The organism is Novosphingobium sp. HII-3 (genome assembly GCF_002916655.1).
In the GTDB taxonomy this organism is placed as follows: domain Bacteria; phylum Pseudomonadota; class Alphaproteobacteria; order Sphingomonadales; family Sphingomonadaceae; genus Novosphingobium; species Novosphingobium panipatense.
The window spans coordinates 1-54,795 of the sequence record NZ_PPSM01000004.1 but is presented as its reverse complement, the minus strand read 5'-3'; the positions used below and the strand labels follow the sequence as shown (position 1 = coordinate 54,795).

The following is a 54,795-nucleotide window of genomic DNA, read 5'->3' as shown; positions in this document are numbered from 1 at the left end:
GGCGATGCACCAGGACCGCGACGGCGGGCCGGTGCAAGCCCATCCGGCGAGGCCGTGACCCGGCAAGGCAGACCGCGCGCAGCGAGACGCCCGAAGGGGCGGCAGCGAGCGCGGGACTGACGCGCCGGCCACTGCCCTCACCTCATGCGGGCGACCTGGCGTATCGCGCACCGCAGGCGAGCCGGGGCGATGCACCAGGGCCGCGACGGCGGGCCGGTGCAAGCCCATCCGGCGATGCCGTGATCCGGCAAGGCAGACCGCGCGTAGCGAGACGCCCGAAGGGGCGGCAGCGAGCGCGGGACTGCCGCGCCGGCCACTGTCCGTGCGGATTGCGAGCGATCTGCCCTGAGGGCATGTCGCGATCGCGGCGAAGGGGTTCGATGCCCCTGAGCCGCGCTGTAGCGTGACAGAAAGAAGGAGGGAGGCCCGGGCGGATGCCCGAGCCTCCCGATGGGCGCTTACGCCCGTTGGGTGCGCTGTGCGGCGCGTTGATCGGCGATGCGGCGGATGTGCAGCGGCACCCCCGCTTGACGGAGGCGCTGCGCGAGGTTGGACTGGATGCCCGAACCTTCGCAGACGATGGCCTCGACCGGCCGCAGCTTGACCAGGTTCTCGTTGCGCAGGAAGGGCGCGCGGTTGCCGAGTTCTTTCATCTTGGGGATGAAGCTGATCACCTTGACCTTGCGCGCTTGAGCCCATGACGTGGCGATAGCGTCGACGCCCTTGCGCATCCCGGTCGTGGCCAGCACCATCTCGGGGACCCGGGCCTTGATGTCGTCGAGGATGTCCCAGAGCATCTCGTGGTCATGCCAGACTTGACCACCGGACACGACAACCATCGGACCGGTGGGAGCGTGCTCCTCGTTGCGCTGGCGATTGCGGGCGGCGAGGAAGTCGCGCGCCGCGATCTGCGAGGCGGTGACCCCGGTGCGTGCGACCTGCGACCCGCGCGTGGCGGTGAAGGGCTTTCCGGTCTCGACGTGGTAGACGGCCGAAGCGTGGTCGCGCATGGCCTCGAGAGCCTCGCGGCATCCCTGCAGGGTCTGGCAGAGCAGCTGCGTCTCTTCCATCTCAACCGCGTGGATCTCCGAGGGATCGTAGTTGCGGGCGAGTTCACCCAGCTTCTTGGCGGCGTCGTCCTCGCGGCCTTCGGCGATGCGGGCGGTCATGTGGAAGGAGTTCACGAACCCCCAGACGATCTGCTGCGCGAACTCTTCCATGCGGGTGTCGCGGAAGACGTCGAAGATCGTTCCGACGGCGAGTTCAACGGCGGCGCGAGCCATGTCCGGATCGGGCATCTCGGTCGCCATCGGCTCGTCCATGACGCTCAGCTTGGCGAGCTCGGAGTGCTCGATGAAAGCACCGTCGTAGCTCTGCTCGTGGGCGTCGTCGGAGCGTGTAGCGCGGTCAGCGGCGAGGGTGGCTGCGAGGTCAGCGAAGTTGGTGAACTTGTTCATGTAAACCTCCATTTTCCTGTCATCCTCTTGATGACCCCCATCATCAGGCACCGGGGATCAGGAGGTCAGGGACGGCCGGAGGCCGCCGCGCAGCGGGCCGTGGGGGAGCCGATTTTCTCGGCGCCCTGGAGCGGAGCGGAGGGGTGTCGTGAAAATTGGGGGACCGCGGATCCTTGACGGACGCCAAGCCCCGCGTGCCAAACTTGGCCTACAGTGTGAGAATATTTTAGAATTGAGGTTTCCCCGCGCCCTCACGCCCTAGGGTGCGGTTTGCGCCGCGATTCCGGGCGCGGCCGCCTTCCGCAAGGGATCGTTACCCGTCAGGGCCGAGACCCGCATCGCGGGGCTCGGTGGAGCTTGGGCATCGAGCGCGCCGGCGACTGCCGGCAATGCGAAGAGGCCCTAGCGGAATAGAGCCCGGTCCCGCTGGCGGGATGCGGCTGTGAACAAGGCCGCTCCTACGTTGACAAGACTGGCGGGATGAAGGAGATCAGGAGTGTCTGATCCTAGATCTTTCCGGGGGTTCCGCTGTTCGAGCAGCGGGCCCCTTTTTCGCGTTCGTGCCGGGTTTACGCACCAGCTGTTCAGTGGATACTGCGGGGTTCTGGCTTTGGATCGAGGTAGAACTCGAAATTCTCGATCAGCAATCCTCGTCCCTTCGGATCATTGACGGCGGCGAAATTGAAGGTTCGTCGGTGGCCTGAGGAGACGATCGCTAGCAAGGCCTGCATGGCCAGGCGGGAGATCGCGATACGGCATCCGATCTTGGAATCACGCTCCTGTTCTGTCTTGGGAAGACGCAGGAGCAGTTCCTCCTGGGCAGGAGCGGCGTCTTTGGGGGCGACGTAGAAAGTAATGGCGATCGGGAGTGGTGTCTCTAGATCCTCGGAACGACCCAGCATCTTGACCTCAATGAACTCCTCCGGCTCTAAGCTGTAGTCTGCCTCAAGATTGACGATGAGGTCTGGATTTTTGATTTGCACCTCGATTTCGCCGGATCCGGATTCCTTGTTGCTTTCTCGGCTCATCGACTCCCCCGGCGTTTTTTGTGCATCAGGGGTAACAGCAGGAGGCGCCAAGGCGAAGCCCTGGCGCCGGCATAGTTGCGCTGCGAGAACTTGCTAAGCGGCGAGGGGAATCTGGGTGCTGAGCGATAGGCCCAAGGCTTCCATTTGGGCGAGATGGGCTATGTAGAGCTGTCCCCAGGCGAGGGCTTCGCTGATTTCCTCGTCCTCACCGAAGATGCGGCAGAGCTGGGTCGGCTCGAGGGAGCCAAGGTCGAGGGTTCCGAGCAGCTGATCGCGGCGTTCGGCGTAGCGTTCCAGCGCGTGGAGCTGGTGCGTTGCGCGATCGATGTTGCGCTGCGCGGTGATGGCGAAGTCCTTCATGGCGGGGAACTCCCTTGCCCGAGAAGAGGAAGGGCGGCGCGGTGCGCCGCCCTCGCTGGGGTTCAGATGAACTCGACGTCTTCGGCGATGATCTCGCAGCCGTAGCGCGTCTGGCCTTCGTTATCGGTCCATCGGGTGTAGTGGATGCGGCCGGTCACGGCGAGGAGGTCGCCCTTTTCCTTGTGGTTGCGCACGCCCATTCCCATGCCGTTGAAGATGGTGATCTTGTGGAACTCGGCGTCCTTGATGGGGTAGCCGGTCTCGGGGTCCTTCTGGACCTTTCCGTCGCGGATGCGGGGGCGTTCGGTCACGAGGGTGAGTTCGGTGATGCGGGTGTCTCCGCGATCGCGAGCGATGGGGTCCTTGGCAAGGCGACCGACGAGTTGGACGTTGTTCATTTTCCTAAGCCTCCAGTTGATCCGGTGGTTCGTCCGCCGGTGCCCCTGTTGAGCCCCTGGGCGCAGGCCGGCCCACCGGAGCGAAGCGAAGGGGAACCCCTAAGGAGCGGGGTGGTGCGGGCAGCCCGCGCAGCGGGCAACACGGCCCGTGACGCCGGGGTTGGGCAGGTTTGCGAACAGGGGCAAGGGGCACTACCGAGGCGGTCGGACCACCGGATCTCTCTGGTGGCTGGTGCCGGAAAAGAACGACCTCGCCCGGCTCGTCTCAAAGCCGCAAGGGCCCCATCGCTTGCGATCGCCCCTCGGGACAGCCAGCGTCATCGGGCTTGCCCGTCCAGCGTGAACGACTGGCGCCCACGCCGGCGGCGAAGCTGGAAGAATTGCCGGCTACCCCGTCAAGGACGCGGTCGCGGGTTCCACCTCACTGTTCGGCATGGGATGTGCGCAACCACTTTGAAGGGCGCTGCGGTGACCGGCTGCGTCCATGCCCTGGGCCGTGAGCAACGATGCCTTCAAGCGCACGCCTTGTAGGCATATCGTCGATCGCGAGGCCTCTACCTTCGCGAAGGAGGTGCACTGCGCCTTATCGCTTCGTTGGCGGGGTGCCCGTGCAGGAGCAAAGCGGCCCCGGTGCTGCTTACCGGTAGATGTCGCTGCGATGCCCGACGGTGAGCACAAGGATCACCAGCTTGCCGTCCTCGATCTGGCAGATCAGCCGGTAATCGCCCACTCGGTAGCGCCACAGCCCCGCGAGCTGACCAGCGAGCGCTTTCCCGCTCGATCGAGGGTCAGCGCCGCTGGCGATGCGTTCGCGCAGGAAGGTGGTGATGCGCCTGGCGGCGGTTCGGTCCAGTTTGGAGAGGGACTTCTCGGCGCTGGTGGTGAGTTCAATCCGCCAAGCCAAGGCGCTTCTCCACTTCGTCTAGTGAGCTCGTCGTTTCGCGGCCGGCGCGAACGTCCTCGAGCACCTTCTGGGCGAGATAGACATCCTCCATGTCCTCGATGCCTCGCTCGATGATCTCGCGCAGGTAGAAGGCCTTGCTGCGCCCCGTCGTGGCGGCGAGGCGATCGAGGCGCTGTTCGATCTCAGGTGCGAGCCTGATGGAAGTAGCCATGGGACGAGAACTCCAAGCGTGAATACACGTATTCACTGTATCACAATCCGATGTGAAGTGCGAGCGACTTGGCCGCACCGGATAATCCGCGAAGCGGAATAAATGGAAAGACCCGCCACACCGGTAGGGGATCCGGTTGGGCGGGTCTTTCCGCCGACGCGGGGGGCTCACGTCGGCTAGGGGAGCGCTTGTGTGTTGGACCGAACCCGCGCGCTTGAGGCTAGTCGCGGTCCTCAATCCCGATTTTGGCCCTGGGATCTCAGGCGAACATCAGAACCCCTGATGAGCGGACCGAGGACTGTCGCGCCTCGGTATGCGGTTCAGGCGACTGCGGCTTCGCGTTCGTCGGCAACTTCGTTGTCGCCAAGAGATGCGCTCACAGGACACTGGAAGCCGATATCCATTTTCACGGCAAGGCCGGATAAGTCGCTATGAGCGCGCACGAGCTCGGAACGAGCCTCGATCAGGCTGCGCTGCAGGTTAGCGACCCGAGCCATTGGACGCTGCATCGTATGAGCTTCGACGTTGGTGGCGACCCGGGCGCGGACCATCTCGATCAGGAGCGTGCTCGCGCTGGCGAGCAGGTTGTCCATGTCGGTTTCGACGCTCTGGATGCTGCGGCCGATGCGCAGGGCGGCAACTTGTGGGGTCATGCGATTGGTACTCCGTACAAGGGGTACGCCGGGCATCGCTGCCCGGCGCGGGGTTAGTGCAATGTCAGGCGTTTTCGGGCTCTTTCTGCTTGCCACGCGCCTTGCCTGGAGCCGGAGCGGTGCTTTCCCCGAGGCCATCGCCTGCCGGCGTCTGTGTGGGTACGTGATCGTCGTCGAGACCGGCCGGCGGCATCGGCGGGAGGGCGTTGTCGCCGCCCGCGACGGGCATTTCGCGCTTGCGCTGCGGGCGCCGCCAGCTGACGTTGAAGCTGCCGTCCTCCTGCCGGAACATGGCCACATCAAGGGCCTTCTCGAGGCTCGGATCGTCGAGACGGCCTGAGTAGAAGCTCTCGCCCGATCCGTTGGCCGAGTATTCCCACAGCGCGCCGATCTTCACCCAGGTCCGGCGATCGGCCGAAAGGCCCATCACGTCGAAGGCGGGTGCCTTGTCGTTGTTCGAGATGACCTCGCGCAGTGCGACAACCGCGTTGAAGCCCAGCGTCACGATGCGACCAACCGGAGTGCCCTGCTCGTTCAGCTTCAGATTGCCAATGTTCATGCTCATGCCACTTCTCCTGGTACGCCCGAACCCATTGTCCGGACCCACCATCCTCCTTCCCCCTCCTCCCCCGGGCCCTTCCGGCCCGGCCCGCGCGAACGCGCGTATCCGCCACGCCAAAGGCGAGGCGTGACAGGCGTCAGCAGTGGGAGTGGAAAAGAAAAAGGTGCGGCGTTAGCCGGTCACAGGTCTTCGATGTCGGCTAGCAACGGCTCGGCATGAATCGGCGGAACGAACCAGGCGCGGTACTTGGGCTTCCAGGCTGCGCGTCCGTCAATGATCTCGGCGACGGCATTGGCCTGTGGTGATCCAGGTGGTGTCCAGATCGAGACATCCCCGTTATCGAAACGGGTGATCCACACTTTGCCAAGGCTTGTCTCGATCGTTTCCTTGTCCTGCGCCATACCGGCATAGTGGCAAGGCCGCGCGTCGGGTCAACAGCTTAGGACTGGTGGGGATTTCGCCGGGGCGCGTTCTTCAAGTGGAAGGCTGCAATAGCCTTGGTTTGTCGTTCGATCTTGCGCTCGATGGCACCGATTTCATTTCGGGCATCAAGGCGCAATTCACCGAGCCTGCGCTGGAAATGTGCTTCATGCTGCCTCGTCCAGTCGCTTGCGTGACGCCCGAAGGTGGTTGGCAGATTCCGGCATGTGCGCGTGTCTGCCTCGGCTGCATGAGTGAGGCGCAACTGCAGGGTGCGCAGGCGCACCCTGTTCTCCTCACGGCGATCGCGCATCAAGCGTAGCTGATGCGCAACTTCATCCCTTTCTGTGGCGGGAACCGATGCCCGATTGGCGGTGCGAAGCATCGTCATCCCTCTTGAGGTTGTGATGCTGGGGCGGATTTGCAGGAGGTCCGATAGCCTTCAGCCCGGGCAATCAGAGCGCGAATGTCGGCTTCGTGGCGTAGGAGCTCGTCGAGGCAATCCGCGGCGCTATCTGCAAAGGTGGGATGGTCGGGATTGCTCATGTCGATTACGCCGGCGATCGCCGTCAGGACGGTGAGCACACATGGTGCGGAAGCGTCGGTTGTCTGTTCGGCAGTTTCGCAGCCGGATATGCTATCCTTCAGGCAGTCTGGCACAAGTTCGGGGAACCCGGCTCTCAGGTTGCCGTGCAAAGTTTCGTTGTTCTTCGGGAAAAACGATCCATCGTCCCGCGCCCTTGTCGTCATCATCGCGCCGCGGACGATCTCGTCGAAAGTTCGACCTCCCAGATCAGCGGTTCCATCCGATCCGTATTGGATCGGCGGAGCAAACCCGGCACTGAGCCAGGATGGAACTCCGTCTTCGACTTTGTTGATGTACTCGGTTGCAACCGGGTCATCCTGGGCGGCATCGGTGATTTCGGCGACCAATTCGCGGTAGGTTCCAAAGTCGTGCCGGTTCGCCTTGGAGCGAAGGGTTACCCCTTCAGGGGGAACGCCATGGACAGCGATGATTGCGGCACGATAGAGCCTGACCTCCATCTGGTTGATGGTGTCAAAGTTCTGTGTCTGGCCTAGTTGGGCGCAATCTTCGTTGTACGGTACGGCGCCGATGTCGACGGTGTAGGGCATCGTCTTCTCCTTTCTTTCCGGTTCAGCCCTTCCCTCCCTCTCGCCTTTGATCAGTGGCCTGGTGCGTGAGAGCATTGCGCAAAAAAAGGCTCGCCGCTCAGGTGAGTGGCGAGCCGATGGGGTCGGCCGACGCTGGAGGAAGGCGCCGGCCGGTATCGGTGTCAGGCGTTTTCGGGCTCCTTCTGCTTGCCGCGCACCTTGCCGGGAGCGGGAGCGGTGCTTTCCCCGAGGCCGTCGCCTGCCGGTGCCTGTGCGGGTGCGTGATCGTCGTCGAGACCGGCGGGCGGCATCGGCGGGAGGGCGTTGTCGCTGCCCGTGACGGGCATTTCACGCTTGCGCTGCGGGCGCCGCCAGCTGACGTTGAAACTGCCGTCCTCCTGCCGGAACATGGCCACATCAAGGGCCTTCTCGAGGCTCGGATCGTCGAGACGGCCTGAGTAGAAGCTCTCGCCCGATCCGTTGGCCGAGTATTCCCACAGCGCGCCGATCTTCACCCAGGTCCGGCGATCGGCCGAAAGGCCCATCACGTCGAAGGCGGGTGCCTTGTCGTTGTTCGAGATGACCTCGCGCAGTGCGACAACCGCGTTGAAGCCCAGCGTCACGATGCGACCAACCGGAGTGCCCTGCTCGTTCAGCTTCAGATTGCCAATGTTCATGCTCATGCCACTTCTCCTGGTACGCCCGAACCCATTGTCCGGACCCACCATCCTCCTTCCCCCTCCTCCCCCGGGCCCTTCCGGCCCGGCCCGCGCGAACGCGCGTATCCGCCACGCCAAAGGCGAGGCGTGACAGGCGCCAGCAGTGAGAATGGAAAAGAGAAAGGTGCGGCGTTAGCCGGTCACAGGTCTACATAGGGCTGATGCTGAACATCCAGCCATTGACCGTGATCATTTCGCCCTCGTTGCGGTCATAGGCCCTAAAGCGGCTATCAAGATTGGCATCGGGTTTGATCAGCAACTCGAGTGTATGCATCGAGCAATCCGCGATTACGGCTGAGGTATAGCCAGCAGCAATCGCGCCTGTTTCTGTGTGTTGGGCGATCCTCTCGCCCGCTCGATCAGTGTGGGTCATTTTATAATGGCTCCGAGATCATCGGTCTGCGATCGCAATGTCGGCGCGCGCCTTCAGCGCTGCTAGAGCGGTTTCCACACGATCTGACTCGTCAGGGATTCCCTTCGCGGCGCCGTTGTGATTCAGCCTTCCTGCTGGTGGCAGGAGGCCAGCATGGATGGCACGAACGCTATCACAGGATCTTCGGGACCGAGTTGTCGCAGCGATTGATGGTGGGCTGAGTTGCCATGCGGCAGCGGCCCGCTTCGGGGTCAGCGTGTCGAGCGCGATCCGCTGGCGACGGCTTGCGTTGGAGCATGGCCGGGCCGTTGCCAAGCCGCGCGGCGGTGACCGGCATTCAGGTAAGATCGAAGCGCACGGCGGCTTCATTCGGGAACTGATCGCCGAGCAGGGCGACATGACCTTGGTCGAGGTTCAGGCGCGGCTGATCGAGCGTGGGGCCCCGGTCGGTATCGGCACGGTGCATCGCTTCTTCGTGCGTCACGGGATCACGCGCAAAAAAAGACCGGTCACGCGATCGAGCAGGACCGTCCCGACGTCCTGAGGCAACGGCAGCATTGGTTCGACGGCCAGATCGACCTCGAACCCGAACGCCTCGTCTTCATCGACGAGACGTGGACCGCCACCAACATGACCCGCAGCCATGGCCGCTGCCGGAAGGGCGAGCGGCTGCGGATGGGCTTCCCGCACGGCCACCGCAAGACCACCACGCTGGTCGCGGGCCTGCGCATGGATGGCATGGTCGCGCCGATGGTGCTGGACGGGCCGATCAACGGCGACTGGTTCGAAGCCTATGTCGCCCAGGTGCTGGTGCCCGAACTGCGTCCCGGCGACGTGGTCATCATGGACAACCTCTCGAGCCACAAACGGGCCGCCGTGAAGGAAAGGATCGAAGCTGCCGGCGCGACCCTGCGCTTCCTCCCGCCATACAGCCCGGACTTCAATCCAATCGAAAAGGCCTTCTCCCGGCTCAAGGCCATGCTCCGCAAGGCAGGAGAGCGCACCGTCAGCGGCCTGTGGGACCTGATCGGCAGGCTCGTCGATATCTTCAAGCCCGACGAATGTGCAAACTACTTCAAATCATGCGGCTATGAACCGGAATGAATGGAAACCGCTCTAATCGCGAAGTTTATCTTCTGCGTTGCCTTGGGTGCTCCAGCTTCGCGAAGCAGTCTGCGGGCCTGACGCATCAGTTGCAAGGCTTCGTCGATCTGCCGTTTGGCACGTGGTCTGGCGGGTTTGATGCGCCGCATCAGTAATCCTCCGCTGCCATGATGGTCACTACACGCCGCGTGATTGATGCGTCGGCGGGATCTTCGGAACCGAACTGAAGGTTCACATCGAAGTAGTCGACCTTCAAAAACGCTTTCACGCCTTCGATTTCGAAGCTGGCGAAATCACGCTCGGGTGAGTCGTCTTTGAAAGTGCAACTCCGCGCGGCCTTCATGGCTTTGGCTTGTGCAACAACCCGACCGATTGGCGATCCATCCGACAATTTGGCCAGCAGATTGGATGTCATCATGATCTTGGATGTTCGATCGAGACCGAGACGAGCGCGATCGTTGAGGCGCGCTATGGTATCGATAGGGTTCGTCTGTGACTGAAGCATGGCCGTTCCTTTCGGTTGGTGCGCCTCATCTGTCCCTCTCCCCTTTGCTCCGGTTCGCTCGCGCGAACTGGAAGATGACGCATCACGCCGTGATCCGCCCGTCTTGCGTGTGGAACCTCTCCAGCCATGTTTCGAGCGTGGGCCGCGCCTCTACGGGTTGGTGTGATGCCTGTTCCTGGAAGCGGACGAGTGATGTTGGCGCTGAGGCAATGATTGCTTCGATATCGGCTTCAGGGAGCAGCTTCTCGGTGCGGATGAAGTCTGTCATGCGACCAGGCCTGGTTCGCGTCGCGCGCCGCCAAAGGCCTTCAACCGTTCGTAATCGCGGAGCGGCGCGAGCTTCGATGAGCACGATCATACGTAGCCAGTAGTCCGGTAGAGCGCGCACCTCGTCTGGCTTCATCGCGGTACAGAAAACACAACTCGATTTCGGAGGCACCGGTAGACCCTCGGCGCGAATACGGTTTTCACATGCTTCGCGGTCCCATCCCCAGAGGCGAAGGGGATAGCTGTTGTCGAACAGCGGATCCTCGATCGTCACCGCATGGGAGTAGCGTTGGCTATCTCGTTTCCCGGCATCGTAGCCTATGTAGCGGATTACCTTGTCGCCTCGTGCCCAGGCATCGATCGCCGGTTTCCAAGTCTTGATGAATGACTCTTGCGGAGCAGCTTTGTATTTTAGCGAACAAGAGGAACGCCCAAACGCGATGCTCGGGAGGCATCCGTTCGTCAGGAGAGAACCTGCAAGATCGGCGTAGGGTGGGTAGTTCTTGAATCGTTTGGTTACGTAGCGAACGACATGGAACTCAATATCGCGCTGCTTCATCCAATCTCGCATGAGATCGAGGTAGGCGTAGGTTTCCGGCTTCTCAGCACCGGGGTCGGCCGTCAGCACGAGATCGGGCTTCCGCCCTTGGCTGACCAGCTCGATCAGCAGAGCGGTTGAATCGACCCCGACGCCATAGCACAGAACGGTCGGGGAGCGTTGCACGTCGAGGTATTCCACCTCTCGATTGAGCGGTGTTGGTATGGGGGCAACCCGTTTAGCCGGCCCTGTCATGCCGCGACCGCCAAAGACGAAGTATCCCAGTCATACTCGGGAAGCTCTTCGAGGACCGGCCCATCACAGTCCCACATGATCCATTGGCAACCCTCGCGTTTGGCGACGTGCACGGCGGAACGAATTTCCAGTGGGACGTCCTCGGCCTCGGTGATGGCGCAATCGTCGCACACGTACATGAACCAACCGTAGCCCCCCTTGTTAAAGCAGGCCCATGGGCATGTGGGCACCCATTGCTGCGCGGTCTGAGGGCTCATGTGGGAGGTGCTGAGCACCAGCATCTTGGCGAGTTCCATAGAGGCTCCTGTGAGGATGGTTTGGGGCCGAACAACCGGCCGGTTCAGTCGACACTGAGTGTGATGTCACCTGATCCTGATTGACGCTTGGCGCGATAGCGCTCGAGCCGTCCTTCCTCGCGGGCTACAAAGTCATGGAGGAACTGCTCGAGGTCGGAGCACGGACGTTCAGCCTGCGCATTGCGATGGCGCAGCCATCTTGCGTCCTCAAGCGTGAGGCGCTTTTCGCGCTGTCGAGCGTAAACGCTCTCCTCAGTATCGGTCGCGCCGCCCAGGATTGCACTCGCGCGCTCGACGATCTCGGCCGAGGCACCATTCACGATTGTCCAATCGGGGTGGGTGGCCCTGACGGCTGCGAGGCCAGCCTCGGTTGGTTTCATTCTCAGCTTGTAGACTTGCTGGTCATCGCCAATTCGCAGGACGCTGGCCTTAAGCAGGCGGCGAAGCTGTCGGGCTGCCACGTGGCGGTCAATGAGCCGGGCGACGAAGATCTCCAGGTCGCACTTGCTGCCGGTATCGTAAGGTGCCCGCTTTGCGGGATCCGGTTCGAAGGGTCCGCTTGGAGGTTCGTTTACGGCAAGCCAGGCATTCACCGCTTGCAGGTCAGGACTGGCATAATCCCGAACAGGATCGAAGTCGTCTCCCCCGCCATGCCCGTGGTTACGGGCATGAAATGCGGCACATCCGTCGATATGTATGGTCGCCGTGTAAGCGGTTGTTTCCTCCGATAGCGAGGGGGCCAGCTTGAGGTTCTTCAGTTCGATTTTCATGGTGGTTCCTTCGATGGAGGCCTCAGAATGGAAGGCGGGCGCTGAGGCGCGTCGCGCCGCCGAAAGTGCGAAGGGCCTGAGCCATTTCGTGGCGCAGCCGTGATTTGCTGGAGATGCGGATCTCTGGGGTGAGTGGCGCATGATCGGCCGTGACGAAGCCGTCGGCGGCGGAGCCGTCCTCGAGGCAAATACGGATGAGATGGCCTCGCTCGGGCGCTGGTCCGACATAGCGGGCCGTGAACTCCCCCAGACGCGCCGTCAGGCCTTTGGCGGCCTTCCCCCAACGGATGTGTCCGGCACCCATATTCTGTCCGCAGCCCCGGCCTCGCGCGAGCCAGGTTTCGAGATGGGCGCGCTGCTGCAGCGGTGTATTGCGTGTGCGCTCCATGGTACGCAGGACCGGCAAGGCGGTGGTGAGTGCGTCGAGCACGCGCAGGTATTCGTCCTGAGCGGTGATAAGCAGATCGTCGAACTCGCCGGCGAGCAGAGAGCGCAGTCTCTCACGCTGGTCAGGGTCGGCTATCAGCGCGTTTGCCTGGGCAGTCGTTATCGGAGAGAGTGCCGGGTCTATGGAGTTGCCGGCAACGAAACCGTCCTTGGAGCTGAGCACTATGATGGTTGCGGCTCCTTCTGAGCGATCCCGGACTAGCGAAATGGCGCTGGGACGGCGGGAGGGCTGTCCGTTGCGTCCCGTTGGCGGGACAAGATCGGCGTCGGTCATGATGACAGCGCGGCGATGCCAGGAGACCGGCAGATTACTGTCCTGAGGCGCAGGCCAATGGCTGGGGCTCAGTTTGCCGCTGCGTGAGGGCACCGATAAACTGTTTGCCGGGGCGAGCGCGTCTGCTGCGTTGTTGGCGCGGCGTGCGGTATCAAAAAGGTCACTGGTATCGCCGCCGCCATCAGCAAAGCCCCGGTCGTAGGCAGATCTGAGGAGCGTCTCGGTCTCGCTTCTGGCGGGCCTGTCGTAGCGATGGTTCCATCCCGCAACTGCGGCATACCAGCCTTCGGCGTAGCGCACGGCACGATTCCAGTCGTAGCCGTGATCGTCGCGCGCGCGCAGGATCGCTTTGTCCTGCTCGCTGGCGTCTCCGTTTTCGGCCTTGGCGGTAATGAAGGCGAAGTTCTTCGCCTGGCGGTCGGCTTCCGTCCGCTCACGCATCGCCTCAAAGATGGGACGCATTGCAATCGCGCGATCGCGTGTGCGTGCCATGCGTTGTTCCCCAGGGGCGCTGATTGGCAGGTCCGGATAGTCGCGCCAGGCCTTGGCCAGTGCATTGGCGTCGTCCTCGCTGCGCCCTCGGCGCAACCATGCGGCCGGATCTGCTACGTCGATTACATTGTCGTCCATGAGGGGAGCTCCTGATGGCCGCGCCATCATTCAGTGTGCGCTCTCCCCTCCTCCCCCTTCTCTTTGATTATGCGGCTTGCGGTTCATCGGCGTAGGCGTCGCCAGCCCATGCCGTGATCCAGCCTTCCGTGATCTCGTCGTGGTCGAGTTCGCCCGTCTCGATCAGGTTCCCAATTTCTTCGCGGGCTCTGGCCATGGCCGCGTCCCATGGATCGGCCGCAGGCAATTCCGGCCTCGTGACATTTGCTGGCGGCAGGAGCCTTAAAGGGCTGGCTGCTGCCCGCCTCTGGCGCAGAAACCAGCGCGTCATATGCTGCGCCACCAGAGCATCGGTCTTAGAGATACCAGCGCGGTAGGCTTCGCGCCGCGCGCTCACGCCGTATGCCATTGAATCGATGCTTGCGACGCGGTGCTCAAAGGCTCGCAGGTACGGTAGGGCGGCGCCCTTCACGCCAAAGCAGTGCAATCGCACGCCAACGGGCAGGATGCGGTCAAGATGTTCGACCACTGCAATCAGCCCTTCCGGCCCGCGGATCTCACGCCGGCACATTGAGCCCACGCCGATGGTTCGCCCTGGAACCATCGACCTAACCAACGCCTCGGCGCATCGCTCATAGTCCGCCGGTGTCCTCCCTTGGAGGACCGGCATGAACCTGTCGGCAATGCCGGCCTCTTCGGCCTTGCGGCGGGTTTCCCGGTTCGCGCCGATCGTGCGTGACAGTCGTTCCTTGACCGAGGCCCGGTCGCTCGCGATTTCGGCTTCGCAGGGGTAATCGAAGCTCGCGAACAGCCGGAACGGATGTGCGGCGGCAAGCGCGATGTAGTCATCGATCGACCATGGAAACCCGCCATAAACAACATGGCTGGTGAAACCGCCGGAATCGAGAATGGCATCGACCTGTGCCGGCAGGTTGCGCAACTGGAGGATGTTCCAACCGGTCCATCGCCGGCATCCATCGATGTGTTTCCATCGTGCGAGCGCGCTTGCGGAAACAAGGACAGTCGCCTTCAGGGACAGCGCGCGGCGCAGGATTGGGCCCTGCCTCAAGTGAGGCAGGCCAAGCGCAATCTCGATCATGAGATATTCCTTCTCAGGCAGCCATGCCGGTGGGGCAGTCGATGAGCTCTGCCTTAAGGCTGGCAAAGGAGGCCGGGCTGGCTCGGTTCTCGTAAACCTTGGCATCTACCAGCGCATACTGCCGCGCGCCGCTGTAGGTCGCATGGCCAAGATGATCGACACTCTCGACAATCATGCCAACGACACCGGTCTTGCCGTCCGGAACCCAATCAGCCCAGCTTCCCCATGCGGCGGTGACGCACAGTTCGCCGACGCAGGCGAGGTAGGCAGTGCGTCTCTTGAGGACGTGTGACTGCTCGTGCGTGACGGCTTCACCGGTAAACGCGGTAAAGGCATCGGGATGCCAGCAGCGCACGCAGTCACGCGCGAGTTGCAGATAGGAGGCCGGGTACGTGCCGCGCTCGCGAAACTCATCCTCGAACGCGAGGATTACATGCGCCCAATTGACGTCTTCCTCGTAGGATGCGCCCTCGATCCGCAGGGGTTCGGCTATCGCCTCCTGCCGTTCATCGGAAACGATGAGACCACCATGCGAGGGGGTGGAGACGGACCAGATGCCGGGAAGGATCTGCTCGGCTTCCTGTATTGCGCCCCAGATGGACGATGACGGACGCGGGCTTGAGGCGAAGGACTTCATGACGATCTCCTGTTCGGGTTCGTCATTCCCCTTCCCTCTCCTCTTTCTTTGGTCAGGCGGTATCGATCATTGCTTCAAGGCGGTCCAACAGATCGGTGTCACCAAGCTGGTGCGTGTGCAGGCTGATCGTTCGATGGTATTCCTCGAACCGCGCGCGTTCCTCGGCTTTCATCTCGAGGTAGTGGGGGGTCCGCTCGCGCAGCAACTGGATGGCGAAATCCGCCTCCAGGCCCGTGCGCAAGTCGAGGAAGGCAACGATGGCGTCGGGGCGTACCTTTCCGGCCGGGGTGACAATATCGAACAGCGGCCGCTTGATCGCGACCTGCACGTTCTTGCGGCGCATCCTGTACTGGAAGCTTACAAGTTGGTCGAAGAATGCCCTGTCTTCTTCTCGCTCGACCGGGATGAAGCGGTTCCCCTTGAAAACCGGCTGCGCGTAGGCGCGTAAAGGCAGGTATCCTTCGCGAGGGTTATGCTCGCCCACAACGGCAAGGACGATGAATGGTGGCTCCACCTTGGCCCTGATGATGCCGGTGTGCTGGATGCGGTTGCGAACCTTCAGGTCGCCAAGGCCAGTGTGAACGGTCGTTCCCGATATTCCGTGTGCCTCCAGAAGGAGGAAGGCCTGAGGCGCGAAGTCCCCGGGCCAGAGGCTTTCGGCCTTGCGCAGGCGTGCGTGGACGCGGCGCGCCTGCCATTCCTTCACGTTGAAATACAAGTGGTCCTGCAGCTTGATCCGAGGGGCAATGAGAAACCGGCTTGCGGCTTCACGCAGCCGCGCGAACTCATCACGCAAGCCATGCTCAGGTCGGCCTTGTGGCGGGAGTGGCGGAAGCACGTTGGTGTGAGCGGCTTCGAGCAACATCCACAGCAATCGCCCGAGACGGGGCACCGAGACGCCGCGACTGCGATCGTCCGGTTCTTCGTCATCAGGCTGCTGCGCCAGCTTTTCCGGAGCCTTCTTGTGCGCGTTGAACAGGCCCTTGGGAAACTCGATTTCGAAGAGGCTGTCGCCAGGCCGTTCGCGGATCCTGTCCGGCGCCTGGGGCAAGTAGAACGGGCAGCGCCTGTCATGCCGGGGACGGCTTCTTAGGCGACGCAAGTAGTAGGTTTCTGCTTCCGAGAGATAGGCGGGACTGGTCAGCGGCGGCGGCCGGGTCTCGCCCAGGCAACCGCAGGCGATCCATTGTTCGTTCTCACGCGCAATCGTCACGAGTGTAACCGTAAGCGTCCGCTCAAGACCGTCCTCGCCGGGGATCCCAGGCTGTGAGGCTGGGCCCAAACTGAAGCCTATTGCTTCCGTTTCTCTTCGATTTACCGATTGCAGGATGACCTCCACAACGACGCCAAGTCTGACTGTTTTTCCTCGCCGTTGGCTATGGCCGTTCGCATTTCTCGCGGCGGGGCTGATGGTAACAGCGCCTTTTGCTCTGATTTTCGCAGGAATCGTGTACCTTGCGGTGACCTTTCAAGGCGGATCAAGCTTTGCAGAGGTTGCTGTCGCGATCGGGGCCGCGATCATGGCATGCCTGTGGTTGTGGCTGGCTTGGTTCACCGCCAAGCTATTCATGCACAGGAAAAGCCCGCTTCTGAGAATCTCGGATGATGGCATCGAAATTCCGCATCGCCGACCACATTTCATCCCTTGGGATCAAATAGCATCAGTGGATCAGACGGAATCTGGCAGGATCACCTACCTTCGCCTCCGACTGGTATCCCCAAACGAACTCCTGACTTGCTGGCAACGGCGCGTTCGATGGCCGTTGAGCGATAGTGTGCTGATTACGCTCGACATGGACAGATCGCTTGAAGCCAACCCTGCTTTTGTGGCGGTCAAGGCGAGGCATGCGGAACATTCAAAAGTTAAAATGGATAGTTTGGATGCCAACGTCTGACCGAAAAGTGGGCGATCCTCAGCTATTCGCGCAAGGTCCAGTTCCACGGTAGCAATTCGTCAATCCGGTTGATCGGATGCCCCTTGCCGATGCGATCGAGGACGTTGGCCAACCATTCCTGCGGATTGACGCCGTTGAGTTTGGCCGTTTCCAGCAGTGAATACATGGCAGCAGCACGCTCCCCACCACAGTCGGCACCTGCGAAAAGCCAGTTCTTTCTGCCAAGGCAGATTCCCCGCAGGGCATTCTCCGCCGGATTGTTGTCTATCTCTAACCTGCCGTCGTCGGTGTAAGCGAGCAATTGCGGCTTCAGCTTCACCGCATAACGCAGCGCCTCGGCCAGCGGCGATCGGGCCGATGCTCTGGACAGCACCTCGTCGGCCCACGCGAAGAAATCCAGCGCCTTGAGCTTTGAGAGCTTCCGAGCCTTGCGGCGGAAATCTGCGGGTTCGCGCACGATCTGTCGCTCGACGTCGTAAAGCTCGCCGATCATCTGCAGCCCATCGAGCGCAGCCGAGTTCGGGTCTGCCTTGTAGACATCGTTCAGCTTACGCCGGGCATGTGCCCAGCAGGCAACCGGCGTGATCGGGGCAGGCTGGCGGTCACTTACGTATAGGCGCTCGTAACCGGCATAGGCATCGGCCTGAAGGAAGCCTGCAAAGGCCTTGAGATGCTCCCGAGGTCGCTCGCCCTTGCGATCAGGGCTGTAGCGGAACAGCGCTGCCGGCTTGTCCAAATGGCTCCATCGTCGGTTATCGCGAAGGTAGACCCATAGGCGGCCTGTTGCCGTCTTGCCGGTCCCCGGCGCCAGCACGGGAACGGGTGTATCGTCGGCGTGGAGCTTCACGCTGGCCATGACGTGATCGGCGATCCGATCGACCAGCGGTTGCAGCAGCCAGCTTGCCTGGCCCAGCCAGTCCGCCATCGTCGAGCGGCTGATCTCGACACCCTCTCGCGCGTAGATCTGCGACTGGCGGTATAACGGCAGGTGATCGGCAAACTTGGAAACGATGACGTGGGCCAGCAGGCCGGGACCAGCACGGCCGCGCGGCACGGGCAGTGCCGGGGCCGGTGCCTGACTGATCGTATCGCAGCGGTCGCAGGAAAGCTTAGGCCGGACATGACGGACGACGCGGAAGCGGCCGGGGACATATTCCAGCACTTCGGTCACGTCCTCGCCGAGCTTGCCCATCGTGCCCCCGCAGGCGGAACAACCGTCGGCATCCGGCGCTGCGTGCATAACCTCGTCTCGAGGAAGATGGTCGGGCAGTGGCGCACGGCGCGGCTTGCGAGGGGCAGCCTTGACCGGGGTATCGTCGGGCACATGGCCTTCGATCACGCACTCAGCATGGGCATGCTCGGCCTCGAGGTCCTCCAGCGTCAGTTCGAGCTGATCGGCCTGTAGCGCAAGGCGCTCCGAAGACTGGCCGAACTTCATGCGCCGAAGGCGGGCCAGCTGGACCTTGAACTTCTCGATCTGGAGCGCCGTCAGCTTGATCGAGTTTTGAGCAGTCTGAAGCTTCTCGCGGGTCTCGTCATGGGCCGCTCGTTCGGCTTCCAGCGCCCGCTCCGAAGCGGCCAGACGCGCGCGCATCGCCTCGGCAAAAGCGCGCAGTTCTGCGGGATCGGTAGGGAGTTCGAGATCGTCGGGAGACACGCTTCCCGTTAGCAGAATCCGGCCTTCCGCCCAAGTAGAAAGCCCGGAAATGAGGCGATTATCGCGTCAAATCTGCTCCGGCAGGCGGGGCGGATCGGGGGCCACTGTGCGCCGCCAATCCATCGCTTCGATCAGCAGCGCAAACTGCGCCGGGGTCAGCACGACACCGCCTTCGATGAGCGGCGGCCAGACGAAACGGCTCCGCTCCAAACGCTTGGCGAACAGACAAAGCCCGGTCCCATCCCAATGCAGCGCCTTCAGGTAGTTGCCGCTCTTGCTGCGAAACAGGAAGACATGCCCGCCGTACGGCTCGACCGCGAATAGCGGGCGGACCAGCGCCGCCAGCCCATCGAAACCGAGCCGCATGCTGACCGGCTTGCTTGCCAAGTAGACCTTGGTTCCGGGCGCCAGCGAAATCACGACACGTCCCGGAATGCCCGTAGCACGCGGGCCAATGCCTTCTCGTTGACGTAGCTGTCCACCGACAGGCGGACGCCGCTGGGCAGGTCTATATCTATCGCGCCGGGACGGGCACCGGGATGCGGCCGGATCAGTTCCTCCGGCGCAGGCGGCATCGGCGACGGAACGGGTCGCGGCGCCTTCTGCGGCTCTGACACCGCTGGCGCGACCGCAGGCTCCGTCGTTATGATTGCCCCGTAGGGAATGAACTCGAGCGCCTCACTTGCGATGGCCGCTGCTTGGCGGCGGGCCGACCGCCAGTTATAGATCAGGCTCTCGGCAATCTCGTGGCGCCCAGCGACCTGACGGACCGATACGCCGTCTTCATCCGCTTCGGCGAGGATCGCCGCCTTCTCGGCTTCCGAAAACTTCCTGCGCCGTTCGGTACGCGCGATGATCTCCACCCGATCCTTCACTTGCCCTCCTTCTGGAGTCCAGAAAGAGACTCCTCATCGGAGGTCCATCAGCGCCAGGCCTTAATGCCGCAACACGCCGGAGCCCGTACGCTTACGTGTAACCGAAGCACGATGATCGGCGTCGCTACCCTTTGCGGTGTACCAACGCATCAAGGCTTCTTGCACGCTCCGGGGAATATCGCGTCGTCCAGAAAGACCGTGTGTGTCGCGCGGTACTAGCCACATACTTCAAACAGCCTCTTGCACGGGGTGTTTGTTCTTGGTATGTTCGCAGAATTAGGAGAGCTGCATGACCAAGAAATTCGAGATTGGCCGCTTTGACCTGGATATTCAACTCAGGGATGAAGCGCTCGATGAGCGCAACACGCCTGCAAAGCGCATGGTCGCCAACGCATCGATCGGCATCGAGCCGTTCGATGCCTACTACTCAACGCGTGAGCTGCGCGAGGCGGTCGAGGGCGTCCACGAAGGTCGGATCGGGGCCAAGAAGCGGCTTGCGAGGGTCCTGAACACGCAGTGCGACGACTATCAGCGTTGCCTCTATTACCAGCTGGCCGGGCGCGGCATCGTCCAGATGCTCGACGTCCTGGTGTGGCTCGAAGAGATCCTTGCCAAGCGGACCATCATCTCGGCTGATCTGTTCAGGGCAAAGAAGTGGCCGGCGCCCATGGTCAATCCTTACGTCGCCGCCCAGCCTGATGGTCCTCTTGTGAGCGCTGATCCCGATTTTGAGGAAGGCCCGTCCTGGTATCTCGATCCTGACCTTGGCGGGGTGATCGACGAGTGATCACAGGGCGATGACCTCTAGTTCGATCGTGTCGCCGGGGCTTGTTTCATCGGTTCTCACCACTCGATAGGGCTGCAACCGGCACTCTGTTCGCACCACGGAAAAGGGCTGTGTCGTTATCTCGCACATCTGCTGCGCAAGCCGATCCGCGTTGGTTCGGCTGCAAAGCTGACGCCGACGCGGGTCCAGTGAATACTCGTTCTGCACAGGGTCGGCCTTTCAGGTGAAGATGGTGGGTGAGATCTTGCGCTCGCGCAGGATCTCGAACTTGCGGTCGAGCAGGTTGCTGACACGGTAGCGCCCAGCGCCGTCGCGGTTTGTGAGGATGATCCTTGTTCCTTCTCGCTTTACGCGCATCACCTCGTGGCGATTCCCGTCGCTGAACGCCACGGGGTCAGGAAAGCGGATCAACGCGCCGTCAGGTAGCTTTCGCGATCGTCGCTGGATTGCTGCATAACAGCGCCGGCGCCAGTCCAGCGCGTTTGGATCGTTGGAAGACGAGAGGCGATCGAGGATCCGCAATGGGCAACTGGCCTCGTACGGCCCCATTCCTTCGCTCATGTCCTTGTATGCAAAAACGAATCCATCGGCGGCCTTGGGGTTCCAGCGCACCAGGCACACAACGGCGTTCACGTCCTGCGTGCCGGTAGTGTCGTACCGTTCGAGTGCCGCGTAGTAGACCCGGTTCCCGGGACAGGCGCTTTCCAGCACCCGGTAGCCGTGGAACGGCAGATCATCGGTCGAAGCGCGCTCATAGGTAAACTGTGCATCGAGATATTGCTTGGGGCTTGTGTGCCCGCCCATGCTGGCGAGCGGCATCGAGAGCCATCCCATGGCTTGTCTCCTACATGAGGGTTGGTTGAGGTCCGCTTATGTCGATCTGCAAATGGCAGGCGATCTGGCGGGCAAGAGCGGGAATATCGGCAAGGCTCGATGCGCTGGCGTGGCGGACCTGGTGGCCGGGTTTCTTCCAATGCCGATGGCGATACGTGAGAGCCGGCGAACCAAAGCGTTCGACAGAAAGGCGAAGGTAGAGGTTCGCGCTTTCAAGGACGATGTCGCCCGCGAGCGAGGGGTTGGGCGCGTTGTAGTCGAGCCGGTAGTCCGACCGTGTAAGGCCGAGCTCGGCCGCAATCTGGCGGACGGCGCGTTGTCCCTCGCGCCTGAAGGCTCGCAGATCCTCAGGCAGGTAATCGACGCCTTTGCGCAGGAGAGCAACGATCGCGGGTTTATGCCGAAGTTCGGCTACGCGGGCCATGCACGCTTCGCGCAGCGGTGCATCGTCGGGATGCTCTTCACCAAGAGATCCGTCGGTGAGGCGGGTCAGCCGTTTGGCAAAGAGTTGGACGGCGGGATCGTGTGCGGGATCGTGGCCGGCACGTTGGGCGTCGCTGGCTGCATCGTTCAGAGCTGCCATGCACGTCGCAAACGTGGTGAGTCCCTCGGGGTGCAGAGCACGGCGGAAGCGGAAATCCAGGTCGTAGGACAATGCAAACCTCCATCATCTGGTTGGATGCATGTGTCCTTCCCCCTCCTCTTTTCAGTGGAGGGCGTTGCCCTCCGGGTCCTGGGCTGCCCCGACAGGCTCGTAGTGGATCTCAGTCTCTAGGCAGCTAGGAACAAGGCGGCCGAGCAGTTCGATCGTCTGTGCCAGGCTGGCTCCTGCCGGCCCCGTGACGATCGTCACGGCATCGCCTTCTACATCGCTGATTTCCCAACCTGGAGACATCAGCATGATGAGATGATGGAATCCCATGTCCGTGGGATCGGCTGCAGCAAGTTCGCGTAGCCGCCGCGATAGCGGGCCCGGCATCACGCACCGCCCGATAAGTGCTCTGTCATAGGCGTGCTCAAGGTAGGTCGTGAGGATCAGAAGATCGTCGGGCGAGAGCTTAAGCGTGAGCTTGAAGTGCCGCTTCATGGCTTTCCTCCGTTACGGCTTCGCGGGTGTGGGTGGACCAGGCTGCAAGCCATTTGTAGGCCTGTTCGGCTTTGGCCGCGGCTGTGATGATCGCGCTTTTGTCGGCCTTGAGGATGCCGATCCAATGATCCACGTAGCTGGCGTGGCTGTCATGGAGTTCGCACGGCAGACCTAGATCCGAGCAGATCATTCCCGATGTCATATCGGCAATCACCTCTTCGAAGGCATATGCCTTATCGCCGAACCTGCGGCCAAACTCCCGGCCAAGGCGGTGAGCTGCGCCCGTCGCGTGGGCAAATTCGTGACCGAGGGTTGCCGCGTGGTGATCGCTGCTGATGAAGGCGGCCTTGGGCGGCATCTGCACGTAGTCGCCACCGGGCGAGTAGTAAGCCCTGTCGCCTCCCTGGCGCAGCTCGATCGGTATGGGCGAGAAGAAGGCATCGATCGCCGTCTGGTGCTCGGAGGGATCAGGAGGGGTAAGATCGAGCGGATCGGGATGAAAGCGTGATGGCAAGCCTTCGATTTCGTCGCAGTTGTAGACGAGGTAGGAACGCATGAAACGGATAAAGCGCACGCCGCCCTCATCGCCGGTCAGCGTCGGGCCTGCTGCCTTGCGCATGGTGTTGAAATAGACGCTGGGGGCAGGTCTGGCCCCCTTCAGGACCCGGCCACCAAGTTCCTCGGCCTGCCGCTTGGTCATCCAGAACCGCGATTGATAGCCGCTGCCATCGGCAATTGCCCAAAGCAGGATTGAGTTGATGCCGGTATAGGCCTGTCCGCCTGCGCGTAAGGGTCGGCCGCCTGCGCCAAGCGTGCGCCAGGGCCGCCGCCAGGGCAGTACCCCTTGCTCGATCTTGGCGATGATGAGGTTGGTAATTTCCTGCGCGATGTCGCGCTTGGCCCCACGGCGCATCGTAGCGTCCCTTTTAACATGAGAAAAAAAGGCCCGGTGGCATGATGCCCCGGGCCCAGGTTTTCATCAGGAGGAGAGTGAGCGATCAGGCGCTGATGATCTCATTCTCGTCAGCGTCGATGGTGTCCTCGCTGTATTCGTCGCCGAGTCCGTCGTTGACGTTCGGATCGAAGCCATCGGGCTCTTCTTCGCTGTCATGGTCGACGTCATCGCTTTGCGTCGAACCGGGCTCGCTCGTTTGGGGCGTCTCGGTGTCAAAGCGCATTGCTGCAGGAACCCAGGCCAGGGCGCGTTCCTTGATGGCGTCCTCGACGATGACCTCGCCGGCGAACAGCTTCTCGCAGCTCTCCGAGATCTCGGTCTTCTTCGAGGCGGCGTACCGCGTGGAGAGTTCGGCGCCCCCGACATCCTTGAGAAGTTCAAGGATGCTGCCCTTGTTGATCCGGTCGAAGTAGTTCTGGGCGGTGGGGCGCCACATCGCCGCAGGCTCGATCTCGAGCAGCTGGCCAAGCTGGGCGTGGATGGGGTTGTACCCCGAGGCGTAACCCATCTTGGCCTCGATCGAGGTGGCGACGGTGTAGGCGATCCAGGCGCCCTTGGCCTCATCGTCCAGTTCACGGAAGGCCATGAACCGCTCGACCACGCCCTTGTGCTCGCCCCAAGCCTTGTCGAGGGCGTCGTAGGCGCCGGCGATTATCTCGTCCGCCATGCCCTTGGGAACCGTCGAGTCGAGAACCGGATCCTGCGGGCGCGGCGCTCGGATCGTCGTGCCGCGGTTGTCGTAGCTGTGCAGCAGGCCATCGGCGAGCGCGAAGATGGCATAGTCGAGCGCGAGGCCCGGATCGCTCAGCAACGATGCCGACAGGATGTTGCGGCGCTGGACGGCCAGTTCGTCGAACAGGCGCGCGCTGTAGGCCTTGCCTCCCGGTCCGGTGGCTTCGGGCGCCGAAGGTTTGGCCGGTGCACGGTTCGATCCCGAGGGTTCCTCGAAGCTGCCGCCCGTGACCTTGCCGTCCTCGTCACGTTCCATGCGCAGGTGCTTTTCGCTGAAATAGTCAGCTTCCAGCACCATCTCGCCCTTGGTCGTGACGATCAGGAAGCGACCCACCTCGGCCTTCCATTCGTCGGGAAGTTCGGCCGTGGGGTTCGAGAGGTCCTGCATCTCCTCGTCGAGCCGGTCGTATTCCTCATTGAGCGCCTGGGCTTCGTCGGATTCCTCGTCGATGCCATCGAGCTCGATGCAGATCGCCTCGATGCGCTCCTCGATCTCACCGATACGTGCAGTAGCTTCCTCGCTGAGCGGTGCCGGGGGCAAGCTGACACGGTTGAGGCCGAGATCGCGCGCGGCCTGCCAGCTGGACGTGGATGCCACCGGCCAGATGGTGCCGAGGCCGGTTTCCTCCAGGAGACGGGCAGCTTCACCTTCGAGCTTGGCGGCCGCGAGTTGCTGCAGGGTTTCCAGATCGGTCCAGCGATCTTCCGATGCGGCGGTGAAAAGGTCACGCTCGATGCGCCCGCCTGCTGCCGTGTAGGCATCTTCGCCGACGAGCAAGGCGAGAGGATCGTTTCCGCGCACGCTGCCGTTGGCGATCTGGCGGCGCACGTAGTCGGGATTGTCGCCGTAGTATTTCGCCTGCTCATAGACCCGAAGCTGCACAGCGTGCTGGTCCGTCGAGGCGTAGGCCTTGGCCATTTCGAGCGACATTTCGCCGCTCGCGAGAGCCTCGAAGATCGGCTCGGCAAGCGAAGCGAGGCGCAGACGCCCCTCGACGAACCGGCGCGTCACGCCGAAGCGACGAGCGACTTCGCGGGTATCCTCATCCTGCGAGATGAAGTGCTGGAATGCGCGGCATTCCTCGGCAGGCGTCATGGCGAGGCGCTGGAAGTTTTCGGCAAGAGAGGTCTCGGCGATCTGCTCATCGCTCGCCACAAGCAACATGCAGGGCACCGCGCGGTCGGCTTCCCATGCACCACGTTCGACGATCATCGTCATGGCGCGCAGGCGTCGGCCACCGGCGATTACATCGAAGTGGCCGCGCTTCTTCGCCTTCGTGACAATCAGGTTCTGCAGCAGGCCACGCGCTTCGATGTCATGCGACAGCTGCTCGTCGGCCTCCTGGTTGTGCGTCTTGCGCACGTTGTTGTCGGAGAGTTGAAGCTTGTTGAGGGGGATGAGTTCTTGCACCGGAAATCTCCTTCTGATGCCCCGTTCTTCTGCCGGGACACCATCCCCTTCCCCCTCCTCTCCTCTCTTCAGGCTGCCTTGAGGATCGACGCGAGAATCGCGTCTGCCTGCCCCACGGGCACAAAGATCCGGGTCTTGAACTGGATGATCTCCGTGAAGCACCCGAGGGACTTGAGCCAGGCCAGCTGCGTGTACAGTTCACCTGCGAGTTCGATGCGCTGTTCGCTGTTCACCAGGCTCTTCCTGATGGTCATCGGCCAGGGCCGCTCGATGACGGCCGAGCCCTTCCGGGCGAGAGTTGCAAGGACCGCCTCTGGGGAAGCCTGGAACTCGCTGGCGATACCGAACTTCGACAGGATCGAGGGAACATCGCTTTCGCTGACAAGGCGGCCGAGCCAGCTGCTCCCCTCGTCATCGACCACACGGCGCACCGCGATGTAGTCGCGCGGAAGTGAGTTCCAGATCGGGAGAAGCAGCCCGGTCGCAATGTGGATCGTATCGGTTTCGGTCTTCGCGGCCGCTTCAGCCACCTCGGTCGACCAGAGGCGCGAGAAGGTCTCGATGTCAGTAGCTTCCCATGCGCTTTCGGCCAGATCGGCCGCGATCTTGTATTCGTGCCGTGTCGGCCGGGTCAGGACCACGCGCTCGATGAGCTCGCCGCTGTCCTCCATGAGTGACCGGGCACGCTCGGCAAAGGCCACCCGGCCCGATTTCGTGTTAAGGAGGAAGCTGGGCTTGTCGACGCAATCGGCAATGGCGAGGATACGCTCGAGCGTTGTAGGACGAACCGCGCGCTCGATCTCGATCGAGAGCAAGTGTGAGGTGGCGCCGGTCCGCTCATCGGTTCGAAGGACCACATCGCTGATGACGCGAGCCTTGTCCGCCGCGATCGTCTCGACCCCGACATCAAGCGTACCGGCGTTGCGGGCTGCGGCAACCCGGGCTTCTACCAGGCCCAGGAACTCCTCGAAAATCGCGTTTTGCAGCCCGATGGGCAGCGCCAGGATGCGATTGAGCCAACGGGTGATCGGCGGGAGGTCTTCGACCAGGCAGCCATCTTCGGTGGTGATGCTGAGCCCGGAGCGGCTCTGGAAGTCTGTGAGGTTGGTGCTCTTCAGCTTGCCGGAATGAAGCAGCCCGAACCACGTGACGAGCGCGGCCTTGGCGTATTCGCTCTCGAGGTTGTCAGCCGGGTCGAACAGGTTCTGCCCGCCCGTTTGCCGCTGTCCGCGTGTAAGTGCACCCAGGCTATCGAGCCGGCGTGCGATCGTGCTGGTGAACCGCAATTCGCCCTTGCAGTCGGTTGTGCATGGACGGAACAGCGGGGTTTGCGCCTGATGGGTGCGGTGCGTGCGCCCGAGACCCTGGATCGCTCGATCGGCCCGCCAACCGGGTTCGAGCAGGATGTGGACACGGCGTTGCTGGTTCCTGGCATCCAGACTGGCGTGATAGGATCGTCCGGTGCCGCCGGCATCGCTGAAAACGAGGATGCGTTTCTCGCCTGCCATGAACGCGGCCGCCTCGGCCTGATTGGTCCTGGCCGACCGGCTTTCGAGGCGCTGCGTGCCGTCTGCGAGGGAGACAAGCCGCTTGGTGCGGCCGGTAACTTCGGCAACGGCGTCCGTCCCGTAATGATCGATGAGGGCATCAAGCGCGGTCTTGATCGGGGGCATCACGCAGATCTGTTCCATCAGATCCTGCTTCGCCCGCAGTGCATCCTGGTTATGGACGGGATGGCCTTCGTCGGTGAACATGGGCCGGGAGTATTCCTTGCCGGTCTCGTCCGTGTAGGTTTGCATCTGCTGGGTCGGGAATGCTCGCTCAAGGTACTCCATGATGTACTCTCGCGGGGAGAGATCCACTTCGAGCCGTGCGCGTTCCTCAGGGCTCATCCCGTTCAAGCGGCGATCAAGGATGCTCTCAGCGGTCGTGACCAGCTGGATGACGACGGATTGATCTTCGGCGATGTGCCCGTCGATTGCGGCAATCACGGTCGGGAGCTTCATCGAGAGCAGGACCTGGTTGAAGAAGCGCTGCTTGCACGATTCAAAGCGCGAGCGGGCCGCCGCCTTGGCGCCGCTGTTCAGTGTCCCGCCGCCGATGTCGTCAACGACGCCGGTGAGCGCGAGGGCCGCCTCCAGATTGCGGTGGATGACCGCCCAGGCATCGGCATAGGCGTCGTAGATCGCGATCTGGTCAGGCCTCAGCTCGTGCTTCAGGATATCGTACTCGAGGCCGGCGAAACTCAGGGCCCGGGCCTGGTAGAGGCCAAGCGCCTTCAGGTCGCGTGAGACCAGTTCCATCGCAGCGATGCCTCCGGCGCGGATCTCGGAAATGAAGCTCTCGCGATTGGCGAAGGATGTACCCGGTCCCCAGAGGCCGAGCCTCACCGCATATGCGAGATTGTTGACGTCCGAGGCTCCGGTCGCCGATGCGTAGAGAACCCGCGCGTCGGGCAGGTGGTTTTGCAGGAGAACACCGGCAATGCCCTGTTGGGAGCCGGCGGTCTTGCCAAGAGCGCCCTCCCCACCGGCGACACCCCCCATCTCGTGGCTTTCGTCGAAGGCGATAACGCCCTCGTAGTCCTCACCGGCCCACTCGAGGATCTGGCGCAGCCGGGTCGCGTCCTGGCGCTGGCTGCGCAGGGTCGGATAGGTGACGAACAGGATGCCCTGCGCCATCGTTATAGGCTCATCGATCTTCCAGGCGGAAAGCGGTTGAACGTCGGCGGACATCCCGCCCAGCGCCTGCCAGTCCCTGCGCGCATCTTCCAGGAGTGCTTCGTTCTTGGAGACCCAGATGTTACGCTTGCGTCCATTGACCCAACTGTCGAGGATGCAGCCCGCGACCTGTCGCCCTTTGCCGGCGCCGGTGCCGTCGCCAAGAAAGTAGCCTTTGCGATACTCGCGGCCTTCCTCGCTTGGGACGAGCGCCACGCCTTCCTTGTCGGGGATGAAGCGGCCCTGCAGGTACTGCGTCCAGGCGTTGCCCGCATAGACGATGGTCTCGAGCTGCGCTTCCGACAGGCGACGCTCATTGACGATGCGCTCGTGAAGGCGCGGTTCGTAGTGCGGGATGGGAGCAGGGATCGAACCCATCGCTACCGACTCCACCAGGGCGGTGGGATGCTGACCGGCATCGTGAAGGTCAATCCGGCTTGGCCGATAGGGAAGGTAGACGCCAGCCTGTTCACCTAAGGGGCGGGGCAGATCGAGGGCCGTGAAGCGCACGGGCAGGACATCGTTGCGCTTGGGCGCGGCGATCGTGCGCGGCGGTGTCTTGCGGGTCGATCGCATGGCCTTGAACAAGCTTGGCTTGAGGGCAGGCGCGGCCGCTACCTTGCGCATTTCGCCGATAACCGACCGGGGCACGATCGTGATCGCCTCGAGGAGCTGGCCCACGCTGTCGCGGGCAATCACCGTCGGCCGGGCAAGCCCGGGCTTCTTGTCGATGACATAGATCCGGACCGCGACGCTGGTGCCTTGCTTGTGGTAGCACTTGTCGAGACGATAGGAGCCGACGACACTGCAGCCTGTCAGCGTTGCATCGTAGGTCTTGCCCATCGCGGCGCTGGTCGTGAACCAGTCGGGCATGATGGCAACGATCCGGCCTCCTGGCGCGAGGCGGGACAGTGCGGAGCGCAGGTGACGCACCGCGGCGAGTTGATCGACGCCCCTGCCTTCCGAGCGCGAGAACGGAGGGTTCATTACGATCAGTGTGGGAGTAAAGCCCGGCTCGAGCGTGGCCGCCAGCAGAGCCGCGTCATGACCGGTGATGGTCGCGGCCGGGAAGAGTACCTGCAGGGCCTCGCGGCGCTTGGGATCGAGCTCATTGAGGTGCAGGGCCTTTACGGGCGGAAGCATCGCAACAAGGCTGCCGTGGCCGGCGCTGGGCTCGAGCACGGTGTCGCTTGGCCTGGGCTGCGCGAGCAGCACCACGAGACCTGCAAGATCGAGCGGAGTGGAGAACTGTTGGTAGCGGATCTGGTCTTCGCTGCGCACGGTCTGGGTCGGCAGCATCTCGACAAGGGCGGACAAGGCGGCGATGCCATCGCTTGCCACGACGCGCGGAAGGCTAAGCGCGTGACGGGTGAGGCCTTGCTCGAGCAGCTCGAAGCTGTCACGCTGGGTCCATCGGCCATCGGCGTTGCTCCCGCCAAAGAGCGCGGTCGCCTCGGCATTGAGAACCTTCCGGTTGATGGTTCCGCTTGCGATATGGCGGGCGATAGCGTTGATCGCGGCGTTGCGGGCATTGTCCTGATGGGTGAAGAGGTCCGTCACTGTGAGCTCCTGATGCTGACCATTGCAGCACCAGGCCTCCCCCTCCTCTTTATCGCTTCAGGTTGGCCTCGGCCCAGTCCTCGAACGGCCGCGGCGTCCGCCGCACCAGTCGTAGACCTTCTCGCCGATAGGCGGCCCAGGCGCGCCGCGCCCCTGCCCTGCCCGCCGCGTTATCGTCCTCGGCGATGATGAGTTCGTCGATAGCATCCGGCAGAGCCAGGAGATGGAGGCGCTCGGCCCCAAGCGAAGCCCAGCACACGGTCCCGTGCATGGCTGTAAACGCGGCAGCGTCTTCCATGCCTTCGGCGATCGCCAGCGATCTTGCCCCGTTGAGGCTTGGTCGCCAGGCCCCCTGCCCCGGACTGCCGAGCATCGCCTTCTCGGTCCGATAGGCGGTCACGGGATCCAGGAAGATCCGCTGTATGGCCGTGATCTTCAGGCGTTCACGCACGGCCACCAGCAAGGCCGGTTTGAACTCGGTATGCGGTTTGGGCTTGTGCGGGCACCGGGCGTGAAATCGCAGGTCTTCCAGATCAGTGGGTAGCTTGCGCGAGCGAAGGTAGCGTTCCGCAAGCGTTCCAGCGATCTCCTGACCCTGCTCCCACAGCCTCAGGACATTCGCACCGCCCGTCGGGGGCCTGAACCTGGGCATCGGGGATCCACGTGAGGGATTCACGCTACGCAGTTGGCGCAGAATGTCCTCAGCACTGCACCCGGCAAAGCAGTGGACGATGATTCCTCGGTCGCCCTGCCGGAGTGATAGACTGGGTTCGCTGTCCGCGTGCGCAGGGCATCGACACATGGCGTAACTTCCGTGCCACTTACCGCGCAGCCCTGCCACGATGTCGACGAGTTCCTGAGATGGTCTATTTGCCTTTAGTGTCACGGTCTTAGTCCTTCCTGACTAAAACCATCCCCCTCCCCTTACTGGCCTGCCTTGGCAGAGATCTCTCGCTCCAATGCTTCGAGAGCCATCCTGAAAATCGTTTCATGACGCACTTCGCGCTCGTCAACGATGGCCTGAAAACGTGCTTTGAGCCCCTCATCGACGCGCAGGTTGAGCTGGACCTTGGGACCTTTCCCTGGGCGTTTTCCAGATAAAGGCGGCGCAGCCTCCTGGGTCACTTTCGATGGCTCTCGTGAAACAAAATTGTTTAGCGCTGCAGCCTCATCCAAAGCTTTGCGCTCTTCGGGAGAGGGACTCTTCTTCGGGGTCGGCGCCAAGGGAACGATCGTGTTGCCCGCCTCGTGATCATCAAAAATGCCGGTGCGCTTCGGAGTGTTCATTTTGCCATCACCTCCTTGATGTGACCTACGATCTCCGCAGTCAGCTTTTCTGCGTTAATCTTCGCCTTATCCAGGTTTGCAACCTCTTTGGGGTCTAGATCCGAAAGACCTCCCCCGTAAGCAAATACCGATCTAAATGCCTCGCGTTCGTTTAGCTCGGTGCGTAATACCGGAACTCCGGCTTCATTCAGTTGGCGTGCAACGTGTGTTAGGTTTTTGGTTTTGATCGCCGGGTTTGTCCTCGTGAGTACAACCGCATGTGGCTTCGCTTTCCCAGACAGGCGTCCTGCGTCTCGAATTACCTTAAGCGCTTTGGTTGCTTGGCGAGCGTCCAAGATCGACCCCTGTGTTGGGACAAGGACGAAGTCTGACATACCGACGGCGTAAGCAGCGGTGAGGCTCGCCGATCCTTCTACATCAATGATCACGAAGACGCTTTCTGCTGACGCAGCTTCCACTTCATCGGTGATGTTGTCCTGGTTGACGCCCGGAACAACCTTCAGGTTGGGCTTCTGCATACCGAGATCAGCCCATTGTTTTACGGGCTGGTTTGGGTCTGCGTCGAGGATTGTGACCGTGTACGAAGCCGCCAACTCCGTCGCGAGGATCACCGCGGTCGTTGTTTTTCCGGCGCCACCCTTAGGCGAGATCATTGATATGACTGGCATTTAGGCCCTCATGATGACTAGCAAACGCTAGCATATGCTAGCTACCAGGTGATAGCGATTGATAGCTAGCGAGGGATACCGGAAGATATCGGCCGCTAGCAGGCGCTAGCAATAGCGACAAATAGCGAGTGCCACAAGGGTGTATCAGCCACTAGCAGAATGTAGAATGCTGTAGGAGATGCTAGCGAGACGTAGGAAGTGATACCTCTTGCTATGATCTGGTATCAGCCCTTAGCAACAGGTAGAATCCTGTAGGAACCGCTATCTGGGCATAGGACGTGCTACCCGATGCTACAATCTTCGGGCCGTGGCCAAAGTGCAGCCCACGGTAGCCACTGATAGCAGTACCTATCGTCTGCTACTGGGTGCTAGCATACGCTAGCAAACCCGCACGACAAAGATGGTCCGTGGCTAACAACAGGCGCACAGCATGACCTTACCTCGTCCAGCGCACCACATAGGATCGTCATCTCGTCTTCGGCTTCGCTTGGCGCTGTGCGTGCAGCGGAGAGGCCGTGGAAAGGATCGAGCTTGAAGTCCGACTACTCACCCGATAAAAGGCGCGTGCGATAACCGAACCAAGCCTTGAAAGGGCTTGGTATATGAGTTGGTACTGTTACGCTCTTCTCGCGGTCTCTACACTGGCCACAGCGGGAATTGCTCAAGCACGTCAGGCTGAGGTCAGAAGCTTCGGCCAAACTGCACACGATTTCAGATTGCTTGAACCGGGCAGTATGCCGGGGGATGACGTTCCGGTTATAGATACGGACTCATCCTCGAACTCAGAGCTTGAGCACGAATTTGCCCTGTTTGGGTCAGACGGTCAAAAGCAGGGCGCGCCGGACATTGTCGGGAACCTTGTGATCCCGGATTGGATGAAGAAGCCAGTTGGTATTGCTGCCATTTCTCCAACGCCGGTGCGGCCCGTTGGGCTCATGTCATCTGGGGCCTGTGGAGTTTCAAGATACTCGCCGCACCCCGCTTTGAACGCCTCACAGGAACTCCGGAGACGCCGCTACTTCGAGGATATGGCTGCTGCAGCGTGCAGGGCAGGGGTCCCGGTAGAGTTATTTGATGCTCTGATTATCCAGGAGAGCCGGTACAATCCCAACGCTTTGAGCCCCAAGGGCGCGTCTGGTCTTACACAGCTCATGCCTGCAACGGCTCGCTCTCTCGGTGTCTTCGATCGCTGGGACGTATCGCAGAATCTTCATGGCGGTGCCCGTTATCTTCGGAAGCAGCTGGATACCTTTGGGAATTGGGCTTTAGCCCTTGGGGCGTACAATGCGGGTCCAGGCAATGTCACCAAGTACGGCGGCATACCACCGTTCCGTGAAACGCGAGGATACGTGCGCACGATCCTCGCGAGCATCAATTCCTATCAGGCGAGCCAACGGCGTTCAGTTGGCAGCACATTGCTGCCTGGACGCAGCGTTCTGCTAGCTTCATTCACCCGATAGGTTCGATGTTCCAGAAGGTCGCGAAGCCCACGTGATGAGCGTAGGCGATTGAAATCGCCACGATGACCGGGGCCCCGAAGAGGTAGTTTTTCTGCCACCGCAGCCATATTTTGGGGACCGCAAGCGCGATCTGAAATTTAGTGGACAGGGCAGGGCGCCACACGCCCGCCTTCAATTCATAGAATGTGACCATGATGGCGAGGACTGCGCAGATCAGCGCCATCGATCCCACTGCGATGTAGAGTGATGTCCAGGCAAGGAGCGCAGCTTGATTCATTCGGGTAAGGTCACCCCGTCGCATGAGTTAGTACACTAATGGCTGGTCACCGGTGTCGGTTCCGAGTTTCCTCGGCGGCCGAACAGGGTGTGGCCTATGTTCAACTCACCAGCAACTGCCTTGCGGATGAGGCCTCGCAGGTAAGCTTCCGGGGTTTTCTTGATCAGTCCATCTGAACTGTGCTGGCCGGTCATGAGGAGGCAGATAGTGGCCGCCTCACGGCCCAACCTGCGTTCCGCTAGACATGCAGTAACCGTCGAAACGCCGATAATCCGAGCTAGAACATCGACCGTCCCGCGGATGGGGCCGCGCTTGAGATCGATCAATCCGGTATGAAATGGGAAGAGGTGAGGGGCCTCGGACCATACGAACCCACTGCGGGTAACCCCGAAAGGATCGGAGGCTTGGATGTCCTGAAAGACCTCTGGCGACACATGAACCTTCCGCAGCGCTGAGGTTAGTACGCTCCCTTGCCCGCTATCCCCTTGTGCCAAGCCGTTACCATCAGATTCTCTTATTGAATCGTTGTATTGGTGGTGGACCCAGGCGTCCGGTGTAGTGGACGCTTTCATTCCAGATCCGCTATCTGCGGAGCACTTGATGAGGGTGTTTTCCACATAGCTGAGCAGTGTGATGGCCTCATCAAGGCAGTCTTGAAGGGTTGCCAGAGCTCCCTTCTTTGCGTTGTCGCGGCGTTTGCAGATCTCATTGAGCGTGCTCCACGCCGATCTGGCCCATTCCTCAGAGTCCTTGAACGGGTTGAGCAAGGCTCTGGTCGCACGAGCTGCGGACGTAATCCTCTCAGGTATGTCAACGCGCAGAAGCCGCAGGTTTTCCTCGCGATCGACAATGGCCTCAAGCGCGTCAACGAGTAGGCGGAGGGGGGCGAGGGACCATCCGGCTCCGACCGGTCCCTGCTTAGTCTTCTTGTAGCTTCTGTGGCCGTTACCCTTGGGGCAGAAGGGGACGATGAAACCCCATTGTGCCAGATCTCTCAGGGAGCGCCTGGCATTGGTGACATTCCACCTGTCCTCCAATGTCTTGTTGCTCGCGCCCATCAACGGACCAGATGCTGAACTCCAGTCAGGCTCGTACGCACACAATTTCGTAAGTTCGTAGAGCTTGACCCATAAGGCCTTGCTTATTGGGTGGGTAACGGAACCGCGGCTTGCGAGATACCGGGAAGCCTTCAGGATACGATCCCGAACGGATTTCGCCTCGTTAGCGCTGTCTTCACCGGCATTGGATCTCAGGTAGAGCAAGACGCTTGCTGCCCATCGAGCGCGATCGGCAGCGGTTGAGAGCTTCGTGATTTGCCAACTGCTGTCGGCCGCCAATTGCATTTCGGGCAGCAAATCTCCCAGCGGCAGGCCGCCTTCAGGGGTCCGCCGCTTCTGATCAGCCGGTGATTGGGCAACACTCATTCATTCGCTCCCGCAACATGCGGAAGACGGCACAGACACAGCCCATCGCCGCGAAAATCGCGGTTCTCAGCTTGCAAAATGTGAAGGGGCGCGTATGCTCGCAGGCGAGATTGGGTTTGCCGTTGCTATTGCCCGACAGCTTCTGTCGTTATTGCTCCGGCGAGCTTCACCACCTTCCAAGGGCCCAGGCATTGCCTGGGTCTTTTTTTGCGCTCTGTGCAGTCCCCCTTTTCATACCAAACGTGTGTCTTGCAGGCCCTGCTGGACCGGCGGTTTCGACCTAGCGACTAAGGCGCAGCTCTCCTGCGCGCAAAATCACTTGCGCCGAAAATTCATCGCTGGTAGGGAGATCTTCGAATGTCTCGCCCTACCATAGGCTTGTTAAAAAGGGCTCGGCGCCAACCGGGCCCTTTTTTCGTTAAAACGCCAGCTGAGGCTGGTTCTTTCGTCCCACGTCCCTTCGCCGTTCCAAGTCCTTTGTGAGGATCTTGAGGATTATCGCGTCGCGGCTTTCGCCCTCGCTCTTCATCGCATCGATGGATTCGATGGTTGCCTTTGGCAGCCATACCTCCAGCGGCTTCAGGCCCTTCTCCCGGAGGCGCTGCCGATGGACGGCTCTCCTGTCCTGGTTCATGGTGGAATCCCTTGTGAAGAATCGAGTCGATGCGACCATTGTCACTAGAGACATGGGTAGGGGTTGGGGACGCAGTTAGCAATTGATTACTGAAAGGCTTGCTCACTCAGCTGCATTGTCCTTTGCTGGTGCTCGAAGACCTGGCGAGTGAGCTTGGAGGTATGCGCTTGAACGAGGTTGCGCCGGATCGGCTGAAAATCGCCTGCAGTCGCCGATATCTGCTCATGCATGGCAATCGATAGTTCTTCCGTATAGGCGGCCAGGGTTTCACAGAACGGCTCAAAATAAGCCATCGGCTTTCGCAGGATCATAACTGCGACCATCGCTCTGATCATGTCGATCTTGAGGTGGTTATAGATCCGCCACAACTCCCCAATGCTGATTCGACCGCCTGAAAGTCTCTCATCAAATGAGCGGCGGGTTCTTTCCGTGATGATCCCGAGCCGCTGTAGCTCACGTAGCCGGATGTTATTTTCCGCAATTTGGCGACGGATTATGGCGACGTAGCCGTCGTGAACCCAGTCTGCCCGCACATTTGAGTCCGGCTGCGCGGGCTCCCCCGTTTGAATCTCACCCATATTGCCCACCCTTCTAGATCACTAGCGGCATGTGGATACATGCTATGAGTGATTAGAGGTGCGGTGACAAGCCTTGATTGTAAGGTGCAATGAGCAGGCAACTCACGAGAACGACCCCCGGCACAGTGCACGGGTGACCTAATGCCTCGGTGATGAGGCTTCTAAATCGCTCAAATGCGGCCTTCTCGGAGTCAGTTATCCTTAGGAAAACCTTTATATCACCTGGGGATCGATCAAGGGTATTCAGGTTTTCGATCACTGAAGCTGGAATAACGTCGTTCGTAGTGCAGACATGAGATACTAGAGAAGCAATGCTCTCGTACCTCTTGTTCTTTATACTGAGGACGTGAATTGCTTGTGCCGTGACAGCAAAGGCCGTCTCATTCAGCTTCAGTCTATGATAGCTGCGTTTACCCTTATCCGTCCCAGGCACACCAGATCTTTCGTAAGCGTTGAACCGCTGAATACCAGCAGCCGCGCTTATTATGAAATCTCGAGGGGGCGTCGATGCGGAAAATCCAGCATTGTCGCATCGCGGATGCGCAATGCTGGTAACAAAACGTACCCCAGCTGGTGTCAATCTGTCCACGACCGGTGTCGTTTCGTCCATTGTCGGTGTCATTCTGTCCATCAGTGGGGACAAAACGACACCAAACAACGAGTAATATGAAAGACCAGCGTCATACAAAGTGGCGAACCGACAAAATTGTTTCAGTAAAGCTCGTCTGGATATTGCTTTCAGTTGGCTAATGCCTCGTGATGATGTTGCGCATGGGCGCAGTTCTTCACTGAAGGGAAAGCATATGAAGCGACTGAAGACGATGCTTGCCAGCAATGCCGCTGGCAAGATGGCCGTGGCGGTTGCAGCTGTTGCTGCGACGGGTGTTCTTGGTGCCGAGGCTGCCCTGGCGGGCACGGACGCAACCTTCGACACCGCTCTCAGCCAGTTCACGGGGTTCCTGGAGGGTTCGGGCGGTAAGATCATCACCGTTCTGTCCCTGGCTGGCGGTATCGTGGGTCTGGCCTCGGGCCGCTTTTCGCTCGGCCAGGTCGCGATCCCCGTGGGCGTCGGCGTGGGCGCCGGTACGGGTATCCCGATCGTCACCTCGACCGTCACCGCGACGATCTGAGCTCTACATGGAGAGCCGTCATTTAAGTGGCGGCTCTCCTACTCAGGTCGGAGCTGACTATGGACCAATATAGCATTCCCAAGCATCTCGACGATCCAGAGCTAATCGGCTTTTGGACCTTAGACGAGTTTCTTGTGATGGTGATCCCGTTCGCGTGGGGAATCATCGCCCAGCACATCATAATTGGGTTAGTTCTTAGTGCTTTTTTCTGGTTCGGTTATCGCAAACTCCGGGCCGGCCGCTCAATGTTCTGGGTATTGCATTTTGCTTACTGGCATCTGCCTGGTGGCTTCTTTGGTCTGAAAGTTGCTCCGCCTTCTCACCTCCGGGTCATGGCGGGCTGATATGGATCTTTCCTTCGCACACGAGCAGTCGCAACGCGCGCTCAAGCAACGCAACCTGCTGGCGATCGCCTGTCTCGTCCTGGCGGTTCTCTGCTTCGCGTTGCTCACCATGGCGTCGAGCCGCGACCGTGAGGTCATTCTCCAACCCGTAATTCCCACCAAGATGGCGATCTCTTCGTCGGGTGTGTCCAAGGACTACCTCGAGGCGGTTACGCGCGATGCGGCGCAGCTTGCACTCAATCGTTCGCCCGAGACCCTGCAATACTGGATGGACTCCATCCTGGAGATCACCGCGCCCGAAGCTCGCGGGCCGCTTAAGGCCAAGCTTCTGGGGATCCTCAAGGAACAGCAGGGATCACAGGTCACGCAGTTCGTGACCATCGACTGGATCCGGGTCGATCCAGAAACACTGACCAGCGAGGTCGGCGGTGTCCTGCACACCGTTGTCGCCTCGCGCGACGTCCGCCGTGAGCACAAGGTCTTCAAGTTTGCCTGGAAGTACGAGGGCCTCAGCTTGAAGCTTCGCGGGTTCGGTGTCGTCGTTGAGAAAGACAAGGACACGTCCGATGACTGACATCGTGGCTGCCTGCCAGATTGCCTCTGGCGTTACGCTCGTCTCCTCGATCGACTGCTTCGCCAAGCGCTGTCTCGGCACGCTCCTGCTTGGAGCGGGCCTTCTGACCGCGGCTCCTGCCTTTGCGGATCAGAGCGTGACTGCGACCGACAACGGCGCGGTTGATTGCGATGCGTCCAAGCAGGATCTGACGCGCATTTCGCTCAAGGACGATCAGTTCGCGTCGGTCTCGAAGGTGACGACTGGCGTCGCAACCGAGGACTTCGGCATCGTCAACGAGCCGACGCGCGGGGATATCTATATCTCGGTTCCGGAGGGCTACACCCGCTCGACGATTTCCTTCTTCGGAACGACGCAAAAAGGGTTCGTCTACAAATTCGTGTGCAGGGTGAGCGGGACGGAGGCCAAGCAGGTCTTTGTAACCAACGCCGACATGGCAAAGCCAGCGAAGCCGCAAGCGGTCGCGCTCAAGCCTAATTTGCCGCTCGACCAGCAGGCGGTCGGTCTGGTTCGCGCCATGTTCGAGCAGACGCCCCTCGATGGTTTCGAGATCCGCGACGAGCCGCGCACGCCTGTCAACGTGGGCAACCTCAAGGTCCAGTTGGTCAGCGAGTACGATGGTCTTTCCATGGCCGGCAAGGTGCTGCGGATCGAGAACACCGGCAAGGATCCGGTTGTCGTCAGCGAGGATCTGATCGCGTCGCAGGGAGCGATCGCGGTCAGCATCTCCAACCCCTCACTTCAGCCAGGCCAGGCCACAGGCGCCTACGTCGTCGTGCCCGCAGGAGACCTGTGATGGATATCTTCAAGCGCAAACCCAAGAACGTCGATGAGCAGCCGGGTGAGGCTTACGACGAGCTCGATGACACCGGCATGATCGCCGAGAATGCGTCGACCGAGAAGCGCCAGAAGCTGATGCTCTACGGTGGCGGCGGCCTCATTGGCCTTGCCGCCATGTGGTATGTCCTGGGCTCTGACGGGAAGGACGAGACGCTTGCCGCCAAGGAGGGCGAGGACAAGGTCGAGGTCTCCACGGACGCCATCATGAACCGGCAGCTAGCCGATCGTGAGTGGATGACGATGTATGACAACCAGCAGCTGGCGCAGACCAACCAGCTCAAGGGTGTCCAGAACGCCGTCTCGAAGGTCGACCAGGTGCAAAGCGAGCTTCAGGCGCTGCGCCAGGAAAACGAGCAGATGAAGGCCGACGCCACGCGCGTCCTCGACGCTTACGAGCGTGAGAACCGCGAGCTTAAGCAGCAGATGTCGCGGGGCGGCGGTGCCGCAGCGGACGTCTCGGCTCCGGGTGCCGCAGCGGCCGCACGCGCCATGGGCATGGGCGGTGTTGCCCCCATGGCTCGGTCCAATGAGGTGAAGCTCGTCTCGTTCAGTGGTGGGCCGGCAGGCCCCACGGGGGACGGCAAGCGCATTGACTCGCAGGGTAAGCAGGCGGCGGTCTACACTGACAGCCCCAATTACCTTCCGCCCAACTCCATGGCTCAGGCCAAGGTCGTGGTGGGTGTCGATGCGGCCACCAACGTGCGCAGTCAGGGCGATCCCCTTCCGGTTCTCCTGCGTATTACAGGGCCCGCTCGGTCAGTGTTCTCGGACGGCAAGCTTCTTCGCACACGTGTCCAGGGGTGCATGGTCAACGGTGCGGCTTACGGCGATCTCTCCTCCGAGAAGGTCTATGTGAAGTTGCAGCGCATGACCTGCCCTCAACCGGGAGGCCGCTACGCGGTGTCCGAGGTCAAGGGCTTCATTTCATTCGGTGGCAAGGTGGGCCTGAGGGGCAGGGTGGTGAGCCGTGAAGGCGGCCTTATCGGCCAAGCGTTCCTTGCTGGCCTCGCCGGTGGTTTTGGTCGTGGTTTCACCGCCAATACCAACTCGATCTTCCAGGGCGCGAACGTCAGCGTCGATGGCAAGCGCGAACAGCTCAGCACCGGCGATATCCTGAAGGGTGGCGTGGGAGAGGGTGTATCGCAAGCAGGTGATACGGTCTCGAACTACCTGATCGAGCGCGCCGAGCAGTATCAGCCGGTCATCGAAATGCCGACCGGCGCCGACGTCGAGGTCGTGTTCCTCGACGGCACTTTCATCCGAAATTGAGGTGATCCATGCGTAAGGCAATTCTCGGTGGCGCGGCTGCCGTCCTCGCCCTCGCGGGAGGCACTGGCCTCTACGCCGCAACGGCCGATGCCGATGCATCGCTGACCAAGGCGCTCGGCACACGGCTTCCCAAGACCCCGCTCACTGCGGTCAACTGCGGCAAGATCGCCGGGCTGTGCGAAGTCCAGGCGGGCACCAACCTGTTCTATACCGATCCTGCGGGCCGGTATCTCGTGATCGGTCGGGTCTATGACATGGAAACGCGTCAGGACCTGACGGCCGCGCGACTCCTCGAGATCAGTCCGGAAACTCTCGTCGGGGGCGCCGCCAGCCCCCAGGCTCCCGACGAGGCGCAGGCCGTGGCTTCTCCTGCACGGCCTGCGCAACCCGGCGCGCGGACCCAGAAGGTCTCGCTTGAAGGGCTGCCGGCGTCGGGTGCGATCAGCTACGGATCAGGCCCGCAGACCGTGACGGTGTTCAGCGACTTTCGCTGCGGCTACTGCAACCGCCTCCACGAAACGCTTGCCGGCATGAACGTGAAGGTCATCGAGCGGCCGATCTCGGTTCTGGGCACGCGCTCGTTGTCGGCATCGGTGATCTGCGCGGCTGACAAGCCCAAGGCCCTTGCTCGGGCTTACAACGGTGAGCCGCTGCCCGCGGGCAAGTGCGATACCAGCGGCCTCGATGCCAATGAGGCGTTCGCCAAGGCCAACGGCTTTGCCGGAACGCCCGTGATCGTGCGCAGCGATGGCGCTGTCGTGCATGGCTACCGCCCACGCGAGTTCCTTGAATCCTGGCTGAAGGGAGCAAGCTGATGCGCGCTCGTGTTTCCAGTGCCCTGCTCGTTGGCGTTCTCGCGCTCACCTCGGGCTGCACCACATTCGGTACAAACGTCAGCGGCTCGTTCCGCTGCGATGCCCCTGACGGGATCTGCGCACCCTCGATCGCGATCGATGACAAGGCGCTCTCCGAAATCACCCAGGCCGACGCCAACGAGCTGCTGGCGCCGGCAGGGCCCTACAAGGTCGACGATGGCGATGGTGGTCGGGCGCGGATGGCAAATGCGCAGGGCGTGATCGCCAGCCAGAACCAGGGCTTCAAGCTCAGCGTGGTCTTTCCCGCCTATACGGATGTTGCGGGGGTCACTCATCAGCGCCGTGCCGTCACGACAGACGTAGCCTTGCCGGGTCGCACCGCAAGCAGTGTCGAGCTTGCAGGCCGCTCACGAGGGCGGGGGGAAGCGCGCGGCCTACTCGCAGCGGCGCAGAGCGCGCCGGTGCTGGTCTCGGCCAATGGCTCCGACGTGCCGCCCTCGCTGGCGGTGGCCGAACCTCAGGATGCACCCGCGACGAACGCTACGGCCGTCGATCGCATCAAAGCCGATGTCGAGGCCAAGCTGACGACGCGCGCGCGTCGCCAGGCGGCTTCCTTCCCTTCGCCGGAGTGAGACGCATATGGGCTTGCTAGACAATCTTCGCGAAATGGTGCTCGGCGATTCCCGCAAGCCCGAGGTGAGGGCGCGGCCTGCACCCGTGCCGATGCTCTCTCATTACCTCGGCTATCGCTCCTTCGACGAAACCCGCAAGATCTTCTATCAGGTTCGCTCCAAGGGTTTCGTGCTCGAGCTGGCCCCGATGATCGGCGGCGACGAGCGGACGGCCGATATCATCGGCACCATCTTCTCCGACATCCTGCTGCCCGGCTCTGCCTTCAGCATCGTCAATTATTCGAGCCCGCGCATTGCGGAGAAGCTGACCGAATGGGTGCTGCCGCGCCTCGAGGCCGGCGGGGTGTTCTCGACGCTGGCGCGTCACCGCGCGGAGAAGCTGCGCGGCGGTGCGTGGAAGTCGCTGGCGAGCGATGGTCCCTTTCATCTGCGCAATTTCCGCGTCCTGCTCTCGGTGGGTGCACCCGACGGCTCGGGCATCAAGCTCGATGATCTCATCACCATGCGTGATGGGCTTATCTCGGCGCTCGATTCCATCAATGTCCCCGTGCGGATCCTGGAGCCTGTCCATCTGATCCGCTTCTTCGACGAGATCCTCTCGCCCTCGACCGGCGCGGGCGATGATGCGCCAGGCTATAACCGCTTCGATCCGATCAACGAGCAGTGCGTGCGCCGCGACCTTGTGACGCATGTCGAGAAGGATCGCCTGCTGCTGCATTCGCAGTCGCTGCGGCCGACCGGCACTGTGGTCGACGGCGTACCCGAGTACGAGGACTATGTGCCCGAGCGCTTCGATGTGCGCACTATGTCGATCCGCAACTTCCCTGACCGCTGGGCGCCCTGGGACACCCAGAAGACCATTGGCGACATCTTCAATCCCAAGCTGTGCCTGCCGTGCCCGACGCTGCAGTCGGTCTGCGGCGTCACGCCGGGAGTAGAGAGCTCGGAGTCCAAGGCGGGCCGCAAGTTTGTGCGCACGCAATCGCTGTCGGAAGGGCAGGGGGTCAAGCTCGTGCCCAAGCTTCGCGACCAGGCCGCGGAGTGGCGTGCGGTCCAGGAGCGGGTCAAGAGCGGCGAGAAGCTGATCCGCTGCTACTACTCAGTCTCGATCATCGCGCCGCGTGGCACGGCCGAGACTGCCGAGCGCTCGATCAAAGGCCTCTACAAGGCGGCGGGGTGGGACCTCATCGACGAGACCCATATTCAGCTTCCGGCGTTCATGTCGCACTTCCCGCTGATGGTGGCCGATGGCCTCCAGTCGGACCTTGAGCGCATGAAGCGCTTTCGCACGATGCTGTCCTCGAACGTCGCGGCGATCGCGCCGATGCAGGGCGAGTACGTGGGCGGTCATATCCCGCACGTCCTGTTCATCGGCCGGCGCGGTCAGCCCCAGTTCTGGTCGCCGTTCCAGAACAAGGCGGGCAACCACAACGTGGCGATCGCGGGCAAGTCGGGTTCGGGCAAATCGGTTCTCCTCCAGGACCTGACCGCCAGCCTTGCCGGCGTGCGCGCCAAGACGATCGTGATCGACGATGGCCGCTCCTTCGAACACATGGCCAAGGCGCTGGGCGGTACGTTCACCGAGTTCAAGCTGTCATCGGGCATTTCGATCAACCCGTTTCGCATGATCGACCTCGATCTCGCGGCGGAGGATGAAGACTACCTCGTCGACTGCCTCGCGATGCTCAAGGCGATCCTCTCGCAGATGGCGCGCTACGAGAACAGGCTCAACGACACCGAGCGTGGCCTCATCGACCAGGCGGTCAATGCGGTCTGGAATGAGCACCAGCGCAACGGCACGGTTGATCACGTCATAGCATCGCTCAAGGAGCATCAGCACGACGCGGCGGTCGACCTTGCCATGTCGCTGCTGCCGTTCTCCAGCGATGGCACCTATGGCCGGTTCTTCCTGGGCGACAGCAACCTCGACCTTTCGGCCGACCTTACGGTCTTCGAGCTCTCCGATCTCTCGTCGCGCGAGGAGCTGCGCAGCGTCGTCCTGACCTCGATCATGTTCGTCGCCTCGCAGACGATGCGGCGCATGAGCCGCTCGATCCCCAAGGCGCTGCTGATCGACGAGGCGTGGCAGATGCTCAAGGGCGGCGCGATGGCGGACTTCGTCGAGACCTACTCGCGCACCTGCCGCAAGTATGGCGCCTCGCTCATCACCGCGACGCAGTCGATCAACGACTACTACAAGTCGGACGGCAGCCGCGCGGCGCTCGAAAACTCGGACTGGTTCCTGATCCTGCAACAGAAGGCCGAGACGATCTCGGACTTCCGCAAATCCGACCGCTTCGAGATGACCGCGTACACCGAGACGCTGCTGCGTTCGTTGAAGCGCAACGGCATCGAGTATTCCGATCTCCTAATCCGCGGACCCGAGACCGAGACGGTGTGCCGGCTCGTGCTCGATGCCTACTCAGGCACCCTCTACTCCTCGAGCCCTGACGTGTTCGCGCGGATCGAGGCCCTGGTGCATCAGGGCTGCTCTGTCGCCGATGCCATCGAGATGGTCGCCTTCCCCGATCGGGTCCGCACGGCCGATGCCATGTTGGAGGCGGCGGAATGAGGACGCTGCATCTTCAACGCGACGTCCCGCTCAAGACGACGGGCCAGGCCTTTCTCGCAGCGTCACTGCGGGTCTCTGGCTGGCTGCTCGTCAACGCCATGATCGCGCTTGGCGTCCTTGCTCTGGCGGTTCTCGCCATCGGCAGCTTCTCGATCGAGGGGGCCATGCACCACCTCGCCAATCTGGCCTCGCGCTACATCGTCGCGGGCCCTGATCGCCAGCACCAGTTCGATCTCATCCTCCTGTGGAGCGCGGCTCTGGTGTTCGTCGCTGCCGGGATCTTCCGCCGGCATTCGCTGATGCGGGCCCTTTTTGAGGAAACCTCCCATGACTGATCCCAACGCTACCGATGCCCCGCTTGAGGCTCCCGCGGCCGCTGCGGTCTCGACGCCTCCGGCGCGCAAGCCGGTCCGCAGGCAGCCCAAGCGCGGTGTCGATGCGCGTCAGGTTCTGGCCGTCGCCGCGCTGATCGGTGTGGCGTGCTGGGGCGCCTGGGTGACCAAGAGCATCGTCGGTCCCGCGCAGGGCGAGGGCCAGCTGGTCAAGCTGCAGCTGCAGGGCGTGATGACCGAGTACCTGCAGGCGCAGGCCCGTTCGGGCAACGATGACCAGACGGCGGCCGCCGCTACCACCAAGTTCATGGCCGAGCTCGACAAGGCGGTTGCCGAAGTCGGCAAGTCGGGCCGGATCGTCCTCGTCAACGAGGCGGTGATCGGCGGCGACATCCCCGACATCACGGCCGATGTGAAGCAGGCGGTCTATGCCAAGGTGCCGATGCCCAAGGTCGCGGCGGCAACTCCCGTCCAGCAGGACATGCAAGCCTATCTCGCAGCGAACGGTGCGCCGAATGCGCCCGCAGGATCGCCCGTGGAGGGCAATGGAGCTGCCGGTGGCCTCGCGCAGTGATGCCACACCCGCGAGCCCACGCGCTGGGCTGAGTGTTCGCAAGAAGCTTGCGACGATCGGCGTGCTGGCAGCCGGTGCGCTCGCCCTGCAGGCTCTCTCGCAGTGGAGCCAGTCTCACGCGCTCATGATCAATGAGAGCGAGTCCCTGCCCAATTGGGCGTTCCTCGTCGAGGCGGGCCGCTTTCCGGCGCGCGGCGACTATGTGATCTTCAATCCCGGCCGTGATCCGCTGGTTCTGAAGTATTTTGGCGAGACGCCATCGGCGTTCGCGAAAATCGCCTACGGAGTACCTGGCGATGTCGTCAGCCGCGAGGGCAGCGATGTCCTCGTCAACGGCAAGACAGTCGCAAAGCTCAAGCCGCTCACCCGCCTTGGCGATCGGCTCGAGGCCGGCCCTGTGGGCAGGATCCCGGAAGGCTGTGTCTTTGCCGGCACCGATCACAAGGATGGCTTCGATAGCCGTTATGCGGCGATCGGCTTTGTATGCGGCAATCGCCTTGCAGGGGTGGGGAGGCCGATCCTGTGAGGCTGCTTCCCTTCGTCCTTGCGAGCCTCGTGGGCGCCATCAGCGGCACGTTCCTTCCCGGGCAGACCCCGGCGCAGGCGGTCGATCATGGTCAGGTGGGCGAGGCTTGGCCGGTTGCCGAGCCGGATCTGCTCGAGGTGATCCGTGCGAAGCTCGAAAGTGCGAAGGCCAGCGGCAAGCTCGACGAACTAAACGCCCGCTTTGCCGAGAAGGTGAAAGCGCGGGTGATGCGGCCGGCACCGGTCGCGGGTCTTAGCCCTGCCACTGAGGATCGCAGCTGGGAGTTCGATCCAACGGTCGTGATCGAGAACGACATTCGCGATCACAAGGGCAACCTCATCGCGGCGGCGGGACAGCGGATTAACCCGCTCGATACGGTCGCGATGACGCAAAAGCTGTTGTTCATCGACGGCGACGATCCAGACCAAGTGTCGTGGGCGATGGCGCAGGGTGATGATCTCAAAGCCAAGGTCATCATGGTCAAGGGCTCGCCCTTCGATCTCATGAAGGCGAACCAGCGGCGCTTCTACTTCGACCAGGCCGGCTCGCTCACCGCCAAGTTCGGCATCGAGCATACGCCTGCCTCTGTCGAACAGAAGGGCAAGGTCCTGATCGTCACCGAAGCGGCGTTGAAGGAAGGGAAGGGCGCATGAAGGCCTGGCTTGCAAAGCACATGCCCGCTCCCATGGCCGCGCCCGAGACGGCCGAACTGCGCGCTGCTCGCATCCGGCTGATCGCGGCCGTTGTTCTGGTCGGTGTCATGACCTTGTTCTGGGGTCCCGTAGCGGGCGTTCTCGGCGCCGGCGCTTTTGCGCTGCTCGTCGGGCTTGTCGTCTTCATCGCGGTGCAGGGAAGTTGCTGGGTGAGCGCCAAGAACGCGGCGGACGATGATTACCTGATGTCGCGGATCGCCAACGATGAATAAGTGGCTCCTCCAGCTCATCGTCGCGCTCTTCCTGTTTGTGCCTGGCGCGGCCAAAGCTCAGACCCCTACGGCCAGCTGCTCGGGCTCGTTCGTGAACCCCATCACCGACGTGTGCTGGGGGTGCATGTTCCCGCTCTCTGTCGGCGGGCTGAAGATCTGGCCGTCCTCTCGCGCGGACACCAACAACCCGGATTCGCCGATCTGCCTGTGCGGCTCACCTGTTCCGCGCATCGGTGTCGCAATGGGCTTCTGGGAGCCTGCGCGACTGATTGACGTCACGACCAAGCCGTTCTGTTTCCCTAACCTTGGCGGCATCAAGCTCAATCCGGGGCTCTCGATGGGCAACGGTTATGCGGCCAACGTGGGCTCGAACGGCGGGACCGACACCGCCAAGTACCACGTCCACTACTACGTCTATCCGCTGCTCTACTGGATGGAGATCCTGACCGATTTCCTGTGCTTCGAGCAGGCGAGCTTTGACGTTGCCTACATGACCGAGATCGACCCGCTCTGGCAGGACGATGCTCTCACGACGCTTATCAATCCCGAGGCGCTGATCTTTGCCAATCCGCTTGCGCAGGCGGCCTGTGCGGCGGACTGTGTTGCGGCAACCGCTGCGCTGCCGCTCAACGAGCTGTTCTGGTGTTCGGGCTGCCAGGGCTCGATGTATCCCTTGAACGGGAACATCGGCGCCAGCACCGGTATGACGCAATCCGGTCGGCTCGCGGCCGAGCGCATGGTCTACAAGATGCACCGGCAGGCGCTGGGATGGGGCACGATGGGCTCCAAGGCCCTGTGCGGCAAGTACGTCATGCCGATCCTCAAGAAGAGCCAGTACCGCCTGCAGCAGGTCAATCCGACGCCGATGGTGTCGGGGCGTGAATCCTGCTCGCCCATTGGCGGTTCGGTCCTGCTTCCACGCGCTGCCCGCACTTACCCTGTGAAGGGTGAGGACATGGGCTTCCTGCTTTGGCGCAAGCGCAATTGCTGCGTGCTGTGAGGATTACCGACATGCGCAAATCCATTCTCACAGTCGCAGGCGTTCTCGCAGCCGGTCTTGTCAGCGCTGCACTCGCGCAGAGCATCGAAGGGCTCGACCTGCAGGCTATCGAGAAGCGGGGTGAAGCCGCCGAGGCGGAAGCTCAGGCGCTACTGGACTTCGTCAAGGGACAGGGGCAGCCGCAAGCCGAGGCGGCTAAGGGCGTTGTCGATGAGGCTTACGAGCGGATCGCCGATCTCGATGTCTCGGGGATCGCCGGCGGCAAGGACGGCCCAATCGACCTTGATGCCATGGTTGCGGGAGCCAAGGGCAATCTCGCCGGTCCCAAGTCGACCCCGCTGGTGATCGCCTTTGTAAGCCTCTCGATGCCCGAGGAGGCGCTGCGCCGCACGATCCTCGATACGACACGCGCCGGCGGCGTCATCGTCTTTCGCGGGTTCTCGCAAGGCGGCGCCAAGCCTTTTGTCCAGATGCTCGCCAAGGCCGTCGAGCAGAAGGATGCGCCCAACATCACGATCGATCCGCGTCTGTTTCGTGCCTTCCAGGTCGATCGGGTGCCGACCATTGTTGCGGCCTCCAGCAGCTTCGAGCCATGTGACCAGCTCGACTGCGTGACCCCGCCGCCGCCGCACGACCGCATCAGCGGCAATGTGACCTTGTCCTACGCGCTGCAGACTTTCGCGGATGGGGAAGGTCCGGGCGCTCCTGCCTCGCGTGTCGCGCTTGCAAATCTGGTGAAGCGTCCGTGAAGCTGTGGCTCGCCCTTCTGTGCGCCGGCACGCTTATCGCCTCGCCTGCCTCGGGGCAGTCGACCACGGCGAAGGATGCCGAGGACTTTGCCAAGTCCGTGCGTGATGGATCGGCCGACACCGTGCTGCGCAACGGCGCGCAGAACGACGTGCCGGGATATGGCGGCACCAACATCGATGCCTCCAAGTACCTCGAGGACGAGGAAGGCCTCACCGATGCCGGCGTCAACGCGCGCTACACCGATCCCAACTATGGCGTGGTGATCGACCCGGCGCGTCCCGAGTTCGATCCTACGACCATCGATCTTTCGGCCGCCAAGACGATCGAGGACACGCCGGAGAACTTCCTTGGAACGGGCCTCGGCGTGGGTGGTGCAGCGGCGAGCTGCGAGCCCCTGCCGAATACGGGAACGGGCGCGTCGACCTATTACGAGACCTGCAACCAGGGCGACGAGATCTATACCCAGCAGCAGACCTGCACCTCGAGCCTCGATGTCCGCTTCGACAAGGTCCAGACCTGGCTTTACTACACCTCGACGCAAGGGCCCTATGTCGGAAAGGCACCGTTTGCCCAGCACGTCGCCAACGGCACGTGCGTCAGCAAGGGCCCTTTTCCCTACTGCACCACTCTGGGGGCCTATGGGTACAGTCCCACCAAGGACTGCAAGAACGACAACTACGCGCCGGAAATTTTCGAGTGCAAGCAGGAGATCCAAGGCCTTGGCGCGTCGTCGCCGGACTGGTTCTCCGGGATTTATCCCGGAACCGGCAAGCACTGGTTCTCCACGTCTGAGACCACCAGCCCTCCGATCGTCACCCGCAACGACGCTGCCTGCCCGTTTTCCGGCAACGCGCAGTGCGTCGAGCAGGGTGTGGAAGTCTGCACCGACAGCGACCCGGTTACGCGCATCATTGACGGCATCCCGGTTACGCAGCCGTGCTGGGCCTGGGCGCGCACGTTCCAGTGCACGCAGCGCCGCTCCGCCAACGATTGCGCTGAGCTCGACAAGAAGCCGGAATGCACCTTCGATCACGATGAGTGCCTGAGCGAGAACGACGACGGCACCTGCAACGTCTTCGACAAGGTCTATCGCTGCACGACGCCCGACACCTCCAGCGGCAACCCGCCGGCGTACATCTGCGGGGGCGACCTCTACTGCATCAACGGCGAATGCACCCAGGTCGAGCGCGAGGCCTCGACCGAGTTCAAGGACGCGATGGTCGCGGTCCAGACGATGGGCAATGTGCGCGACCACTTCGACCCTGAGACCATGACGCTGTTCAACGGCGAGAAGGCAGGTTGCCACAAGCCGGTCTTCGGTCTGGTCAACTGCTGTGCGGGCAAGACCTCGGGGCTTCTGACCACGGCGGCCGGCGCCGCCGCGCTGGCCAGCGGTCCTGCCGCGATCGCTGCCCTGGCGACGCCCTTCCTCACCATGTTCCTGTGCTCGAGCGAAGAGATGATGCTCGACGTCAAGGATCGCATGGGGCTGTGCCACTATGTCGGCACGTATTGTTCGGACAAGGTGCTGGGTGTCTGCACATCCAAGCGCAAGTCCTACTGCTGCTTCGAGAGCAAGCTCAGCCGCATCCTGCAGGAGCAGGGCAGGGCGCAGCTCGGCAAGACCTGGGGCAAGCCCAAGGAGCCGGACTGCAAGGGCTTCCTGATCGAGGAATTTCAAAAGCTCGATCTGTCCCAGATGGATTTCACGGAAGTCTACAGCGAGTTCATCGACGCCGCGAAGGTGCCCGATGAGGTCCAGACCTCGCTCGAGATCCAGGACAAGATCGATGAGTATTATCGACTTCACGGGGGGGCGGGAACGCCATGAACGACGTAATCCAGATTCACGCTGACCGCCGGGTTCCTGAGCTCAGTGTCTTCGAACTCGCCGTCGCCAGCGCCATTTCGCGCCAGGCCATCACGACCGACGAGGATCTTCAGGAAGTCCTCTCGGACTGGTTCCTGCGCAAGGTGCGCGTTCCTGATGTGTCGGCGGCGCTCGACAGCATGGTCGAACGCGGCATCGTGCGGCGCAGTGAGGAAGCGCTGTGCTCGTACAATTTGACGCCGGACGGCATCAACGCCGTCACAACTCTTTATGGCGGCTGCATCCGCATGATCGATCGCGGGCTCGGCCTCCTCAACGCCTCCATGATCCTCAGCTTGCTCAACCTCAAGGAGTCTGGCCATGCGTAAGATTGGCTATGTGTTCCCGGCGGTCCTCGCCCTTGTCGCGCAGAGCATCACCCCCATCAGCGCTACGGCTCAGGATGGCGCGACATTACCGTCGCCCACCACGGCCGCGTTTACCGCCCCTTCCGCGCTCACCCCGCGTGATGCTTTTTACTGCGAGCAGCGCAAGCTTGGCAGCTGGTTCTATTGCGATCCGGACAAGGCGCGCGAGGAGGCGAAGGGCAAGCCTGTGACCCCGGCCGTTCCGGCCGCCAAGCAACTGGCGGCGATCACCGACCAGCTCGATGAATTGAAGGCGCGGGCGATCCTCGAACCGACGCCCGAGAACCTTGCCTCGTACATGCGCTTCCAGCGCGAGCAGCTCGATCGGGCATCCACGTTCGCGGATGTGTGGGGTCGCACGGTCTGGCAGAACCCGGATCTCGATTACACACTCCAGCGCCCGATCAACTCGCTTGGCAAGCAGACCTGGATGAGCGACCGCAAGGCCGCGAAGGCCTCGACGATGCAGGGGCTCTCCCAGCGCTACGGGGTGTTCTACTTCTATTCGTCGGCTTGCTCGGCGTGCCGCGTCTTCAGCCCGATCGTGCGCTCGATCTCGGATCAGTACGGGCTCGAAGTGCTGGCTGTCTCGATGGATGGCGGCGGCAACGAGTCCTTCCCGCGCTTCGCCGTCGATACGGGCCAGTATCAGCGCATGGGCCTGACCGGCAACCAGGTGCCTGCGCTCGTGCTGTTCGATACGCAGACGAAGCGCCCGATCCCGATCGGCTACGGCCTCATGGCGGCCGACGAGGTCATGGATCGCATCTTCACGCTGACGCAGACTGAACCCGGGAGTGATTACTGATGGCCCGCACCCTCAAGTGGCGGGAGCGCATCGGTCTCGCCTTCAGTGTCCTTGCCGTGTCGCAGCTTGCCGTCGTCCAGGCGGCGCAGGCGAATGTCGGCAGTGAGCTCAACGACTTCTTCAACGACATGGGCGGCGCCGGCAACGCATATGGCCCGACCGCCTTCCAGGGTCAGGCCGCGGGCTACTACACCGGCGGCGGGGTCTGGACGCGATTCAAGAACAAGCAGGTGAACCCGGTTAACCTGCAGCTGCCAAGCGTGAAGGCGGGATGCGGCGGCATCGACATCTTCGGCGGCTCGTTTTCCTTCATCAACACCGATCAGATCGTCGCGATGCTGAAGGGCGTGGCGAGCAATGCGCTGGGCTTTGCCTTCCAGCTCGCGATCAAGTCGATCAGCCCGCAGATCTCCCAGACCATCGAGGAGATGGCGCAGAAGGTCGAGAAGCTGAACCAGATGAACATCTCGTCCTGCGAGGCGGCGCAGGGTCTCGTCGCAGGCTTGTGGGGTGAGAGCCAGGGGCGTGACAGCGAGGTCTGCAAGGCTATCGCCAATAGCCAGGGTTTTGCGACCGATTGGGCGAAGGCCCGCCAGGACTGCAACGCCGGCGGCGAGCGTACCGAGATCATGAGCAAGAACGAGGACGAGTCCATCCCGTCCAAGTCGTACAACTACACCTGGCACATGCTGAACAAGAGCTACCCCTCGTTCTCGCGCGAGTTCAAGGAGTACCTCATGACGCTGGTAGGTACGATCATCTACCAGCGCGCGGATTCCGACGATGCGCAAGGCACGGTTCGCTATGTCGGTCAGGGTAACCGCGACCTGATCCAGGGTCTCTTGCTCGGCACGACCGACACCAGCGTTCTGCGCTGCAACGAGACCACAGAGTGCCTTGATCCGACGCCAAGCGGCACGGTAACGATTACGCAGGCTCAAGCGCTGCAGCCGCGCGTTGCCGCGCTCATCGGGTCGATGGCCGCAAAGGTGCGCTCCAACGATGCGTTGTCACCTGAGGAGGTCGGGATCCTGGGCGGCACGAGCGTTCCGCTCTACAAGATCATCACCGTCAATGCGGCCGCGCAGATGGGCGGCATGACGCAGGCTGATATCCAGGGCCTTGCCGAGATCGTCGCGGTCGACATGCTCGAGCAGATTGTCCAGGAGTTCTACGGCTACGTTCAGAAGGCCCAAGGCTCCTTTAACGAGGCGGACAAGGCGACGCTGGCGCAGTGGCGCGAGCAGCTGCAGAACGTCAGCAAGGTCCTCGACGGCTATAGCTATTCGCTCAACGAGCGCCTGGTTCGCACCCAAAACTACGTGGACCGTGCCGTCTTCCTCGAACGCACCCTGCGCAACTCGATATCGCCTCAGATGTCGGCCGCGCTTTCGTTCCGCTCCAACGCAGCCTCTCACGGGCTCAACTAGGAGGCGTGATCCATGCTTGAGGTCTTCACCATCGGCGGCGGCGAGTACATCGTCAACGTCCTCAACGCCGTCGCATCCTGGACCGGGGGAGGGGGCTTTCGCTCGCTGATCCGGGTGACGATGGTGCTGGGCTTCATCTACGTCCTTCTGGTGGTGGCCTTCAGCCTCAACTGGAAAGCCTGGTTCAACTGGTTCCTGTCGGCGACGCTCATGTACGGCGCGCTCATCGTGCCTACGACCGACGTGAAGGTGACGGACCGGATCAATCCCAGCCTCGCACCCGCTGTCGTTGCCAACGTGCCGGTTGGCTTGGCGGCGATCGCCTCGTTTACCAGCCAGATCGGAGACTGGCTGACCCAGCAGGCCGAGACGGTTTTCGTCATGCCCGATGCGCTGGAGTACCGCACCAACGGGATCATCTATGGTGCGCGCCTCTACGACAAAACCAAGGATTTCAAGTTCCGCGATCCGCGCGTGAGGACCAATCTCACCGAGTATTTCAAGCAGTGTTTGTTCTACGATTTCCTGCTCGGGCTCAAGAACCCCTCCGAGGTCATGAACTCGAACGATATCCTCGCCGACATGGGCCCGGGCTCGCCGGCGCGGGCCATGTCCTACTGGAACGATGACGGCTCGACCGAGATCCGCACGTGTGCAGCCTCCTATGCGGCCCTGTCATCGGCAGCAGGCATCCCGGCGAAGACGGACGAGGAACTCACCCGGATCGCGCCGAGCTTCTTCCCGAACCTGACCCAGGCCGCCGCCAAGGCGAAGCTTCAGGCAGACCTTCCAGCGGTTGCTGCACAGTTCCATGGCAGCACGCAAACGGCCGCGCAGATCTTCCAGCAGCGCTCGCTCACCGACGCATTCCTTGAGGCCCGTGCTAACCTGTCCTCGGCCGATGGCGACACCTTCGCGATGATGCGCGCCGAAACGCAAGCGAAGAACACGTACACCTCAATCTCGCAGCAGGCGATGACCTGGGTGCCGCTGCTCAACATCGTGCTGGTCGTGGTGTTCTACGCGATGTTCCCGGTCATCTTTCCGTTGTTCCTGATGCCACAAACCGGGCCGCTGGCGCTCAAAGGATACCTAACGGGTTTCTTCTACCTCGCTGCCTGGGGGCCGCTCTATGCGGTGCTGCATATGTTCATCATGGGCCGCGAGGAATCCGCCATGGCGGCGACGGCACCGGGCGGCATCACTATGGCGACGATCGAGGGTATCGACGCGGTCAACGCGGATACAGCGACGATCGCGGGCTTCCTGATGATGTCGATCCCGTTCCTCGCGGGTGGGCTTGCCAAGGGGGCGATGACGATCTCGAGCCAGGCGACCTCGATGCTGGCCCCGGCGCAGTCAGCGGCCGAGGCTGCCGCGATCGAGCGCACGACGGGCAATTACTCCTACGGCAACCAGAGCTACCAGAACCTCACCGGCAACGTTGTGCAGCGTGATCAGTGGAACACCGCAGCGGCGTACACCGGCGGCTTCGGGCGCTCGACGTTCGTCAACGACAATGGGACGCAATTTGCGCAGACGGCTGATGGATCGACGGTTTATGACAACCGCGCGGGGATGAGCAGTCTCGGCTTTACGCCGACGGTCTCGCGCTCGACGATGGCCGAGGTCAGTCAGGCGGCGGCCGAGCTGGAGACTCGGCGCACAACGCTTACCAATTCCAGGAATGAGCGCGTGGCTGCGCTCGAGCGTGCTGGCTTCAGCGAAGCAAGCGGGTTCCGAAGCTCCAGTGGGTCAGAAGCTTCGTCTGGACATGGTCAGACTGCTGGAAGGGGGGAAAGCTACTCTAAGAGCACCGGCACTTCTTCCCAAACAAGCCATACGGGAGACTTCACAAAGACCGTTGACTCGACCCGCTCTGGCAACGACCAGTTCACCTTCGGCAAAAGCGGCACTTTGGGCCTGAGCAGCGAGCTCGGCGTTGGCAGTAAAGGCGGAGGAGGAAAGGGCGGCAAGGGTGCTGGTATCGGTCTTTCGGGTGGTCTTGGCCTCGATGCCAGGGACTCGAGCAATTTCACCGATGGCATCAGCCTTGGCCATGGCTCGAGTGTCAACGCCGGGATAAAATTGGGCCAGGCACCGGTTTAAAAAGGGGCCAGTTGGTTTGAATAAAAAGCCTCATGGTTGAGGCTGGACGCTCTCGGCAGCGGGGAAGCGGCTGTAGCGGAGCGGAAG

At 62.0% G+C, this 54,795-nt stretch carries 61 protein-coding genes; 24 read left to right on the top strand and 37 right to left on the bottom strand.

The window, feature by feature from the left end; translation table 11 throughout:
• Window positions 1–458 precede the first annotated feature (458 nt).
• From C2R25_RS00335 to C2R25_RS00275, 13 genes are all read right to left on the bottom strand, one after another.
• The gene (locus C2R25_RS00335; protein WP_103727318.1) at window positions 459–1,457 is read right to left on the bottom strand and encodes a DUF2493 domain-containing protein; all 999 of its coding nucleotides are present in this window, start codon (window positions 1,455–1,457) and stop codon (window positions 459–461) included.
• Window positions 1,458–2,041: 584 nt separating this feature from the next.
• Window positions 2,042–2,485, bottom strand: coding sequence for a hypothetical protein (locus C2R25_RS00330; protein ID WP_103727317.1), 444 nt, complete (start codon window positions 2,483–2,485; stop codon window positions 2,042–2,044).
• A 93-nt stretch (window positions 2,486–2,578) separates the two neighbouring features.
• Window positions 2,579–2,845, bottom strand: coding sequence for a hypothetical protein (locus C2R25_RS00325; RefSeq protein WP_103727316.1), 267 nt, complete (start codon window positions 2,843–2,845; stop codon window positions 2,579–2,581).
• Between the two features lie 62 nt (window positions 2,846–2,907).
• Entirely contained in the window at window positions 2,908–3,243 is a 336-nt protein-coding gene (locus C2R25_RS00320) for a single-stranded DNA-binding protein (protein WP_103727315.1), read from the bottom strand.
• A 637-nt stretch (window positions 3,244–3,880) separates the two neighbouring features.
• A complete protein-coding gene (locus tag C2R25_RS00315) occupies window positions 3,881–4,147 on the bottom strand; it encodes a type II toxin-antitoxin system RelE/ParE family toxin (protein ID WP_103727314.1) in 267 nt (88 codons plus the stop codon).
• A complete protein-coding gene (locus C2R25_RS00310; protein WP_103727313.1) occupies window positions 4,131–4,358 on the bottom strand; it encodes a DUF6290 family protein in 228 nt (75 codons plus the stop codon). The genes C2R25_RS00315 and C2R25_RS00310 overlap by 17 nt, the downstream gene beginning before the upstream one ends.
• A gap of 320 nt (window positions 4,359–4,678) precedes the next feature.
• Window positions 4,679–5,011: a hypothetical protein gene (locus C2R25_RS00305; RefSeq protein WP_103727312.1), complete on the bottom strand. Its 333-nt coding sequence runs from the start codon at window positions 5,009–5,011 to the stop codon at window positions 4,679–4,681.
• 64 nt (window positions 5,012–5,075) lie between these two features.
• The gene (locus C2R25_RS00300) at window positions 5,076–5,576 is read right to left on the bottom strand and encodes a DUF736 family protein (RefSeq protein ID WP_233203682.1); all 501 of its coding nucleotides are present in this window, start codon (window positions 5,574–5,576) and stop codon (window positions 5,076–5,078) included.
• Window positions 5,577–5,752: 176 nt separating this feature from the next.
• A complete protein-coding gene (locus tag C2R25_RS00295) occupies window positions 5,753–5,974 on the bottom strand; it encodes a hypothetical protein (protein WP_103727311.1) in 222 nt (73 codons plus the stop codon).
• 38 nt (window positions 5,975–6,012) lie between these two features.
• Window positions 6,013–6,378, bottom strand: coding sequence for a hypothetical protein (locus C2R25_RS20100; protein WP_146049579.1), 366 nt, complete (start codon window positions 6,376–6,378; stop codon window positions 6,013–6,015).
• A 2-nt stretch (window positions 6,379–6,380) separates the two neighbouring features.
• Window positions 6,381–7,127, bottom strand: coding sequence for a hypothetical protein (locus C2R25_RS20605; protein WP_199183719.1), 747 nt, complete (start codon window positions 7,125–7,127; stop codon window positions 6,381–6,383).
• A 161-nt stretch (window positions 7,128–7,288) separates the two neighbouring features.
• Window positions 7,289–7,789: a DUF736 family protein gene (locus tag C2R25_RS00280; RefSeq protein ID WP_158250585.1), complete on the bottom strand. Its 501-nt coding sequence runs from the start codon at window positions 7,787–7,789 to the stop codon at window positions 7,289–7,291.
• A 184-nt stretch (window positions 7,790–7,973) separates the two neighbouring features.
• Complete coding sequence (locus tag C2R25_RS00275; RefSeq protein WP_103727308.1) at window positions 7,974–8,198, bottom strand: hypothetical protein; 225 nt, start codon at window positions 8,196–8,198, stop codon at window positions 7,974–7,976.
• A 157-nt stretch (window positions 8,199–8,355) separates the two neighbouring features.
• Between C2R25_RS00275 and C2R25_RS00270 the strand changes: the two genes are divergently transcribed.
• Window positions 8,356–9,302, top strand: a protein-coding gene (locus C2R25_RS00270; RefSeq protein ID WP_103727307.1) for an IS630 family transposase whose coding sequence is annotated in 2 segments (ribosomal slippage) — window positions 8,356–8,692 and window positions 8,692–9,302 — 948 coding nt in all. Because the reading frame shifts where the segments join, the coding sequence is not laid out codon by codon here.
• A gap of 148 nt (window positions 9,303–9,450) precedes the next feature.
• On the opposite strand, the gene C2R25_RS00265 is transcribed toward C2R25_RS00270, so the two are convergent.
• The 8 genes from C2R25_RS00265 to C2R25_RS00230 form a co-directional block, all read right to left on the bottom strand.
• The gene (locus C2R25_RS00265) at window positions 9,451–9,720 is read right to left on the bottom strand and encodes a DUF3768 domain-containing protein (protein WP_103727376.1); all 270 of its coding nucleotides are present in this window, start codon (window positions 9,718–9,720) and stop codon (window positions 9,451–9,453) included.
• A gap of 169 nt (window positions 9,721–9,889) precedes the next feature.
• Complete coding sequence (locus tag C2R25_RS00260) at window positions 9,890–10,867, bottom strand: hypothetical protein (protein ID WP_103727306.1); 978 nt, start codon at window positions 10,865–10,867, stop codon at window positions 9,890–9,892.
• The gene (locus C2R25_RS00255) at window positions 10,864–11,163 is read right to left on the bottom strand and encodes a hypothetical protein (protein ID WP_103727305.1); all 300 of its coding nucleotides are present in this window, start codon (window positions 11,161–11,163) and stop codon (window positions 10,864–10,866) included. Before C2R25_RS00255 ends, C2R25_RS00260 begins: the two co-directional genes overlap by 4 nt.
• A 44-nt stretch (window positions 11,164–11,207) precedes the next feature.
• Entirely contained in the window at window positions 11,208–11,933 is a 726-nt protein-coding gene (locus tag C2R25_RS00250) for a hypothetical protein (RefSeq protein WP_103727304.1), read from the bottom strand.
• 22 nt (window positions 11,934–11,955) lie between these two features.
• A complete protein-coding gene (locus C2R25_RS00245; RefSeq protein WP_103727303.1) occupies window positions 11,956–13,284 on the bottom strand; it encodes a hypothetical protein in 1,329 nt (442 codons plus the stop codon).
• 67 nt (window positions 13,285–13,351) lie between these two features.
• A complete protein-coding gene (locus C2R25_RS00240; protein ID WP_103727302.1) occupies window positions 13,352–14,362 on the bottom strand; it encodes a hypothetical protein in 1,011 nt (336 codons plus the stop codon).
• A 13-nt stretch (window positions 14,363–14,375) separates the two neighbouring features.
• A complete protein-coding gene (locus C2R25_RS00235; protein WP_103727301.1) occupies window positions 14,376–14,999 on the bottom strand; it encodes a hypothetical protein in 624 nt (207 codons plus the stop codon).
• 52 nt (window positions 15,000–15,051) lie between these two features.
• Window positions 15,052–16,212, bottom strand: coding sequence for a hypothetical protein (locus C2R25_RS00230; protein ID WP_103727300.1), 1,161 nt, complete (start codon window positions 16,210–16,212; stop codon window positions 15,052–15,054).
• A gap of 115 nt (window positions 16,213–16,327) precedes the next feature.
• Here C2R25_RS00230 and C2R25_RS00225 point away from each other — a divergent pair, with 115 nt between their 5' ends.
• Complete coding sequence (locus tag C2R25_RS00225) at window positions 16,328–16,894, top strand: PH domain-containing protein (RefSeq protein ID WP_146049578.1); 567 nt, start codon at window positions 16,328–16,330, stop codon at window positions 16,892–16,894.
• Between the two features lie 22 nt (window positions 16,895–16,916).
• On the opposite strand, the gene C2R25_RS00220 is transcribed toward C2R25_RS00225, so the two are convergent.
• The 3 genes from C2R25_RS00220 to C2R25_RS00210 all read right to left on the bottom strand — a co-directional run bounded on the left by C2R25_RS00220 (window position 16,917) and on the right by C2R25_RS00210 (window position 19,426).
• On the bottom strand, window positions 16,917–18,488 hold the full coding sequence (locus C2R25_RS00220; RefSeq protein WP_103727375.1) for an IS66 family transposase: 1,572 nt from the start codon (window positions 18,486–18,488) through the stop codon (window positions 16,917–16,919).
• A 129-nt stretch (window positions 18,489–18,617) separates the two neighbouring features.
• Complete coding sequence (tnpB, locus tag C2R25_RS00215) at window positions 18,618–18,971, bottom strand: IS66 family insertion sequence element accessory protein TnpB (RefSeq protein WP_004211511.1); 354 nt, start codon at window positions 18,969–18,971, stop codon at window positions 18,618–18,620.
• Window positions 18,968–19,426, bottom strand: coding sequence for a transposase (locus C2R25_RS00210; RefSeq protein ID WP_103727298.1), 459 nt, complete (start codon window positions 19,424–19,426; stop codon window positions 18,968–18,970). The genes tnpB and C2R25_RS00210 overlap by 4 nt, the downstream gene beginning before the upstream one ends.
• A 289-nt stretch (window positions 19,427–19,715) precedes the next feature.
• Between C2R25_RS00210 and C2R25_RS00205 the strand changes: the two genes are divergently transcribed.
• Window positions 19,716–20,213 carry a hypothetical protein gene (locus C2R25_RS00205; protein WP_103727297.1) on the top strand — a complete coding sequence of 166 codons (498 nt, stop codon included), beginning with the start codon at window positions 19,716–19,718 and terminating at the stop codon, window positions 20,211–20,213.
• A gap of 219 nt (window positions 20,214–20,432) precedes the next feature.
• Here C2R25_RS00205 and C2R25_RS00195 read toward each other — a convergent pair whose 3' ends face one another.
• The 9 genes from C2R25_RS00195 to C2R25_RS00155 all read right to left on the bottom strand — a co-directional run bounded on the left by C2R25_RS00195 (window position 20,433) and on the right by C2R25_RS00155 (window position 31,467).
• The gene (locus C2R25_RS00195) at window positions 20,433–21,047 is read right to left on the bottom strand and encodes a hypothetical protein (RefSeq protein ID WP_103727295.1); all 615 of its coding nucleotides are present in this window, start codon (window positions 21,045–21,047) and stop codon (window positions 20,433–20,435) included.
• 10 nt (window positions 21,048–21,057) lie between these two features.
• The gene (locus tag C2R25_RS00190) at window positions 21,058–21,702 is read right to left on the bottom strand and encodes a hypothetical protein (RefSeq protein WP_103727294.1); all 645 of its coding nucleotides are present in this window, start codon (window positions 21,700–21,702) and stop codon (window positions 21,058–21,060) included.
• 51 nt (window positions 21,703–21,753) lie between these two features.
• Window positions 21,754–22,134 carry a hypothetical protein gene (locus C2R25_RS00185; protein WP_103727293.1) on the bottom strand — a complete coding sequence of 127 codons (381 nt, stop codon included), beginning with the start codon at window positions 22,132–22,134 and terminating at the stop codon, window positions 21,754–21,756.
• Window positions 22,106–23,047, bottom strand: coding sequence for an ArdC family protein (locus tag C2R25_RS00180; RefSeq protein WP_103727292.1), 942 nt, complete (start codon window positions 23,045–23,047; stop codon window positions 22,106–22,108). Before C2R25_RS00180 ends, C2R25_RS00185 begins: the two co-directional genes overlap by 29 nt.
• 85 nt (window positions 23,048–23,132) lie before the next feature.
• A complete protein-coding gene (locus tag C2R25_RS00175; RefSeq protein ID WP_233203681.1) occupies window positions 23,133–25,232 on the bottom strand; it encodes a ParB/RepB/Spo0J family partition protein in 2,100 nt (699 codons plus the stop codon).
• Between the two features lie 68 nt (window positions 25,233–25,300).
• Window positions 25,301–29,512, bottom strand: coding sequence for a strawberry notch-like NTP hydrolase domain-containing protein (locus C2R25_RS00170; RefSeq protein ID WP_103727291.1), 4,212 nt, complete (start codon window positions 29,510–29,512; stop codon window positions 25,301–25,303).
• Between the two features lie 49 nt (window positions 29,513–29,561).
• Entirely contained in the window at window positions 29,562–30,164 is a 603-nt protein-coding gene (locus C2R25_RS00165; protein ID WP_369825677.1) for a toprim domain-containing protein, read from the bottom strand.
• Window positions 30,165–30,436: 272 nt separating this feature from the next.
• The gene (locus tag C2R25_RS00160; protein WP_103727289.1) at window positions 30,437–30,799 is read right to left on the bottom strand and encodes a hypothetical protein; all 363 of its coding nucleotides are present in this window, start codon (window positions 30,797–30,799) and stop codon (window positions 30,437–30,439) included.
• Window positions 30,796–31,467 carry a ParA family protein gene (locus tag C2R25_RS00155; RefSeq protein WP_103727288.1) on the bottom strand — a complete coding sequence of 224 codons (672 nt, stop codon included), beginning with the start codon at window positions 31,465–31,467 and terminating at the stop codon, window positions 30,796–30,798. Before C2R25_RS00155 ends, C2R25_RS00160 begins: the two co-directional genes overlap by 4 nt.
• A gap of 602 nt (window positions 31,468–32,069) precedes the next feature.
• Here C2R25_RS00155 and C2R25_RS21220 point away from each other — a divergent pair.
• The gene (locus tag C2R25_RS21220) at window positions 32,070–32,927 is read left to right on the top strand and encodes a lytic transglycosylase domain-containing protein (RefSeq protein ID WP_199183716.1); all 858 of its coding nucleotides are present in this window, start codon (window positions 32,070–32,072) and stop codon (window positions 32,925–32,927) included.
• On the opposite strand, the gene C2R25_RS00145 is transcribed toward C2R25_RS21220, so the two are convergent.
• The 4 genes from C2R25_RS00145 to C2R25_RS00130 all read right to left on the bottom strand — a co-directional run bounded on the left by C2R25_RS00145 (window position 32,917) and on the right by C2R25_RS00130 (window position 35,840).
• Window positions 32,917–33,204, bottom strand: a complete 288-nt coding sequence (locus C2R25_RS00145) for a hypothetical protein (protein WP_103727287.1) — start codon at window positions 33,202–33,204, stop codon at window positions 32,917–32,919. The two genes, C2R25_RS21220 and C2R25_RS00145, sit on opposite strands and share 11 nt — an antisense overlap.
• Window positions 33,205–33,239: 35 nt before the next feature.
• Window positions 33,240–34,628, bottom strand: a complete 1,389-nt coding sequence (repC, locus tag C2R25_RS00140) for a replication initiation protein RepC (RefSeq protein ID WP_103727286.1) — start codon at window positions 34,626–34,628, stop codon at window positions 33,240–33,242.
• 418 nt (window positions 34,629–35,046) lie between these two features.
• Window positions 35,047–35,262: an antitoxin MazE-like protein gene (locus C2R25_RS00135; RefSeq protein ID WP_158250584.1), complete on the bottom strand. Its 216-nt coding sequence runs from the start codon at window positions 35,260–35,262 to the stop codon at window positions 35,047–35,049.
• 86 nt (window positions 35,263–35,348) lie between these two features.
• Window positions 35,349–35,840: a hypothetical protein gene (locus C2R25_RS00130; RefSeq protein WP_103727284.1), complete on the bottom strand. Its 492-nt coding sequence runs from the start codon at window positions 35,838–35,840 to the stop codon at window positions 35,349–35,351.
• An 848-nt stretch (window positions 35,841–36,688) separates the two neighbouring features.
• Here C2R25_RS00130 and C2R25_RS00125 point away from each other — a divergent pair.
• From C2R25_RS00125 to C2R25_RS00030, 20 genes are read left to right on the top strand one after another with little or no spacing between them, the layout of a single operon-like run.
• Window positions 36,689–36,970: a hypothetical protein gene (locus C2R25_RS00125; RefSeq protein ID WP_233203690.1), complete on the top strand. Its 282-nt coding sequence runs from the start codon at window positions 36,689–36,691 to the stop codon at window positions 36,968–36,970.
• Between the two features lie 59 nt (window positions 36,971–37,029).
• A complete protein-coding gene (gene traL / locus C2R25_RS00120; RefSeq protein WP_103727372.1) occupies window positions 37,030–37,314 on the top strand; it encodes a type IV conjugative transfer system protein TraL in 285 nt (94 codons plus the stop codon).
• Between the two features lies 1 nt (window position 37,315).
• Window positions 37,316–37,888, top strand: coding sequence for a type IV conjugative transfer system protein TraE (locus C2R25_RS00115; protein WP_103727282.1), 573 nt, complete (start codon window positions 37,316–37,318; stop codon window positions 37,886–37,888).
• Window positions 37,881–38,684, top strand: coding sequence for a type-F conjugative transfer system secretin TraK (locus C2R25_RS00110; protein WP_103727281.1), 804 nt, complete (start codon window positions 37,881–37,883; stop codon window positions 38,682–38,684). The genes C2R25_RS00115 and C2R25_RS00110 overlap by 8 nt, the downstream gene beginning before the upstream one ends.
• On the top strand, window positions 38,684–39,997 hold the full coding sequence (locus C2R25_RS00105; protein WP_103727280.1) for a TrbI/VirB10 family protein: 1,314 nt from the start codon (window positions 38,684–38,686) through the stop codon (window positions 39,995–39,997). The genes C2R25_RS00110 and C2R25_RS00105 overlap by 1 nt, the downstream gene beginning before the upstream one ends.
• Before the next feature lie 8 nt (window positions 39,998–40,005).
• Window positions 40,006–40,812 carry a DsbC family protein gene (locus tag C2R25_RS00100; RefSeq protein ID WP_103727279.1) on the top strand — a complete coding sequence of 269 codons (807 nt, stop codon included), beginning with the start codon at window positions 40,006–40,008 and terminating at the stop codon, window positions 40,810–40,812.
• Window positions 40,812–41,444 (top strand): hypothetical protein, encoded by a 633-nt coding sequence (locus tag C2R25_RS00095; RefSeq protein ID WP_103727278.1) that lies wholly within the window; start codon window positions 40,812–40,814, stop codon window positions 41,442–41,444. The genes C2R25_RS00100 and C2R25_RS00095 overlap by 1 nt, the downstream gene beginning before the upstream one ends.
• Before the next feature lie 7 nt (window positions 41,445–41,451).
• Window positions 41,452–44,016, top strand: a complete 2,565-nt coding sequence (gene traC / locus C2R25_RS00090; RefSeq protein ID WP_199183715.1) for a type IV secretion system protein TraC — start codon at window positions 41,452–41,454, stop codon at window positions 44,014–44,016.
• Complete coding sequence (locus tag C2R25_RS00085; RefSeq protein ID WP_103727277.1) at window positions 44,013–44,351, top strand: hypothetical protein; 339 nt, start codon at window positions 44,013–44,015, stop codon at window positions 44,349–44,351. Before traC ends, C2R25_RS00085 begins: the two co-directional genes overlap by 4 nt.
• Window positions 44,344–44,922 carry a TrbI F-type domain-containing protein gene (locus C2R25_RS00080; RefSeq protein ID WP_103727276.1) on the top strand — a complete coding sequence of 193 codons (579 nt, stop codon included), beginning with the start codon at window positions 44,344–44,346 and terminating at the stop codon, window positions 44,920–44,922. The genes C2R25_RS00085 and C2R25_RS00080 overlap by 8 nt, the downstream gene beginning before the upstream one ends.
• Window positions 44,906–45,448, top strand: coding sequence for a S26 family signal peptidase (locus C2R25_RS00075; protein WP_233203680.1), 543 nt, complete (start codon window positions 44,906–44,908; stop codon window positions 45,446–45,448). Before C2R25_RS00080 ends, C2R25_RS00075 begins: the two co-directional genes overlap by 17 nt.
• Entirely contained in the window at window positions 45,445–46,101 is a 657-nt protein-coding gene (gene traW / locus C2R25_RS00070; RefSeq protein WP_103727274.1) for a type-F conjugative transfer system protein TraW, read from the top strand. The genes C2R25_RS00075 and traW overlap by 4 nt, the downstream gene beginning before the upstream one ends.
• Window positions 46,098–46,373 carry a hypothetical protein gene (locus tag C2R25_RS00065; protein ID WP_103727273.1) on the top strand — a complete coding sequence of 92 codons (276 nt, stop codon included), beginning with the start codon at window positions 46,098–46,100 and terminating at the stop codon, window positions 46,371–46,373. The genes traW and C2R25_RS00065 overlap by 4 nt, the downstream gene beginning before the upstream one ends.
• On the top strand, window positions 46,366–47,373 hold the full coding sequence (gene traU / locus C2R25_RS00060; protein ID WP_103727272.1) for a conjugal transfer pilus assembly protein TraU: 1,008 nt from the start codon (window positions 46,366–46,368) through the stop codon (window positions 47,371–47,373). The genes C2R25_RS00065 and traU overlap by 8 nt, the downstream gene beginning before the upstream one ends.
• 11 nt (window positions 47,374–47,384) lie before the next feature.
• Window positions 47,385–48,122 carry a type-F conjugative transfer system pilin assembly protein TrbC gene (gene trbC / locus C2R25_RS00055; RefSeq protein ID WP_103727271.1) on the top strand — a complete coding sequence of 246 codons (738 nt, stop codon included), beginning with the start codon at window positions 47,385–47,387 and terminating at the stop codon, window positions 48,120–48,122.
• A complete protein-coding gene (locus C2R25_RS00050; protein ID WP_103727270.1) occupies window positions 48,119–49,954 on the top strand; it encodes a conjugal transfer protein TraN in 1,836 nt (611 codons plus the stop codon). The genes trbC and C2R25_RS00050 overlap by 4 nt, the downstream gene beginning before the upstream one ends.
• Window positions 49,951–50,322, top strand: coding sequence for a hypothetical protein (locus C2R25_RS00045; RefSeq protein ID WP_103727269.1), 372 nt, complete (start codon window positions 49,951–49,953; stop codon window positions 50,320–50,322). Before C2R25_RS00050 ends, C2R25_RS00045 begins: the two co-directional genes overlap by 4 nt.
• Entirely contained in the window at window positions 50,315–51,169 is an 855-nt protein-coding gene (locus C2R25_RS00040; protein ID WP_103727268.1) for a conjugal transfer protein TraF, read from the top strand. Before C2R25_RS00045 ends, C2R25_RS00040 begins: the two co-directional genes overlap by 8 nt.
• Window positions 51,169–52,599 carry a conjugal transfer protein TraH gene (locus C2R25_RS00035; protein WP_103727267.1) on the top strand — a complete coding sequence of 477 codons (1,431 nt, stop codon included), beginning with the start codon at window positions 51,169–51,171 and terminating at the stop codon, window positions 52,597–52,599. Before C2R25_RS00040 ends, C2R25_RS00035 begins: the two co-directional genes overlap by 1 nt.
• A 12-nt stretch (window positions 52,600–52,611) precedes the next feature.
• Window positions 52,612–54,708, top strand: a complete 2,097-nt coding sequence (locus tag C2R25_RS00030; RefSeq protein ID WP_233203679.1) for a conjugal transfer protein TraG N-terminal domain-containing protein — start codon at window positions 52,612–52,614, stop codon at window positions 54,706–54,708.
• Window positions 54,709–54,795 lie beyond the last annotated feature (87 nt).

Bases quoted from the DNA above. Each gene is read 5' to 3' on its own strand.
- C2R25_RS00330 (WP_103727317.1), bottom strand. From the start codon at position 2,485: ATGAGCCGAGAAAGCAACAAGGAATCCGGATCCGGCGAAATCGAGGTG.
- C2R25_RS00250 (WP_103727304.1), bottom strand. From the start codon at position 11,933: ATGAAAATCGAACTGAAGAACCTCAAGCTGGCCCCCTCGCTATCGGAG.
- C2R25_RS00185 (WP_103727293.1), bottom strand. From the start codon at position 22,134: ATGAAGCGGCACTTCAAGCTCACGCTTAAGCTCTCGCCCGACGATCTT.
- C2R25_RS20605 (WP_199183719.1), bottom strand. From the start codon at position 7,127: ATGCCCTACACCGTCGACATCGGCGCCGTACCGTACAACGAAGATTGC.
- C2R25_RS00115 (WP_103727282.1), top strand. From the start codon at position 37,316: ATGGATCTTTCCTTCGCACACGAGCAGTCGCAACGCGCGCTCAAGCAA.
- C2R25_RS00110 (WP_103727281.1), top strand. From the start codon at position 37,881: ATGACTGACATCGTGGCTGCCTGCCAGATTGCCTCTGGCGTTACGCTC.
- C2R25_RS00045 (WP_103727269.1), top strand. From the start codon at position 49,951: ATGAACGACGTAATCCAGATTCACGCTGACCGCCGGGTTCCTGAGCTC.
- C2R25_RS00300 (WP_233203682.1), bottom strand. From the start codon at position 5,576: ATGAGCATGAACATTGGCAATCTGAAGCTGAACGAGCAGGGCACTCCG.
- C2R25_RS00320 (WP_103727315.1), bottom strand. From the start codon at position 3,243: ATGAACAACGTCCAACTCGTCGGTCGCCTTGCCAAGGACCCCATCGCT.
- C2R25_RS00260 (WP_103727306.1), bottom strand. From the start codon at position 10,867: ATGACAGGGCCGGCTAAACGGGTTGCCCCCATACCAACACCGCTCAAT.
- C2R25_RS00155 (WP_103727288.1), bottom strand. From the start codon at position 31,467: ATGCCAGTCATATCAATGATCTCGCCTAAGGGTGGCGCCGGAAAAACA.
- C2R25_RS00220 (WP_103727375.1), bottom strand. From the start codon at position 18,488: ATGCGCGCGCGTCTGGCCGCTTCGGAGCGGGCGCTGGAAGCCGAACGA.
- C2R25_RS00145 (WP_103727287.1), bottom strand. From the start codon at position 33,204: ATGAATCAAGCTGCGCTCCTTGCCTGGACATCACTCTACATCGCAGTG.
- C2R25_RS00275 (WP_103727308.1), bottom strand. From the start codon at position 8,198: ATGACCCACACTGATCGAGCGGGCGAGAGGATCGCCCAACACACAGAA.
- C2R25_RS00125 (WP_233203690.1), top strand. From the start codon at position 36,689: ATGGCCGTGGCGGTTGCAGCTGTTGCTGCGACGGGTGTTCTTGGTGCC.
- traU (WP_103727272.1), top strand. From the start codon at position 46,366: ATGAATAAGTGGCTCCTCCAGCTCATCGTCGCGCTCTTCCTGTTTGTG.
- C2R25_RS00035 (WP_103727267.1), top strand. From the start codon at position 51,169: ATGGCCCGCACCCTCAAGTGGCGGGAGCGCATCGGTCTCGCCTTCAGT.
- C2R25_RS00030 (WP_233203679.1), top strand. From the start codon at position 52,612: ATGCTTGAGGTCTTCACCATCGGCGGCGGCGAGTACATCGTCAACGTC.
- traC (WP_199183715.1), top strand. From the start codon at position 41,452: ATGGGCTTGCTAGACAATCTTCGCGAAATGGTGCTCGGCGATTCCCGC.
- C2R25_RS00310 (WP_103727313.1), bottom strand. From the start codon at position 4,358: ATGGCTACTTCCATCAGGCTCGCACCTGAGATCGAACAGCGCCTCGAT.
- C2R25_RS00085 (WP_103727277.1), top strand. From the start codon at position 44,013: ATGAGGACGCTGCATCTTCAACGCGACGTCCCGCTCAAGACGACGGGC.
- C2R25_RS00130 (WP_103727284.1), bottom strand. From the start codon at position 35,840: ATGGGTGAGATTCAAACGGGGGAGCCCGCGCAGCCGGACTCAAATGTG.
- C2R25_RS00225 (WP_146049578.1), top strand. From the start codon at position 16,328: ATGACCTCCACAACGACGCCAAGTCTGACTGTTTTTCCTCGCCGTTGG.
- C2R25_RS00195 (WP_103727295.1), bottom strand. From the start codon at position 21,047: ATGGGATGGCTCTCGATGCCGCTCGCCAGCATGGGCGGGCACACAAGC.
- C2R25_RS00325 (WP_103727316.1), bottom strand. From the start codon at position 2,845: ATGAAGGACTTCGCCATCACCGCGCAGCGCAACATCGATCGCGCAACG.
- C2R25_RS00165 (WP_369825677.1), bottom strand. From the start codon at position 30,164: ATGCCCAGGTTCAGGCCCCCGACGGGCGGTGCGAATGTCCTGAGGCTG.
- C2R25_RS00105 (WP_103727280.1), top strand. From the start codon at position 38,684: ATGGATATCTTCAAGCGCAAACCCAAGAACGTCGATGAGCAGCCGGGT.
- C2R25_RS00100 (WP_103727279.1), top strand. From the start codon at position 40,006: ATGCGTAAGGCAATTCTCGGTGGCGCGGCTGCCGTCCTCGCCCTCGCG.
- C2R25_RS00335 (WP_103727318.1), bottom strand. From the start codon at position 1,457: ATGAACAAGTTCACCAACTTCGCTGACCTCGCAGCCACCCTCGCCGCT.
- C2R25_RS00040 (WP_103727268.1), top strand. From the start codon at position 50,315: ATGCGTAAGATTGGCTATGTGTTCCCGGCGGTCCTCGCCCTTGTCGCG.
- traL (WP_103727372.1), top strand. From the start codon at position 37,030: ATGGACCAATATAGCATTCCCAAGCATCTCGACGATCCAGAGCTAATC.
- C2R25_RS00295 (WP_103727311.1), bottom strand. From the start codon at position 5,974: ATGGCGCAGGACAAGGAAACGATCGAGACAAGCCTTGGCAAAGTGTGG.
- C2R25_RS21220 (WP_199183716.1), top strand. From the start codon at position 32,070: ATGAGTTGGTACTGTTACGCTCTTCTCGCGGTCTCTACACTGGCCACA.
- C2R25_RS00305 (WP_103727312.1), bottom strand. From the start codon at position 5,011: ATGACCCCACAAGTTGCCGCCCTGCGCATCGGCCGCAGCATCCAGAGC.
- C2R25_RS00160 (WP_103727289.1), bottom strand. From the start codon at position 30,799: ATGAACACTCCGAAGCGCACCGGCATTTTTGATGATCACGAGGCGGGC.
- C2R25_RS00255 (WP_103727305.1), bottom strand. From the start codon at position 11,163: ATGGAACTCGCCAAGATGCTGGTGCTCAGCACCTCCCACATGAGCCCT.
- C2R25_RS00095 (WP_103727278.1), top strand. From the start codon at position 40,812: ATGCGCGCTCGTGTTTCCAGTGCCCTGCTCGTTGGCGTTCTCGCGCTC.
- C2R25_RS00205 (WP_103727297.1), top strand. From the start codon at position 19,716: ATGACCAAGAAATTCGAGATTGGCCGCTTTGACCTGGATATTCAACTC.
- C2R25_RS00280 (WP_158250585.1), bottom strand. From the start codon at position 7,789: ATGAGCATGAACATTGGCAATCTGAAGCTGAACGAGCAGGGCACTCCG.
- C2R25_RS00180 (WP_103727292.1), bottom strand. From the start codon at position 23,047: ATGCGCCGTGGGGCCAAGCGCGACATCGCGCAGGAAATTACCAACCTC.
- C2R25_RS20100 (WP_146049579.1), bottom strand. From the start codon at position 6,378: ATGCTTCGCACCGCCAATCGGGCATCGGTTCCCGCCACAGAAAGGGAT.
- C2R25_RS00265 (WP_103727376.1), bottom strand. From the start codon at position 9,720: ATGATGACATCCAATCTGCTGGCCAAATTGTCGGATGGATCGCCAATC.
- trbC (WP_103727271.1), top strand. From the start codon at position 47,385: ATGCGCAAATCCATTCTCACAGTCGCAGGCGTTCTCGCAGCCGGTCTT.
- C2R25_RS00240 (WP_103727302.1), bottom strand. From the start codon at position 14,362: ATGATCGAGATTGCGCTTGGCCTGCCTCACTTGAGGCAGGGCCCAATC.
- C2R25_RS00080 (WP_103727276.1), top strand. From the start codon at position 44,344: ATGACTGATCCCAACGCTACCGATGCCCCGCTTGAGGCTCCCGCGGCC.
- C2R25_RS00235 (WP_103727301.1), bottom strand. From the start codon at position 14,999: ATGAAGTCCTTCGCCTCAAGCCCGCGTCCGTCATCGTCCATCTGGGGC.
- C2R25_RS00135 (WP_158250584.1), bottom strand. From the start codon at position 35,262: ATGAACCAGGACAGGAGAGCCGTCCATCGGCAGCGCCTCCGGGAGAAG.
- repC (WP_103727286.1), bottom strand. From the start codon at position 34,628: ATGAGTGTTGCCCAATCACCGGCTGATCAGAAGCGGCGGACCCCTGAA.
- C2R25_RS00065 (WP_103727273.1), top strand. From the start codon at position 46,098: ATGAAGGCCTGGCTTGCAAAGCACATGCCCGCTCCCATGGCCGCGCCC.
- C2R25_RS00245 (WP_103727303.1), bottom strand. From the start codon at position 13,284: ATGGACGACAATGTAATCGACGTAGCAGATCCGGCCGCATGGTTGCGC.